The sequence below is a fragment of the Sediminibacterium sp. genome, assembly GCF_019264485.1.
Taxonomy (GTDB): domain Bacteria; phylum Bacteroidota; class Bacteroidia; order Chitinophagales; family Chitinophagaceae; genus Sediminibacterium.
Genome location: NZ_JAHVAA010000003.1, coordinates 1 through 57671, shown reverse-complemented (window position 1 = coordinate 57671; position 57671 = coordinate 1). Strand labels below are relative to the sequence as shown.

At 41.0% G+C, this 57671-nt stretch carries 51 protein-coding genes and 2 rRNA genes (1 of these 53 running past the window's edge); 22 read left to right on the top strand and 31 right to left on the bottom strand.

The features are described 5' to 3' along the window. Nucleotides 1-425 carry the 3' portion of a hypothetical protein gene (locus tag KXJ59_RS01135; RefSeq protein WP_295200212.1) on the top strand. 232 nt of this gene lie to the left of the window's left edge, so only the last 425 of its 657 coding nucleotides appear in the window; its start codon lies off the left edge, out of view; it ends in the stop codon at nucleotides 423-425. Here KXJ59_RS01135 and KXJ59_RS01130 read toward each other — a convergent pair. The 6 genes from KXJ59_RS01130 to KXJ59_RS01105 all read right to left on the bottom strand — a co-directional run bounded on the left by KXJ59_RS01130 (nucleotide 422) and on the right by KXJ59_RS01105 (nucleotide 5621). Then, the gene (locus tag KXJ59_RS01130; protein WP_295200211.1) at nucleotides 422-946 is read right to left on the bottom strand and encodes a hypothetical protein; all 525 of its coding nucleotides are present in this window, start codon (nucleotides 944-946) and stop codon (nucleotides 422-424) included. The two genes, KXJ59_RS01135 and KXJ59_RS01130, sit on opposite strands and share 4 nt — an antisense overlap. Further along, a complete protein-coding gene (locus tag KXJ59_RS01125; protein ID WP_295200209.1) occupies nucleotides 939-1919 on the bottom strand; it encodes a hypothetical protein in 981 nt (326 codons plus the stop codon). The genes KXJ59_RS01130 and KXJ59_RS01125 overlap by 8 nt, the downstream gene beginning before the upstream one ends. Nucleotides 1920-1938: 19 nt before the next feature. Further along, nucleotides 1939-3276, bottom strand: coding sequence for a hypothetical protein (locus tag KXJ59_RS01120; protein ID WP_295200206.1), 1338 nt, complete (start codon nucleotides 3274-3276; stop codon nucleotides 1939-1941). Nucleotides 3277-3390: 114 nt separating this feature from the next. Then, the gene (locus KXJ59_RS01115) at nucleotides 3391-4119 is read right to left on the bottom strand and encodes a ThuA domain-containing protein (protein WP_295200203.1); all 729 of its coding nucleotides are present in this window, start codon (nucleotides 4117-4119) and stop codon (nucleotides 3391-3393) included. Between the two features lie 23 nt (nucleotides 4120-4142). Continuing rightward, nucleotides 4143-4970 (bottom strand): SDR family NAD(P)-dependent oxidoreductase, encoded by an 828-nt coding sequence (locus KXJ59_RS01110; RefSeq protein WP_295200200.1) that lies wholly within the window; start codon nucleotides 4968-4970, stop codon nucleotides 4143-4145. A gap of 72 nt (nucleotides 4971-5042) precedes the next feature. Further along, nucleotides 5043-5621, bottom strand: a complete 579-nt coding sequence (locus KXJ59_RS01105; RefSeq protein WP_295200197.1) for a Crp/Fnr family transcriptional regulator — start codon at nucleotides 5619-5621, stop codon at nucleotides 5043-5045. Between the two features lie 89 nt (nucleotides 5622-5710). Here KXJ59_RS01105 and KXJ59_RS01100 point away from each other — a divergent pair, with 89 nt between their 5' ends. Both KXJ59_RS01100 and KXJ59_RS01095 read left to right on the top strand, forming a co-directional pair. Beyond that, on the top strand, nucleotides 5711-6886 hold the full coding sequence (locus KXJ59_RS01100; protein ID WP_295200195.1) for a nucleoside permease: 1176 nt from the start codon (nucleotides 5711-5713) through the stop codon (nucleotides 6884-6886). A 92-nt stretch (nucleotides 6887-6978) separates the two neighbouring features. Next, a complete protein-coding gene (locus tag KXJ59_RS01095; RefSeq protein ID WP_295200193.1) occupies nucleotides 6979-8169 on the top strand; it encodes a Gfo/Idh/MocA family oxidoreductase in 1191 nt (396 codons plus the stop codon). 62 nt (nucleotides 8170-8231) lie between these two features. Here the strand turns inward: KXJ59_RS01095 and KXJ59_RS01090 are convergent, their stop codons facing one another. Both KXJ59_RS01090 and pepT read right to left on the bottom strand, forming a co-directional pair. Further along, nucleotides 8232-9944, bottom strand: a complete 1713-nt coding sequence (locus tag KXJ59_RS01090; protein ID WP_295200191.1) for a GMC family oxidoreductase — start codon at nucleotides 9942-9944, stop codon at nucleotides 8232-8234. Between the two features lie 50 nt (nucleotides 9945-9994). Next, entirely contained in the window at nucleotides 9995-11233 is a 1239-nt protein-coding gene (gene pepT / locus KXJ59_RS01085) for a peptidase T (RefSeq protein ID WP_295200189.1), read from the bottom strand. Between the two features lie 91 nt (nucleotides 11234-11324). Here pepT and KXJ59_RS01080 point away from each other — a divergent pair, with 91 nt between their 5' ends. Further along, a complete protein-coding gene (locus tag KXJ59_RS01080; RefSeq protein WP_295200187.1) occupies nucleotides 11325-11870 on the top strand; it encodes a hypothetical protein in 546 nt (181 codons plus the stop codon). Between the two features lie 100 nt (nucleotides 11871-11970). Here KXJ59_RS01080 and KXJ59_RS01075 read toward each other — a convergent pair whose 3' ends face one another. Next, on the bottom strand, nucleotides 11971-12426 hold the full coding sequence (locus tag KXJ59_RS01075) for a peptidylprolyl isomerase (protein WP_295200185.1): 456 nt from the start codon (nucleotides 12424-12426) through the stop codon (nucleotides 11971-11973). A 175-nt stretch (nucleotides 12427-12601) separates the two neighbouring features. Between KXJ59_RS01075 and KXJ59_RS01070 the strand changes: the two genes are divergently transcribed. Continuing rightward, complete coding sequence (locus KXJ59_RS01070; RefSeq protein WP_295200184.1) at nucleotides 12602-13906, top strand: DUF1343 domain-containing protein; 1305 nt, start codon at nucleotides 12602-12604, stop codon at nucleotides 13904-13906. An 87-nt stretch (nucleotides 13907-13993) separates the two neighbouring features. After that, on the top strand, nucleotides 13994-14914 hold the full coding sequence (gene fmt, locus KXJ59_RS01065) for a methionyl-tRNA formyltransferase (protein ID WP_295200182.1): 921 nt from the start codon (nucleotides 13994-13996) through the stop codon (nucleotides 14912-14914). Between the two features lie 10 nt (nucleotides 14915-14924). On the opposite strand, the gene KXJ59_RS01060 is transcribed toward fmt, so the two are convergent. The 12 genes from KXJ59_RS01060 to KXJ59_RS01005 form a co-directional block, all read right to left on the bottom strand. Further along, nucleotides 14925-15623 (bottom strand): rhodanese-like domain-containing protein, encoded by a 699-nt coding sequence (locus KXJ59_RS01060; protein ID WP_295200180.1) that lies wholly within the window; start codon nucleotides 15621-15623, stop codon nucleotides 14925-14927. 7 nt (nucleotides 15624-15630) lie between these two features. Continuing rightward, entirely contained in the window at nucleotides 15631-16584 is a 954-nt protein-coding gene (locus KXJ59_RS01055) for a LysM peptidoglycan-binding domain-containing protein (RefSeq protein ID WP_295200178.1), read from the bottom strand. Nucleotides 16585-16710: 126 nt separating this feature from the next. After that, nucleotides 16711-18066, bottom strand: coding sequence for an RNA methyltransferase (locus KXJ59_RS01050; RefSeq protein WP_295200177.1), 1356 nt, complete (start codon nucleotides 18064-18066; stop codon nucleotides 16711-16713). Between the two features lie 82 nt (nucleotides 18067-18148). After that, on the bottom strand, nucleotides 18149-19570 hold the full coding sequence (locus tag KXJ59_RS01045; RefSeq protein ID WP_295200175.1) for an NAD(P)(+) transhydrogenase (Re/Si-specific) subunit beta: 1422 nt from the start codon (nucleotides 19568-19570) through the stop codon (nucleotides 18149-18151). A gap of 36 nt (nucleotides 19571-19606) precedes the next feature. After that, complete coding sequence (locus KXJ59_RS01040; protein ID WP_295200174.1) at nucleotides 19607-19915, bottom strand: NAD(P) transhydrogenase subunit alpha; 309 nt, start codon at nucleotides 19913-19915, stop codon at nucleotides 19607-19609. Between the two features lie 101 nt (nucleotides 19916-20016). Continuing rightward, complete coding sequence (locus KXJ59_RS01035) at nucleotides 20017-21135, bottom strand: Re/Si-specific NAD(P)(+) transhydrogenase subunit alpha (protein WP_295200172.1); 1119 nt, start codon at nucleotides 21133-21135, stop codon at nucleotides 20017-20019. A 152-nt stretch (nucleotides 21136-21287) separates the two neighbouring features. Then, complete coding sequence (locus tag KXJ59_RS01030; RefSeq protein ID WP_295200170.1) at nucleotides 21288-22037, bottom strand: class I SAM-dependent methyltransferase; 750 nt, start codon at nucleotides 22035-22037, stop codon at nucleotides 21288-21290. Between the two features lie 42 nt (nucleotides 22038-22079). Then, complete coding sequence (locus KXJ59_RS01025) at nucleotides 22080-22568, bottom strand: hypothetical protein (RefSeq protein ID WP_295200168.1); 489 nt, start codon at nucleotides 22566-22568, stop codon at nucleotides 22080-22082. A 10-nt stretch (nucleotides 22569-22578) separates the two neighbouring features. Next, nucleotides 22579-23073: a dihydrofolate reductase gene (locus KXJ59_RS01020; RefSeq protein ID WP_295200165.1), complete on the bottom strand. Its 495-nt coding sequence runs from the start codon at nucleotides 23071-23073 to the stop codon at nucleotides 22579-22581. Nucleotides 23074-23185: 112 nt separating this feature from the next. Beyond that, nucleotides 23186-23980, bottom strand: a complete 795-nt coding sequence (locus tag KXJ59_RS01015) for a thymidylate synthase (protein ID WP_295200162.1) — start codon at nucleotides 23978-23980, stop codon at nucleotides 23186-23188. 69 nt (nucleotides 23981-24049) lie between these two features. Further along, entirely contained in the window at nucleotides 24050-25237 is a 1188-nt protein-coding gene (locus KXJ59_RS01010; RefSeq protein ID WP_295200159.1) for a proline dehydrogenase family protein, read from the bottom strand. 82 nt (nucleotides 25238-25319) lie between these two features. Continuing rightward, nucleotides 25320-26033, bottom strand: a complete 714-nt coding sequence (locus KXJ59_RS01005; RefSeq protein WP_295200157.1) for an SDR family oxidoreductase — start codon at nucleotides 26031-26033, stop codon at nucleotides 25320-25322. Between the two features lie 58 nt (nucleotides 26034-26091). Here KXJ59_RS01005 and KXJ59_RS01000 point away from each other — a divergent pair, with 58 nt between their 5' ends. The 5 genes from KXJ59_RS01000 to KXJ59_RS00980 all read left to right on the top strand — a co-directional run bounded on the left by KXJ59_RS01000 (nucleotide 26092) and on the right by KXJ59_RS00980 (nucleotide 30952). Further along, entirely contained in the window at nucleotides 26092-27591 is a 1500-nt protein-coding gene (locus tag KXJ59_RS01000; protein WP_295200154.1) for a cryptochrome/photolyase family protein, read from the top strand. A 9-nt stretch (nucleotides 27592-27600) separates the two neighbouring features. Beyond that, the gene (locus tag KXJ59_RS00995; protein ID WP_295200151.1) at nucleotides 27601-28083 is read left to right on the top strand and encodes a flavin reductase; all 483 of its coding nucleotides are present in this window, start codon (nucleotides 27601-27603) and stop codon (nucleotides 28081-28083) included. Beyond that, nucleotides 28080-29177 (top strand): FAD-binding domain-containing protein, encoded by a 1098-nt coding sequence (locus tag KXJ59_RS00990; protein WP_295200149.1) that lies wholly within the window; start codon nucleotides 28080-28082, stop codon nucleotides 29175-29177. The genes KXJ59_RS00995 and KXJ59_RS00990 overlap by 4 nt, the downstream gene beginning before the upstream one ends. Nucleotides 29178-29193: 16 nt before the next feature. Continuing rightward, nucleotides 29194-30297 (top strand): dipeptide epimerase, encoded by a 1104-nt coding sequence (locus tag KXJ59_RS00985; RefSeq protein ID WP_295200147.1) that lies wholly within the window; start codon nucleotides 29194-29196, stop codon nucleotides 30295-30297. A 139-nt stretch (nucleotides 30298-30436) separates the two neighbouring features. Further along, complete coding sequence (locus tag KXJ59_RS00980; protein ID WP_295200145.1) at nucleotides 30437-30952, top strand: acyl-CoA thioesterase; 516 nt, start codon at nucleotides 30437-30439, stop codon at nucleotides 30950-30952. Between the two features lie 6 nt (nucleotides 30953-30958). On the opposite strand, the gene KXJ59_RS00975 is transcribed toward KXJ59_RS00980, so the two are convergent. Next, entirely contained in the window at nucleotides 30959-31726 is a 768-nt protein-coding gene (locus KXJ59_RS00975) for a lysophospholipid acyltransferase family protein (RefSeq protein WP_295200142.1), read from the bottom strand. Between the two features lie 131 nt (nucleotides 31727-31857). On the opposite strand from KXJ59_RS00975, the gene hxpB reads away from it, so the two are divergent. Then, on the top strand, nucleotides 31858-32520 hold the full coding sequence (gene hxpB / locus KXJ59_RS00970; protein ID WP_295200140.1) for a hexitol phosphatase HxpB: 663 nt from the start codon (nucleotides 31858-31860) through the stop codon (nucleotides 32518-32520). A gap of 103 nt (nucleotides 32521-32623) precedes the next feature. On the opposite strand, the gene KXJ59_RS00965 is transcribed toward hxpB, so the two are convergent. Continuing rightward, nucleotides 32624-34162 (bottom strand): OmpA family protein, encoded by a 1539-nt coding sequence (locus tag KXJ59_RS00965; protein WP_295200138.1) that lies wholly within the window; start codon nucleotides 34160-34162, stop codon nucleotides 32624-32626. A gap of 210 nt (nucleotides 34163-34372) precedes the next feature. Here KXJ59_RS00965 and KXJ59_RS00960 point away from each other — a divergent pair, with 210 nt between their 5' ends. Next, a complete protein-coding gene (locus tag KXJ59_RS00960; protein WP_295200135.1) occupies nucleotides 34373-35335 on the top strand; it encodes a polyprenyl synthetase family protein in 963 nt (320 codons plus the stop codon). After that, nucleotides 35335-37041: a single-stranded-DNA-specific exonuclease RecJ gene (recJ, locus tag KXJ59_RS00955; protein WP_295200132.1), complete on the top strand. Its 1707-nt coding sequence runs from the start codon at nucleotides 35335-35337 to the stop codon at nucleotides 37039-37041. Before KXJ59_RS00960 ends, recJ begins: the two co-directional genes overlap by 1 nt. On the opposite strand, the gene KXJ59_RS00950 is transcribed toward recJ, so the two are convergent. Both KXJ59_RS00950 and htpG read right to left on the bottom strand, forming a co-directional pair. Further along, the gene (locus tag KXJ59_RS00950; protein ID WP_295200129.1) at nucleotides 37035-38057 is read right to left on the bottom strand and encodes an iron-sulfur cluster-binding domain-containing protein; all 1023 of its coding nucleotides are present in this window, start codon (nucleotides 38055-38057) and stop codon (nucleotides 37035-37037) included. The genes recJ and KXJ59_RS00950 overlap by 7 nt on opposite strands. Before the next feature lie 105 nt (nucleotides 38058-38162). Beyond that, nucleotides 38163-40016 carry a molecular chaperone HtpG gene (htpG, locus tag KXJ59_RS00945; RefSeq protein ID WP_295200126.1) on the bottom strand — a complete coding sequence of 618 codons (1854 nt, stop codon included), beginning with the start codon at nucleotides 40014-40016 and terminating at the stop codon, nucleotides 38163-38165. A 166-nt stretch (nucleotides 40017-40182) separates the two neighbouring features. Between htpG and KXJ59_RS00940 the strand changes: the two genes are divergently transcribed. Then, nucleotides 40183-45135, top strand: coding sequence for a cadherin-like beta sandwich domain-containing protein (locus tag KXJ59_RS00940; RefSeq protein WP_295200123.1), 4953 nt, complete (start codon nucleotides 40183-40185; stop codon nucleotides 45133-45135). A gap of 68 nt (nucleotides 45136-45203) precedes the next feature. Here KXJ59_RS00940 and KXJ59_RS00935 read toward each other — a convergent pair whose 3' ends face one another. Continuing rightward, entirely contained in the window at nucleotides 45204-45428 is a 225-nt protein-coding gene (locus KXJ59_RS00935) for a hypothetical protein (protein WP_295200121.1), read from the bottom strand. Here KXJ59_RS00935 and KXJ59_RS00930 point away from each other — a divergent pair. Then, nucleotides 45409-46725: a T9SS type A sorting domain-containing protein gene (locus tag KXJ59_RS00930; RefSeq protein ID WP_295200118.1), complete on the top strand. Its 1317-nt coding sequence runs from the start codon at nucleotides 45409-45411 to the stop codon at nucleotides 46723-46725. The two genes, KXJ59_RS00935 and KXJ59_RS00930, sit on opposite strands and share 20 nt — an antisense overlap. 55 nt (nucleotides 46726-46780) lie before the next feature. On the opposite strand, the gene KXJ59_RS00925 is transcribed toward KXJ59_RS00930, so the two are convergent. Together KXJ59_RS00925 and KXJ59_RS00920 are read right to left on the bottom strand one after the other, a co-directional pair. Continuing rightward, nucleotides 46781-48124, bottom strand: coding sequence for a DUF5689 domain-containing protein (locus KXJ59_RS00925; protein WP_295200115.1), 1344 nt, complete (start codon nucleotides 48122-48124; stop codon nucleotides 46781-46783). A 10-nt stretch (nucleotides 48125-48134) separates the two neighbouring features. Further along, complete coding sequence (locus KXJ59_RS00920) at nucleotides 48135-50687, bottom strand: hypothetical protein (RefSeq protein WP_295200112.1); 2553 nt, start codon at nucleotides 50685-50687, stop codon at nucleotides 48135-48137. Nucleotides 50688-50806: 119 nt separating this feature from the next. On the opposite strand from KXJ59_RS00920, the gene KXJ59_RS00915 reads away from it, so the two are divergent. The 6 genes from KXJ59_RS00915 (at nucleotide 50807) to KXJ59_RS00890 (ending at nucleotide 54961) form a co-directional block, all read left to right on the top strand. Next, the gene (locus tag KXJ59_RS00915; RefSeq protein ID WP_295200109.1) at nucleotides 50807-51856 is read left to right on the top strand and encodes an endonuclease/exonuclease/phosphatase; all 1050 of its coding nucleotides are present in this window, start codon (nucleotides 50807-50809) and stop codon (nucleotides 51854-51856) included. A 230-nt stretch (nucleotides 51857-52086) separates the two neighbouring features. After that, nucleotides 52087-52440 (top strand): 30S ribosomal protein S6, encoded by a 354-nt coding sequence (gene rpsF, locus KXJ59_RS00910; protein WP_295200107.1) that lies wholly within the window; start codon nucleotides 52087-52089, stop codon nucleotides 52438-52440. 2 nt (nucleotides 52441-52442) lie between these two features. Next, nucleotides 52443-52706: a 30S ribosomal protein S18 gene (rpsR, locus tag KXJ59_RS00905; protein ID WP_295200105.1), complete on the top strand. Its 264-nt coding sequence runs from the start codon at nucleotides 52443-52445 to the stop codon at nucleotides 52704-52706. A 152-nt stretch (nucleotides 52707-52858) separates the two neighbouring features. Continuing rightward, entirely contained in the window at nucleotides 52859-53305 is a 447-nt protein-coding gene (gene rplI, locus KXJ59_RS00900; protein ID WP_295200102.1) for a 50S ribosomal protein L9, read from the top strand. A gap of 264 nt (nucleotides 53306-53569) precedes the next feature. Further along, nucleotides 53570-53968: an RNA-binding protein gene (locus KXJ59_RS00895; protein ID WP_295200100.1), complete on the top strand. Its 399-nt coding sequence runs from the start codon at nucleotides 53570-53572 to the stop codon at nucleotides 53966-53968. A gap of 108 nt (nucleotides 53969-54076) precedes the next feature. Next, nucleotides 54077-54961 (top strand): aldo/keto reductase, encoded by an 885-nt coding sequence (locus KXJ59_RS00890; protein ID WP_295200098.1) that lies wholly within the window; start codon nucleotides 54077-54079, stop codon nucleotides 54959-54961. Between the two features lie 13 nt (nucleotides 54962-54974). Here KXJ59_RS00890 and KXJ59_RS00885 read toward each other — a convergent pair whose 3' ends face one another. The 3 genes from KXJ59_RS00885 to KXJ59_RS00875 form a co-directional block, all read right to left on the bottom strand. Continuing rightward, nucleotides 54975-56252 carry a HAMP domain-containing sensor histidine kinase gene (locus KXJ59_RS00885; RefSeq protein ID WP_295200096.1) on the bottom strand — a complete coding sequence of 426 codons (1278 nt, stop codon included), beginning with the start codon at nucleotides 56250-56252 and terminating at the stop codon, nucleotides 54975-54977. A gap of 323 nt (nucleotides 56253-56575) precedes the next feature. Then, nucleotides 56576-56686 (bottom strand): 5S ribosomal RNA (gene rrf, locus KXJ59_RS00880). 69 nt (nucleotides 56687-56755) lie between these two features. Then, nucleotides 56756-57671: ribosomal RNA gene (locus KXJ59_RS00875) — 23S ribosomal RNA — on the bottom strand; the annotation flags it as partial.

The following is a 57671-nucleotide window of genomic DNA, read 5'->3' as shown; positions in this document are numbered from 1 at the left end:
AGGAATGGGACCCCGATCAGGCTGTGTATGTAAAAAGAAAAACCCGGTTTACACTGGAAGAGAGACGTTATATAGTGAGCCAGTTAGATGCTGTAAAAAAAATAAGCTGGCCGGCTAAAATGTTTCCTTTTGCTTATATGATTCCATTGAATTCAGTTGAACCACTGCTCACCAAAACAGATAACAGCAAAGCAAAACCACAGCAGAAAATCTGTATGGAAGTACAGCATTTTACTGCTCCTTTTTTTCTCCGCAACAATACACTCTGTTTTTTCTATCTCGGTAAAAGCAGTATTTTCTCAAAAGAAGGTACTTTCTGGATTTACGAAAAGATCGAGGGTGAATGGAAAAGGCTGGCCAGTATTTATGAATGGTCGGCTATAAGGGATATCAAATACAATAATACGATTGACTTCTTTGATTAATAAGCACTGAGAACAGCCCTGAACGGACCTTTCAGTTGATTATCGTTATTCATTTTATAGTCAATGGTTCCTACAATGATATTGGCGCCATCGCTTCTTTTCTCGATTTTTTCAATAACCAGTTGAATATCCCGCTTTGCATTTTCATCATAATATGCAATTCCCTGACCAATACCCATATGATCAGCTGTTAAAAACAGGAATTTGGAATAGGTCTGTGGCCAGGGCAATTTATTTAAGAACTGTCTTTTTGAACTTCTGAAAATAAAATACAAATAAGGACGTATGCCATCATAGTCTTCGTCACTACTACTTCCCACATAGAATGAAAATGCAATTGAATAAAAAGGAGAAAATTTATCCATTTTTGCAACCACCTCTGTAAAAACCTGTTTTTTACCATTTATTCTCCCTGGTATATTACTCAGTTCCTGTTTTTGTGCATGCAAAGTTTGTGTATTGAATAATACAAGCAGCAGAGGCAGTATAAAATACCTCACTCGACGGGCATGTTTACTCATAGCATTCAATATTTTGTATGATCACTTTCATCTGCTCATATAAAGCATTTTCTTCTGCAGTACTCAGGCTTGCACTATTTTCATTTAAGGGCTTCGGATAAGATGATCTTTGCAGCAGGATCATATAGTAGCTGGCTTCAGATTGCAGTAAGACGATATTACAATATTTGAACTCATTAATCAGATCGGCCTTCCCAAAGCGTATCATTGCAGCTACATGCCTGTATTGATCTCCTCTGGAGGTTTTACTTGAATTTGTTTGTCTGATTTGTATATAGGGTTGATCAGTTTTAATGGTATTATCAGAAAATAAAAATTTTCTGATGGTCAACTTCAATGAGTCATCATTATCCAGCATTTTTTCGAAGTTGTTAGTATAATTATAGATGTTACTGGAAGAAATTTTAGACACAGCTACACCATATTGCTGAGAACTGTGAGCAAACTGTTTATTATTCAGGTTGATGAGCTGGCTTTTATATTCATTGATTCCCAGGTAGGCGGGTAATTGTATTTTCATCCAGTTGGCTATTTCATACTGATTTAGCTGTTTGGTGATTTGCAGGTTAGTACGTGGTGTTTCCGCTTTTGAAGCAAAATAATTACCAGCATCATCAAGCGCGGGTAGATTCAGTAAATCGTCTACCTGTACTTTATTGGCACTACTTTCTCTCAATACATTAAGGGTAATGTTTTTTTCATAATTCTGACTCAAAAAAGCAACTGCAACGGGTACATTCACAGTAAGAACTGTTCTGAAAGTATTATTGGTATTTCTCGTCCGAAATGCAATGGGCAGGTTTCCAAACAAAGTACCAATCTCCTCTGGTATAATATATGTTTCGTGTTCCTGAGCACCTGCCCCTTTTGGTGAAGAAGGTGCATACAAATCGTGAGGAATGTTCCATACTTTCGTTGGAAACACCTGAATATTACTTCCACTATTGTTTTGATAATTCACCTGAAACCGCATCGGAAACTCATGATCCCGTTTAAATAAAATTAGGGGAATACGGATAAAAATCAACTACGGGTTTAATAGTTCCCATCAATCCATTCGAATTGAAATTAACGACCGATCTGGCAAGATCAATATTATATACTCTGGCTCTTTCATTACCTGCTGCTGCTGCATTACGGATCAATTGCCAGGAAGCAGTTGAATCTGCTTTCTTCATCGTAATTTTGAGTCTGGCCGCCTCGAAAGGTCCATAACTGGTTGTGCTTAATTTACCTGCCTCCTCATAATACCGGATGGCTTTATCCATATCCTGGAAAACATAATATCCCTTTTCATACATATACCCCAGGTAATAGGCACAGATAGTTGATTTCAATTTATACCCAACCATGGCCCATTCATAAATCTGTTTCCCACTAAAAAAAGCTTTATCATCAATTGCCTGTTCTACAAATAGGCCTATACATTCAGGCAGGATTTCATTCTTCTTACTCATTTCACTTTTCAGTGTATCCAATATTTTATACTTCGACTCGTTTAATTGTTTCATACAATTCACTACCGAAAGAAAAGAGCGGATATTATTTCTCTTATATGCCTTATCATAATAATCCGACGCACTTCTGTAGCCTTTTCTTTCATAAAAGTAGTTGGCTACAGCAACAGTAGACTGTACATATCCAATATAATGACCAAGGAAATACAGTGAAATTCCTGTAAATACTTTATCAGCAGCTATACGCTTATTATCCATTAAATAAGCATACATATGAATATAGGCTGCATTCAGTAAAACATTATCATCAATGGCACCATACGCTATTCCCTGTGCCCAGGTAAGTCTTCTCACATCAAATATATTTTTATCGAACCCATAATAAAATGATGGTTCAAGTTCCTGCATACGAAGACTATTGCTGTCTGTTACTTCAATTTCATATACCCGCTCAATTTGCTGAATGATCTGCCGGCGGAGTTGATTTAATGCAGGTAATGCCCGTTCAAGGTATTGGTCTGAGAGTGTTTTATCTTTTTTGATATTAGCATCTCCGCTTTCATAAATAAAATGCAGGATTATATTACCCATTCCGTTGCCTTTATTTAAAGCATTTTCTGCATAAGTTTTGGCGGTAACATAATCTGCCTTTACACCATCGCCCCTGTAATACATTCTGGCCAGTAAGCAGAGTGCTTCCGGATCATCTCCTGCAGCTTTAAAATATTGCAAAGCCTGTTCATTATTGGAATTATAATAGGCTTTCAACCCTGCTTTGAGGTTTGGGTTTACCTGCTGTGCATTCGAGTGAATACATATCCAGCAAAGTATGAGGGATACTATAGTAGTACGAAACAATAATTTACTCGGCATGAATAGTAATTGTACCGTTTTCAATAATTACTGGCACTTTGAAACTACAACTCCATTTCTGCAACAATGTATAAAATAATAAGTTCACTTAAAATACCTCTTTCTGGGTATTCCCTACTTTATTTTCATCGCATATTTGATGCCACCCAGTAAATGTTTGAGAAATAATGGATCGGAATAGGATTCATGGGTATGTCCTAATCCGGTATAAAATGCCCTACCGCCATCAAATTCATGGTACCAGCTAATGGGATGGTCAGTTCCATTTTCTCCCCCGGTATAACTCGATTCATCCAGTGTGATCAAGACATTTAAGCCGGGCTGAATATTTTTAAAATTGTACCACTCATCCCATCGTTTCCATGTTTTGGGTAAATGTTTAGTTGAAAGGTGTTTTGAGTTTTTGATGTGCAAAACTGCATCCTGTTGTTTGGGATGACTTTTAAAATAAGCTCCCACCAGTTGATTAAACCAGGGCCAGGCATACTCTGTATCGGTAGCTGCATGAACACCTACAAATCCTTTTCCTTTTCTGATAAATTTTTGAAATGCGGTTTGTTCCTCTTCATTCAATACATCCATGGTGGTACTCAAAAAAACAACAGCATCATACACCGATAATTTTTCGTCGGTAAAAGGGTCTGATGTTCTCGAAGTATCTACTCCAAACCCATTTTGCCGACCCAGTAATTGCAACGCCGCAACGCCCGTTGGAATGGACTCATGATAATATCCTTTTGTTTCAAAAAAAACAAGGATCCTTTTCTCTGCCGGTCGCATGGAAAGCATACTCAGTGATATCAAAAAAGATAGTAACAAGACTAATTTCCTATATGCTTTCATACATTTCTTTTGCCTCAATTTACTCATTTTATCCGATCACGAGCAATGCCCTGTAGGTTGGTCATACCCGACATTACTTTTTTCATGATCTGAATTTTCATCCCTCGTGGAACCGTTCGTAAAGCATATACCAGCAATTTGGTAAGTCTGCCCGGCAAAACCGTATTTTTTCTTCCCAATCCTTTCAAAATGGGCACCCCTATCTCAGAAGGCCGGAGAGATTTGCCCATTGTCATATTGGCCCTTTTACCAAAACCTGTTTGCACGGGGCCGGGGGCTGCTGCCAGTATATCCACCCCAAAAGGTTTTAGTTCAACGGCCAAAGCTTCTGCCAATGACTGAACATATGCTTTGGTAGCGGCATAATGAGCGGCATAGGGAACCCCCTGAAAAGCAACCATTGAACTCATCAAAATAATACCACCCCCGCCTCTTGCCAACATTCGCTGTGTATAATAATGAGTAAGTGTTAATACCGATTCGCAGTTTACCCTCAGCATATTGATTTCTGTGTGCACGGAAGCATCTTTAAACAGACCTGATGTACCATAACCCGCAGACAAAACCACCAGTCCGATATCAAGGTGTTGAATTTGTTGAACCAGTTTATCTATGTCTGCTGTTTCCGACATATCGGCTGGTACCAGCATGATTTCAACATCATATTTTCTAAGCATCTGGTGTTGTACATACTCAAGTTTGCTGATACTTCTTGAACATATTACGAGATTCAGTCCAGCAGAAGCCAGGTGTTCAGTCAATTCCAGACCAATCCCAGATGAAGCACCGGTAACCAGTGCCCAGGGTCCATATTTTGTTTTGAGTCTTTGTTTTTCAACCTGTGTAAGCATTTGACAGATTTTAGTATAATTAACTATCTGCCAAATGTCAGAAGACCATTTGCTTAAAGCGATAACAAATGTTTAGTTTTTTCTTTTACCCCCTTTCTTCAGCCTGCTGAGGTGAACAGGCGTAATACCAAGGTAGGAGGCAATCATGTGTTGTGGTATTCTGTTGTGAATATCCGGAAATACTTCAGTAATGGAATCATAGCGCTCTTTGGGTGAGAGTGCTATCATATTCTTAATCCGGTTATCCTGGTAAATAAAATAATATTCAGCTATGAGTCTGCCAAGTTTATTCCCTTCCTGCAAATGTTTATACCCCCATTCTATCAGTGATCTTGGCATTACAATTATTTCGCTTTCCTCCAATGTCTGTATGGTGTATATGGAAGATTTTCTTTGCAGAAAAGAGGCATAGTCGCAGATGAACTGGTTTTCCATCGCGAAATGAATAGAGTGATCAATACCCTCTTCATCTGTAACCAATACCCTTACAAGTCCATTTGCAATAAAAAAGATTTCATTGGGTACTGCTAAGGGTTTACTTAAAAAAGCATGTCTTGGAAATTTTTTTTCGATACAGTTTTCTGCAAAACGCTCCCATTCTGTACCTGAAATATTGATCATGGATTGTATGGCCTTATAAAGTGCTTCCATTATCTTTAGTGGTCTTAAACTTGTTGAATTAAATAATAACTGATTTTTTTTAGTTCCATTTTTGAAACCATACAAAAACCAACTGCTATATGAACAACAAAACAGGCTCTTTGTTGGCTTCCATGATGTTTTTCGAATACTTTATCTGGGGTGCCTGGTATGTTACCATGGGAACCTATATGGGAACCCATTTACAGGCAACCGGCGTTGAAATTGGGGCGGCTTACAGTGCGCTGGCCATCGCCACTATGATCTCCCCGTTTTTTGTAGGTATGATAGCTGACCGTTTTTTTGCCGCACAGAAAATTATGGGTGTATTACACCTGCTGGGTGCCGTTCTGCTTTTTCTTGCTACAAAAATTACAGATAGTACCCTGTTTTACTGGGTCATTCTGGGCTATTCTTTGTTATACATGCCCACCATTGCATTGAGTAACAGTGTTGCTTTTTCACAAATGACTGATCCTGGTAAACAATTCCCCTGGATACGTGTGTTTGGAACACTGGGCTGGATTGTAGCCGGTGTATTAATAGGGCAATTAGGGATTGAAAAAACAGCTTCTACTTTTTATATGGCGGCGGCCGTTTCTGTAGGACTTGGTTTACTGAGTTTTGTATTGCCCAATACGCCTCCGAATGGCGCAGACAGTTCTGCATCTAAAGCCATAGGAACAGAAGCATTCGTACTGTTTAAAGAAAAGCCTTACCTCATTTTCTTTATTGCTGCCATACTGGTTTGTATTCCACTCTCCTTTTACTACGGATTTGCCAATCCATTTCTCAATGAAATGAATTTTGAAAATGCAGCAAGTAAAATGACACTTGGCCAGGTTTCGGAAGCTGTATTCATACTCGCTATTCCATTCCTGTTTAACAGAATTGGTGTAAAGAATATGTTACTGCTGGGCATGAGTGCATGGATTCTGCGTTATATATTCTTTGCCTATGGAGATGCCGGGGTAAACAACTGGATGTTATATGCCGGTATCATCTTACACGGCATTTGTTATGATTTCTTTTTTGTAACAGGTTATATGTACACGGAGAAAAAAGCCGGTGCTAAAATTAAAAATGCGGCACAGGGGCTCTTTACATTTGCCACCTATGGTGTAGGTATGTTTATCGGCACCTGGTTCAGCGGTTATATTGTGGATCTCTACAAAACAGGAGAAACACATAACTGGCTCAACATCTGGTATGTGCCAGCTTATATTGCCATGGCAGTGCTGGTATATTTTCTGTTATTTTTTAAGGAAAAGAAATAAGAAGAAGTGAGTAGTCAGTAGTGAATAGTGAGTATTTTTATGCACTTAAATCACTCACTACTGACTATTCACTACTCACCATAACAACACATATGAAAAAAATTGCTATGCTCGGTTCCGGTTTTATTGGCCGGTTTTATGCCGATTCTTTACAGGGTTACAGAAGCAGGGATAAAATCATCAGTATTTATTCCCGCAGAGAAGAAAGTGCAAAAAAATTCGCTGAAGATTATCATTGCGAACATTGGACTATTGATATGGAAGAAGCCATAGCGCATCCTGATGTAGATATAGTATGTATCTCTCTCCCCAATAATCTTCACGAAGCTGCTGTAATGTTATGCTGCAAACATAAAAAAGCAGTGATGACCACCAAACCCCTGGGGCGTAATGCAGCAGAAGCCAAACGGATGTTACTGGCAGTAGAAGAAGCAGGTATTTTTAATGGTTATCTCGAAGACTTGGTTTACACACCAAAATTTATCAAGGCCATGGAAAGTGTAAAGAATGGTGCTCTGGGAAGGATACTTTGGGCTAAATCGAGAGAAACGCATCCTGGCCCGCACAGCGAATGGTTCTGGGATATTGAACAGGCCGGTGGAGGTTGTATTCTCGATCTCGGTTGTCATTGTGTTGAAATTACCAGAAGTTATATTGGTAAAGATATTAAACCTGTAGAAGTCATGTGCTGGGCCGATACACAGGTAAAACCCATTGATGCTGAAGACCATGCGATCGGTCTGGTAAAATATGAAAACGGTGCTATTGGTCAGTTTGAAGTAAGCTGGACTTTTCGTGGCGGACTTGATCTGCGCGATGAAGTAATGGGTAGTGAAGGTACTATCTGGATCAACAGTTTTCTCCGCACTGGTTTCGATATGTTTACCACGGGCAAAGGCGCAGATTATGTGGCAGAAAAAGCAGAAAGCAACACTGGCTGGCTCTTCCCGGTGGGTGACGAGTTAAATGAACTTGGTTATAACCATATGTTCATGGATATGTTTAACGCCATGGAAAAAGGTGTTGACCCTAAAGAAACATTTTATGATGGCTATGTGGTAAACTCAATTCTTGATGCCGCATACAAATCGGCCAAAAGCAAACAATGGGAACCTGTTCAGTTAGATATCTGGAGAGGACAAACCGGACTTACCAAAGGAAGTCATCTTGTTTCCTATGATGATCAACATTATCTTATAAAAGAAGAGATGACACATTTCGGCACTAAAAAATTAATCCTGAAACATAAGCAGACAGGCAAAATCAGTGAACAGATTATTTAGTAGCCTATAGTTGATAGTACATGGTCCATAGTAACCCATCTGCTATGGACCATGTACTATCCTCACAAATTTCCTTTTTTCATTTCTTCCACTGCGTGATTAGCAGCTCTCGCTGTAAGTGCCATATAAGTAAGTGATGGATTTTGACAGGCAGAAGAAGTCATACAGGCACCATCGGTTACAAACACATTCTTTGCATCCCATACCTGATTAAAACCATTGAGTACCGATGTTTTTGGATCAAGTCCCATTCTCGCCGTTCCCATTTCATGAATACCATGCCCCAGTGCATGCCCGGCATCCCAGGTTCTGATATTCTTTATACCGGATGCTTCCAGCATAAGCTGTAGTTCAGTGATGATGTCTTTACGCATGTTCAGTTCATTTTCTTTCATCTCACAATCCATTGCCAATACCGGTAAACCCCATTTATCTTTTTTCTCTTTATCGAGCATGATTTTGTTTTCATGGTAAGGCAATATCTCCCCAAATCCGGTTGCACCGATACTCCACTCACCAGGTTCGGTGAGTGTGTCTTTCAAACCGGCTCCTATAGATAATTCTGCTACATCTCTCGACCAGCCTTCCCTGCTTGCACTGCCCTGATAACCAAAACCACGCAGGTAATTACGCTTGTCCTTACCCATATTTACAAAGCGTGGGATATAAAAACCATTCGCTCTTCTTCCGGAATAATACTTATCTGTATAACCATCTACTTTACCCGATGCACCAATATTGTAATGATGATCCATCACATTATGTCCCAGCTCTCCACTGCTGCTTCCCAATCCACCGGGCCATATTTCTGTTGCGCTGTTAAACAATACCCAGGTAGAATTTAAGGCCGATGCATTCAGGAAAACAATTTTTGCATAGTATTCATAAGTCTGATTGGTTTCTGCATCAAGCACTTCTACACCTGTTGCTTTTTTTGTGTCTTTATCATAAATAAGTTTTGTTACGATAGAGAATGGCCTTACAGTTAGGTTACCCGTTTTCATGGCAGCAGGTAAGGTAGATGACTGTGTACTGAAATAGCCACCAAAAGGACATCCCTCCCAGCATCGGTTCCTGAACTGACACTGTGTTCTTCCTTCAATGGGAGCAGTAAGGTTGGCCACGCGGCCAATAATAAGATGCCTGTTCCCGTTGAATGCTTTTTTTATTCTTGCAGCTACATCTTTCTCTACACAGTTGAGTTCCATGGGAGGAAGAAATTGTCCGTCGGGCAAATGCTGTAATCCTTCTTTTGATCCACTAATACCGGCAAAACGTTCTACATAGTCATACCATGACGCTATATCTTTATAACGAATAGGCCAGTCAACTCCAATACCTTCTTTGAGATTGGCTTCAAAATCAAGATCACTCAGGCGATAGCTCTGCCTGCCCCATAAAATAGAGCGTCCACCCAGCTGATAGCTTCTCCACCAGGTAAAAGGTTTTATTTCTGTATATGGACAGTCTTTTTCACTGGCCCAGTCATCCATTACTACTTCACTTGCGGCCCAGCCTCTGTGTATTACAGGATAATCATTTTTTTGCTGAGCTGTGGTTCTTCCCCTGTGTGACAGTTCCCATGGATTTTTATTTGCTGTTGTATAATCTTTAATATGCTCATAGGGTCTGCCTCTTTCAAGCATCAAAACTTTTAACCCTTTCTCAGTGAGTTCCTTGGCGGCCCAGCCACCACTGATACCAGAGCCAACAACAATGGCATCAAAACTATTCTGAGCAGTTGCTTTTGTATTCAGGTGAAGCGTATCTGACATGGCATTTTTTTTCTTGTGAGCAAACGGAAAAGCCATTTAAGTTAAGCGATTCAATCCATATTACAAGCCAATTTTACGAGCACTTCCACAGCTTTCTGCATATCATATACACTCACCCATTCATGTTTGCTGTGAATGGCCTGCATACCTGTGAAAATATTGGCACAGGGTAACCCCATAAAACTCAACCGGCTACCGTCTGTACCTCCGCGAATGGGTTCTTTACGCAAAATAAGTCCGGCAGCTTTATATGCTTTTGCCGCACGCTCATTTACCTGTGGATGCTGATCCAATACCAGTTTCATATTTCTGTATTGTTCCTTTACTTCAAACGTATAAGTAACCCCCGGGTATTGCTGAATGAGCTGTTCACATAAATTGCGCAACTGGTCTTCATAAACGGTGAGTTGGTCTGTAATAAAATCGCGGATAATAAATTCAACACTTGCTTTTTCTGCAATTCCTTCCATATGAACGGGATGAACAAAACCTTCTCTTTTCTCGGTTGCTTCCGGGCACCACGCTGTTGTTGGCAAAGCTGCAAGTAAAGCCGATACCAGTTTTAATGCATTCACCATTTTTCCTTTTGCATAACCGGGGTGCGCACTGATTCCATAAAAGCTGATGGTTACACCATCTGCACTGAATGTTTCATCTTCATAAGTACCCAACTCCCCTCCATCCAATGTATACCCAAAATCGGCTCCGAGTTTTTGCATATCAAGTTTATCTGTTCCCCTGCCTACCTCTTCATCGGGTGTAAATAATATTTTGATGGTGCCATGTGCCAATTCAGGATGTTGCATCAGATAATGAGCCATATCCATAATAATGGCTACTCCACTTTTATCATCAGCTCCCAGTAAAGTAAGTCCACTGGCTGTAATAATATCTTTACCCATCTGTTCTTGCAAATAAGGGTAGGCATCAACGCTGATTACCTGGTTATGATCATCGGGTAAAACGATATCCTGACCATGATAGTTTTTATGCAGTATAGGTTTTACATCCGTGCCACTACAATCGGGGGCGGTATCAATATGACTGCAAAAGCAGATCACCGGCAGCGGTTCATTACTGGTAGCAGGTATAGTCGCATATACATATCCATATTCATCTGTTTCCACATCCATAATACCTATTGCTTTCAATTCCGCAGCAAGTAATACAGAAAGGGTTTTCTGTTTTTCAGTGCTTGGGAAACTTATACTATGCGGATCGCTTTGTGTATCGATCTGTACATAACGCATAAAACGTTCTGCTACGGTAAATTTATATTCATGAAACATGCTGCAAAATACAGAAATCAGTTACTGTATAACGTAATACTTGCATTTACCGATTCTCTTTTCTATTTTGTATACAACCAAAAACAACCTTATGAAAAAAACACTGATTGGCTCACTTGTAGGAGCCATCATTCTCTTTCTCTGGCAATTTCTTTCATGGACTATGGTACAATTGCACAGGTCTGCTGAAGCATACACGCCAAAGCAGGATAGTATCCTTCAATACCTGAGCACACAATTTTCTGAAGATGGCAGTTATTTCCTGCCTACTACTCCTGATGGTGCATCAAAAGAAGAACAGGAAAAACTGTATGAAACCATGGATGGTAAGCCCTGGGCCCAAATTCATTATCATAAATCGATGGATATGAATATGGGTATGAATATGGCAAGAGGGTTCGCCATAAATATTGTTATACTCTTACTGGTTTGCTGGCTCTTTAAACAGATGGGCTCACCTCCTTTTATGACAATTCTTTCAGCCAGTATTGTGATTGGAATAATTGGTTTCTTAAATGGCCCTTATACCAATCATATCTGGTTCCAGACCCGAGACCTTATGGCTTATTTAATTGACGCTATTGCATCATGGGGTCTTGCAGGTATATGGCTGGGATGGTGGTTAAGAAGAAAATAATATCATACAACGATATTCACTGCTCATTCATCCCATTTCACTATAAAAGAAAGGTCACAGTAATTGTTACTGCGACCTTTTTATTCGTTGTTTATCTGTATTAAGGCATAATGATCAACGGAGTTCCGCCATCGATGGAAACCAGTTCCAGATCGAAGATCAGTTCTTCTCCTGCCAGTGGGTGATTGGCATCGAGTACTACCACAGCTTCACGTACTTCAGCAATGGTTACAGGAAAATTTTGTCCTGAACCATTACTCATATTTAATTGCATTCCCACTTCCGGAACCATATCTGCAGGGAAACGGTCACGGGGAAATTCCATAATCATTTCTTCCTGTTTAGGTCCATAAGCCTGATCGGCAGGGATATGAATTGTTTTCTTTTCGCCAATGGCCATACCGGTAACACCGTCATCAAATCCTGGGATCACCATTCCGCCACCCACTTCAAACTCCAATGGCTCTCTTCCTTCAGATGAATCAAATGTAGTTCCATTGGTTAATTTGCCGTGATAATGCACTTTTACAGTATCACCTTTTTTTACTTGTTGCATACTTTTTTGTTATGTGATAAAGAATACGGAACGTAGTAGCTTAGCATTGACATCCGGAAAAACAGGAAGAAAAAGTTAAGTTGTTATTAAAACGAACCGAAGCGCAAAAGTACAACCTGCAAAGGAAGTGCAGCCAAGTATTTTTTGTTAACTTTCGCATTTTAAAGACCCTTATATGAAGTTATTTACCCTTATATGTTCACTTGCTATTATACTGAGTGTCAATGCCCAACCTAAGGATGCAAAAGGTCTGAAAGCTAATTCGGCCTCACCAAAGGATGAGAAAGAGCTGAAAATCATTCCGGCAGCTCATAGAACACAGGTTTATCTTCCATTGCTGAAAGGAAAACGAGTAGGTATTTTTGCCAATCATACTGCTACTATTGGCGACCGCCATCTGGTAGATACTTTGTATACACTCGGTGTAAAGATTACCAAGGCTTTCGGTCCTGAACATGGTTTCAGGGGTACTGCAGACGCAGGTGAGAAAATTGATAATTATGTCGATCCTTATACTGGTATTCCCGTTGTTTCATTGTATGGAAAGAAAAGAAAACCAAGTGCAGAAGACCTGGCAGATGTAGACGTCTTGTTGTTTGATATTCAGGATGTGGGTACCCGTTTTTATACCTATATCTCATCATTACAGGAATTTATGGATGCGGCATTTGAACATGGCAAGCCACTCATGATCCTCGACCGCCCCAACCCCAATGGCTTTTATGTAGATGGCCCCATACTCGACACTGCCTATAAAAGTTTTGTAGGCATGCAACCCATTCCTATCGTATATGGCATGACGATGGGTGAATATGCCCTGATGCTGGCTGGTGAAAAATGGCTGTCGCCAAAAGCCAATGAACGTTATGAATATTACAGACGCGCCAAAAACTCTCCACCCGATACCCTCTTTCATTTTCAGGTTATCAAAAACCAGAATTATACGCATAAAAGTCAATATGAATTACCGGCAAAACCATCTCCCAACCTGCCGGATATGTCATCTATTTACTGGTATGCCAGTACCTGTTTCTTTGAAGGCACTGTTTTAAGCGAAGGAAGAGGAACCGATCATCCGTTCTCAATTTTTGGCCACCCTTACCTGCCAAAAAATATGTATGCATTTACACCAACCAGCAGAGATGGTGCAAAAGAACCCAAACTAAAAGACAGACAGAGTTATGGTTGGAATCTTTTTGGCACAAAAGATGAAGTGTTGAAAAAAGTTGATAATAAGATTCAGTTAAAATACCTGTTGGAAGCTTATAAACTCTTTCCTGATAAGGACAATTTCTTTATCAAACCAAAAAGCGAAAAACCAACCGACTATTTTTTCAATAAACTGGCCGGAAGCGATCAGTTGATGAACCAGATCAAAGCCGGGAAGACAGAAAAAGAAATCCGCGACAGCTGGGCACCTGGTATAGCAGCTTTTAAAAAAATCAGGAAACAGTATTTGTTGTATTTAGATTTTGAATAACAAAGAAAGTGAGTAGTGAATAGTGAGCAGTGAGTCAATTTTTTAACCTACTCACCACTCACCACTCACTACTCACCACTCACCACTATGCGTATCATCTTCATGGGCACTCCCGAGTTTGCTGTAGCGTCATTAGATGCTTTGGTGAATGCCGGCTTTACTATTGCAGCAGTTGTTACGGCACCTGATAAACCGGCAGGCAGGGGTATGCAATTACAGCAGAGTGCTGTAAAAAAATATGCCTCAGAAAAAAATCTTCCGGTTCTGCAACCCGAAAAATTAAAGGACCCCGGATTTATTGCACAATTAAAGGAGTTAAAAGCAGACCTGCAGATTGTAGTGGCATTTCGTATGTTACCGGAGATTGTCTGGAACATGCCGCCAATGGGTACTATTAACCTGCATGGTTCATTGTTACCACAATACCGTGGAGCTGCTCCCATTAACTGGGCCGTAATAAATGGAGAGAAAGAAACAGGCGTAACTACTTTTAAACTGAAACATGAAATTGATACCGGTAATATATTATTACAGGATCGTTTTACAATTGGACCCGATGAAACAGCCGGAGAAGTACATGACCGCATGAAATTAATCGGAGCCAGACTTCTTGTACAAACTGTAGAAGGTTTACAACAGGGCATTCTCAAAGAAAAAATACAGGACGAACTTTTTACCGAGTCAGATATCAGGCATGCCCCAAAAATTTTCACGGAAACCTGTAAAATAAACTGGGCTAATACAGCAGATCAGGTTCACAACCTGATCCGTGGATTATCGCCATATCCAGGTGCGTTAACCACATTAGAAGGTAAAGTATTGAAAATATACAGCAGTAAAAAGGAATACAACATTGTAAAAGACCAACCGGGCACCATGCACACAGATGGTAAAACCTATCTGCGCTTCACCTGTACTGATGGATACATTTATGTACTGAATATGCAACTGGAAGGAAAGAAAAGAATGGCTGTTGAAGATTTTCTGCGAGGTTACCGCCAGCAATAATTATACAGGGTTACTGTAGTTTCGATTTCAGCGTTGTGAGGTCAACAATTCCTTCCTTACGCCAAATTTCTTTACCCTCTTTATAAACAATGAAAGTAGGTAGTACGCTGGCTTTGATACTTTTCATCACTTCTATATCAGTGCCGCCATCTACTTTTACCAACTGATATTTATTACCCATTTCTTTTTGTAGTTGCGTAAGAACAGGTTCCATTTTTTTACAGGGTGGACACCATTCGGCACCAATATCAACCAACACTATCCCTTCTGTCTGAATTTTCTGTTGAAATATACTTATTGTCATCTGCTGAGTCACCACATCAGCCTCCAGTTGTCTGCCTTCTATTTGCCATGCTGATGTACCTCCTTTCAAATTGAATACTTCAGCAAAGCCTTGTTTAAGCAACCATTTTGCAGCCTGTTCACTTCTTACACCTGAGGCGCAATACACCAGCAATGGTTTCGATCTATCCAAATGCCTCGTCCTCTCCTCAAACTGTTGTTTATTCAGCCAATCAGCTTGCAAGGAATTTTTAAGATGACCAGCTTTGTATTCACCCGTAGTTCTTACATCTAATAACTGATAGGATCCTGTTTGCCATTTTGATTCGAATTCGGTCACTGTAATAGACAATTTCTGTTGTGCAATACTATCACAGGATGAAAAAGCGATTACCACCACAAATACATATTGAATCAACGGTTTCATAAATGTCTTATTCAAAATAAGTAAGTGTTATTATAAACTGCTGGTCCTTCATGTCTAAAACAGATGCGGCAGAATTGCTCATACGTAATAATAAACCCTCCGCTCCCTTGGTTTCCGGCAAAGGACCCAGTACCCTTGCACAAATACTTTTATTATTAACTGCCGTAATACGCACAATGGTACCTGGTGTTATATCATTGATTAGTACGTAATATTTCCTGTCTGTCCAACCGCTGATTGTTTTAAAAGTAGAAGCACTGCCCGAAAAAGATTTCTGAACCAGCGTAAGATCATTTTTTACATAAAGAGATGCGAAAAAACCTTCATCAGGGCCTTGTTGTCCTGCCGCCGGCACAATTTCTTTTTTTACTTCTGTTACAGGCAAAACAGCTTCTGTTTTAACCTCGGTTTTTTTTGTGGGCTCATTCACAATGGTTACCGGTTTCTCAGCAATGGTTACAATATCTGTATTTTTCTCAGCAACTATATTTTCTGCTGGTGCTGTTTTAGCAGCAATTGTTTCTTCTGTATTTATTTTAAGATAACCAACTATAATTTGCTGTCCGTTTTTAACAGCATTATTACCCAGTTTATTCCATTTCCGTATTTGAGTGAGGGGAACTTTATTATAGGTCTGAGCAATTTTAAACAGGTTATCACCTTTACCCACCACATGATACACCGCTCTTCCGTTCCCTGTTGCCTGAATATCCTGTAATTTCAATGGCACTTTGATGACACTTCCTTTAGATAAAAGAGAGGAAGGGCTTTTACCATTAAAGCGGGCCAGTTGCGAAGCGGTAAGATCGTATAACCTGCCCACTGATGAAAGTGATTCTTTCTCACCAACCTTATGCTCAATATACATAGCTGTGGCCTTACCCTTGATCAACAGTTTCTGTTGAGCAAAAGCCGTGAGCCCAAATAAACATACAAGTATAAATAAGCAATATTTTTTCATAGGCCTCGGGGGGATGAGAATGGCAAATTTAAGGAGTTAAACAGAGTAATAAGAAATAAGAAACATGAAATGAGAAAATAAAGTAGCACACTACTTTCTTACTCCTTGTTTCTTATTCCTTATTTCTTATTTATTTCGTATTCTCCATTCCTGCGGGTAATAGTTGTTGATACGGTTCGGAAGGGCTTTTATCCAGCCAAGGGAAAGGTTTTGATAAGTGATTAAATTCCATCCTTTAGGTGCCTGCAAAGAAATATCCTGACGGCGCAGGTACTGAAGCGCCTGTTCACGATCAACCTCAGTCTGACTAAAAGATTCTTTGGGCAATAAACTCATCGCCAGTTCGTGGGATGGTACAATATCTTTTCCTTTGATGGTGCCGATTTCAACACCTGCTTTGCGGATATATAGCGAGCCGGCAAGTATATTGATATCATCCAGCCATTTTCGTTGAACTACCCTGAACTGATCAGCCTGTTTAAAGACATGATATTCATCTGTCAGGGGGGAAAATGACAATACCTGCTCCAATTCTTGTTTACCAGGTTTTGTGATGCTTACATTTTTTCCATAAGACAGTTTTGCCTCTGTTTGTTTCTTTTTAAAAGCAGCTATAAAAAAGCCTTCCCCTTTTAAACGGTCGGGGTAAAAACGGTAACCTGCTGCCTGTTGTTTTGCTGATAAGGAATGAACAATACCCCATGCATCATCTGTCTGAACAGGCAAAGATTCCATTTCCATTTCATCTACTAACCAGTCTGCAATCATTTCATCTTCTTCTTTTGAATAGGAGCAGGTGGCATAGATTAAAATACCTTCTTCTTTGAGTACAGGCAGAATATCAGATAAAATCCGCTGCTGTCGTTGGCTGCATAGCTGAACATGATCAAGGCTCCATTCGTTTATGGCATCAGGATCTTTTCTGAATAAACCACTTCCACTACAGGGAGCATCCACTACAATCACATCAAAATAATTTCCCAGCGACTGAAACTGAGCAGGATCATTATTGGTAACCACCACATTATCATTCCCCCACTTGGTCATATTCTCCACCAAGATGGCTGCACGTGATTTAATGACTTCATTGCTTACCAGTAAGCCTTCCGGAAAATAAGAAGCGAGTAAAGTAGACTTACCTCCGGGTGCGGCACAGAGATCCAATACTTTTTTACCTTCAGCATCCGGTACTAATTGCTGCAGCATTTGCCAGAGAAACATACTGCTTGCATCCTGCACATAATAAGCACCTGCATGAAAAGAAGGATCAGAAGTAAAAGAAGGTCTTTCAGGAAGATATAAACCCAGCAGGCACCAGGGAATTTTTTCACCTGACCGCTCAAGGCTTGTCCATTGTTGTTTTAGAGGATGAAAGCGAATGGCTGTAACCTGTTCACCAGATTCATGTACCTGTTTGAATGAAGATTCATTAAAGCCCGGAACATCCTGAAGAGATTGAATAAGATCGTGCGGAACTGGCATATCGCAAAAATATGCTATTCTCAGAAACACATAGTTCCGGCTTTAAACCCGGAGCTATGACTAGAATAAATGAAATGAAGAATTATAACGCTTTGATCTCCGTAACTAATTTTTGTAACGCCGCTTTTGCATCGCCAAATAACATGGATGTTTTTGGCTGGAAGAAGAGTTCATTTTCAATACCCGCATAACCGGGTTTCATACTACGCTTATTTACGATTACTGTTTTAGCCTGTTCCACTTCGAGAATGGGCATGCCATAAATGGGCGATGATGGATCGGTTTTAGCTGCAGGATTTACCACATCATTGGCGCCCAGTATGAGTACCACATCAGTAGTTTTAAATTCATCGTTGGCCTGTTCCATTTCCTGCAGTTTATCGTAGCTCACATCTGCTTCCGCCAATAACACATTCATATGACCCGGCATACGACCTGCTACCGGGTGAATAGCATAAGTAACAGCAACTCCTTTTTCTTCCAGTAATTTCTCCAGTTCATGACAGGTATGTTGTGCCTGTGCCACTGCCAGTCCATAACCCGGAACAATAATTACTTTATTGGCATAACACATACATACAGCAGCGTCGGAAATAGATATTTCTTTGTAATTACCCTGCGGGCCTTGTGAAGCACTGGCACCACTAAATTTATTACCACCAAAAGACCCAATCAATACATTGGTAAGACTTCTGTTCATTGCTTTACACATGAGTATGGTGAGCAATGTACCTGCTGCACCTACAAGTATACCTCCTGTTAACATTACCTGGTTATCGTAAAGGAAACCACCACAGGCAGCAGCTACACCGGTAAAGGAGTTGAGTAATGAAATAACCACGGGCATATCGGCGCCACCAATGGGTAATACAAATAACACACCATAAATCAATGAAGCAATGGCAATACCATAGAAGAGCCAGTAATTTTCTGCATTGAGGTTAAACACCAGATAACCTGCTGTTACCAATGTTGCCGCTAATAAAACAAGGTTAAATATTTGCTGACCCGGAAAAGCAAAGTCTTTGATTTTGCCATTCAGTTTACCCCATGCAATCACACTTCCTGCAAAAGAAACTGAGCCAATAATTAACCCAAGAAATATGGTTATTAAAGTTCCGGCATGAATTTCAATAGTTATCCCTTTGGCAAAAGCATCTTTAATATGATCAAATTCAATAAAAGAAATCAACGCTGCGCAGGCTCCTCCCATTCCATTGAACAGGCTCACCATTTCGGGCATAGCAGTCATCTTTACTTTTCTTGCTGCTAATACACCAACGATGGTACCTAAAATAAGTCCGCCAAAAATCCATTCGTAATTACCCAGTTTCTTCCCTTCTTCTTCATACAAAAAAATGGTGCCGAAAATAGCAACCGCCATACCCACAGCAGCCACCAGATTACCTTTCCTGGCAGAGTCGGGGTGTGACAGCATTTTTAGTCCGATGATAAATGTCAACGAACCAATCAGGTAACAAAGAGTGAGCAGACTTAATTCCATACTTATTTTTTTCAATCCCTGTTCGGGAGCGATATACTATTTTTTCTTTTTAAACATTTCAAGCATCCGGTCGGTCACTACAAATCCGCCCACCACATTGAGTGTGCCAAGTACTACCGCCAAAAAGCCGATTACAAGTGCAATATAATTACCCGGCTCTACCTTCCCCATCACAATAATGGCTCCAATAATTACCACTCCATGAATGGCATTGGCACCACTCATAAGCGGCGTATGTAATACACTCGGCACACGTCCAATCACTTCAATTCCTAAAAAAATTGACAGGAGTACGATGTAGATAATTTCGATATGCGCCTGTATCCAGTTTAAAACGGCTTCCATTTGTATGTTAGTTTAGATAGATTTTTTTATCGGCAACCAGTATAGTGAGTAGTGAATAGTGAGTATTCAAAATATTCTACTCACTACTCACTACTGACTATTCACGCTTTCTTCACCCTCTCATGCACCAGTTCTCCTCCATGTGTAATACAGCATCCTTTCACCAGGTCATCTTCAAAGTTGAGGTTTAGTTGCGCCTCTTTGTCAATGATGAGTTGCAGGAAGTTGAGTACGTTTTTTCCGTATAGTTTACTGGCATCCCATGGCATATCGGCTGCCAGGTTACTGTTACCCATGATGGTTACTCCGTTATGAACAATGGTTTCATTATTTTTTGTAGCAAATACATTTCCGCCTGTTGAAGCAGCAAGATCAATAATTACACTACCAGGTTTCATACTGTTCAACATAGATTCGGTAACCAGCAATGGTGCTTTTTTACCGGGTATCTGTGCAGTGGTGATAATGATATCAGATTTGGCCACCGATTCTGCCAGTCTTTGTTGTTGTCTTTGTTTGAACTCTTCTGACTGTTCCACTGCATAACCACCTGCTTTTGATGCATCGGCGGCTCCTTCTACTTCAATAAATTTCGCACCCAGACTCATCACTTCTTCTTTTACAGCAGGTCTTGTATCAGACACTTCCACTACTGCACCCAGTCTACGTGCCGTTGCTATGGCTTGCAAACCTGCTACACCGGCACCGATGATTAATACTTTTGCAGGAGGTATACTACCTGCAGCCGTCATAAACATGGGGAAATAACGGGGGAATAATGTAGCTGCCAGTAATACGGCCCTGTATCCTGCAATATTCGCCTGACTGCTCAACACATCCATACTTTGTGCACGGGTGGTACGTGGAATTAAATCGAGGCTGAATAATGTTACCTGTTTTGCAGCCAGCTCCTGCATCAGTGTAATATTGAATAAGGGTTGAAACACCCCTACTATTACCTGACCGGGTTTTAATAAACTGATTTCTGCTGCTGACAGCGGATGAATACAAAGCAGCAAATCGCTCTGTGATAAGATCGTATTACGATCCTGTAAAACAACCTGCTTGTCTGTATAAACAGTATCGGCTGCAAATGCATTTTCACCTGCGCCTTTCTCCATCCATACCGCTACATTCTTTTTAACCAGTGCGTCTGCCTGTTCCGGTAAGAGCGATACTCTTTTGTCTGTATTTCTTTCACTTAGTATACCAAGAATCATGGTTTCAATTTAGGTGTTTTTTTCTAAGGGGGCAAGGGTTTCTTTGTGCAATCGGTATAATTGGGGTGGGATGGGATAGTGGCGATTTTTTTACCCATTTTACAGGTTCACCGACGAGAACATGAGACGGGGAGCTTTAGCCGAGAGAGGAGTTAGAAGCGGATGGTGATATGTTGTTTGGTACGGAACTCTTTTCTGAAAAAAATGATCCCAATAAAAAACAAATCAATAGAAAGTGTAACAGCTTCATCCTTCTGTATTTCCCTCCATGCCTGCTCCATTTCGGCACTTTTGTGGATTCCGGTAAAAATAAGGATGCTACTATCATTGATATGTTCGAGTAATTGCCTGAAATAATACATTGTTGGGGCATAAAAATGGCTTGCATCAATCAATACCATATCAGGTTCTCTGCCTTCCTTTAGCCATACAGGTAATATTTCATCAATATTACCTTCCATCAGCCTGCAATTCCTGATACCTAATTTTTTAAACTGCTCCCTGGCACTATTTGCGAGTGCTTTCGATCCTTCCATGGTAGTAACGGAAGCATTCTCATTGGCCATGGCCATGTAACTGCTTGTTATTCCGAGTGATGTTCCAAGCTCCAGTATTTGTGAAGGCGCATATCTGTCAACCATTCGAAATAAAAGTTGGCCGAACTTTACAGGCATCAAAGCGGAGCGCGCTATTACAGCTACTTTACCGGATGCAGATGCATTTTTCGGGAAATCTATTTCAAGTGTTCGCTGATTATTGAGTAATAATTGCCGGAGGTTTTCTATTTGTTTATATGCATAAAACTGTCTGTCATCATTTAATACACGCTCAATAAAATCAAATACAAAAGGAGAATGAACACCATGGCCTTTTCCATTAGATGCCGTGATATAATACCTCACATATTTGACTACCATCTTAACCGGTGAATACATGCAATTCAATTATTTAAACAGCTTTCGGTTTCTTCTTTGAAAGGGTAATTCTTTTAGTAGCCAAAGTAATGCATACACAGCACAAAGCAGGCTACCGTAATGGAGAACTTTGAAAATAAGATCAAAGTAATTCCATGAGCCTGTTCCTCCTGCAGCAATCACAATAAGAATAATGATCGATAACCAGGGAGTATTTCGAACCCGTCGTATCAAAAACAACCAGGGCAATAATATCAGTATTGTAAGTCTGTAAAAATAAGCATCGGGTTCAAAAGGTGGAAGGTCTTCTGGTTTTATACCTGTCTGCCGCATCAGTTCCTGACCTAACCTTGCCAAATCAATCAACTGTTTGATCAGGAAAATCGAATACAAAATAAAAATAAGATTGGTGGCTGCTAATAATGCTTTCGCATACCGTTTATACGAGCGGTAACCCAGCCAGGAAAACAACAATAAGAATGGAACAGTAAAAGCAAATGCTGGTTCTATAAATGCCATAGAAGGAAGTTTACCTGCGCGTCCATAACTGGAAGCTGTATGGGTAAGCATGTTTTTCGTTCTTTGGAAAAGTTTCATCAGCTACCAGTTGCCATTCATCTGGCGACAGTTCAGGAAAAAAAGTATCTGCATCCGGAGCTGTTTGTACCCTTGTGAGATACACTTTATCAGCCTGCCCCATTGCCTCTTTATATATCTCCCCGCCTCCAGCAACAAATACTTCCTTATAGTCTGCAGACGCGGCTACAAATAAAGCATCACGCAACGAGTTTACCACCGTAACACCTTCCGGCTGCCAGTCCTTCTGTCGGGTGATGATAATATTTAAACGACCCTGCAAAGGTTTACCAGATAGTGATTCAAATGTTTTACGCCCCATAATCACAGGCATGGCCCAGGTTGTTTTTTTAAAAAACTGTAAGTCCTTAGGCAGGTGCCATAACAACTGGTTATCCTTACCAATGGCATTATTCGTTCCCGCTGCAACAATGAGAGAAATGAGCATAGTCAAAGATAGGGGCTTTTAATGGCTGATGTCTGATGGCTGATGTCTGATTTAATTCTTGACTTCTCCTCCTTTCTCATTCTTTATTTCATATTTCTTATTTCTCTGTTTCTTAAACCGCTACCGGTGCTTTAATATGCGGATGGCACTGGTAATTTTCGAGGGTAAAATCTTCGAACTGAAAACTGAAAATATCTTTTACATCCGGGTTAATCTTCATGGTCGGAAGTGGAAATGGTGTTCTGCTGAGTTGCAGTCTGGCCTGTTCAATGTGGTTGTTGTATAAATGCACATCCCCAAAACTATGTACAAAATCACCATAGGCTAATCCGCATACCTGCGCCACCATCATAGTAAGTAATGCATAGGAAGCAATATTGAAAGGAACACCCAGAAATACATCTGCACTGCGTTGGTATAACTGGCAACTGAGTTTACCATCCGCCACATAAAACTGGAACAGGCTATGACAGGGCATCAATGCCATTTTCGGCAGTTCTGCCACATTCCAGGCACTGACAATAAGCCGACGGCTGTCGGGATTTTTTTTGATCTGTTCGATAAGATCGGTAATCTGGTCGATGGTTTCTCCATTGGCCCCTTCCCAACTGCGCCATTGTTTGCCATATACCGGACCCAACTCTCCATTTTCATCGGCCCATTCGTTCCAGATACTTACACCATGATCGGTGAGGTATTGAATATTGGTTTCGCCTTTCAGAAACCAGAGTAGTTCGTAGGCTATACTTTTCAGGTGCAGTTTTTTGGTGGTAACCAGTGGAAATCCTTTTTGCAGATCGAAACGCATCTGGTAACCAAAACAACTGATGGTGCCGGTACCAGTACGATCGGTTTTTTGTACCCCGTGATCTAAAATATGCTGAAGAAGCTGATGATATTGCTGCATGGGCGCAAAATACGCCACTCGGGCCGATGTTACAGCACCGGCTTGAGAATGTTGAGAAGCTGTGAATTTTTAGGCTGATTTTCTTCTTTCCAGTTCACGTTTTATCAGCGCAAGTTCACGGCCGGTTTGTCCGCTCACACTGCTGTTTTCCTGCGCCCTGCGCATCAGGTATGGAATTACATCGCGAATGGGCCCAAAAGGCAGGTATTTACTTACGCTAAACCCTTCTTTGGCCAGGTTAAAGGTAATATTGTCACTCATGCCAAATAACTGCGAGAAATGAATATGCGGATGATTATGCGCCAGTCCTTTCTGATCGAGTAACTGAGCCGCCAGCAGGTTACTTTCTTCATTGTGCGAAGCAATGATGACAGCCAACTGATCGATATGTTCAAGGGCATAACGCACAGCCAGATCATAATCCCTGTCTGAAGCAGCTTTATCAGGTTGGATGGGGGAAGGATAGCCCATTTCTCTGGCCCTGGCCCTTTCTTTTTCCATATAAGCCCCTCGCACCAGTTTCACACCCAGCAGAAATCCTTTTTGCTGCGCAATCTGGTGCGATAATTTCAGGAAATGCAAACGGTCGTGACGATACAATTGAATGGTATTATACACCACTACTTTTCCCTTATTAAACAGCTCCATCATTTCCATGGTGAGCCTGTCGATAGGATCCTGAATCCAGCTTTCTTCCGCATCTATCAAAACCCCTACTCCTTTTTCAGCGGCTACTTCACAAATGGTGTACATTCTTTCACGAACACGATCCCATTCATCTACTTCCATTTCATGATCGTGGATACCGCTGCGCAAACGTGGTGCTTCATTTAAAGTCTGAAGCAAAGCAAAACGTGCCAGTCCTGTAACTTTTATGCTGATAAAAGGAATGTTTTTTTGTGTGGCTGCATAGTTAATGACACGGATAAACTCTTCTGTAGCATGATCAAAACTGTCCTCGCCTTCTTTTCCTTCTACACCATAATCGAGAATTACCTGTACGCCATACTTTCCTAAAACGGCACCAACACCTGCTGTTTCTGCCAGTGTTTCTCCTCCTACAAATTGTTTAAAAATGGTTTTACGGATAATACCATGTACAGGCAACCCGGTTTTCATGATAAAAGGTGTTAACCTGGTACCTAACTGCACAAACCAGGGGTAACCCATGGTACTGAAGAGAAATTTGGCACTTTTCAGTTCTTTGCTTGACTTATAAGCAAAAGCATTTTCTGTATTGTCGAAGGAGATATTCATTGCTAACGTTCGTTCGTAGTGCGAATATCGGTACAGAAACGTTCAAAAAAAAGATTTTACAGGAGCGGGGTGAAATTTCTATTTATATCGCCTGATGATTGAAAGGCTGCAACACCATTTCACTCACCACCCCACTTACCGGCTGTTGGCAGAGAAACCAGATGGCTTTGGCAGCTTCTTCTGCCTGCACCATTTTATCGCGTTGCACACGCAGGTCGATATTGTCCCAGAAAGAACTATCCACACCCCCTAAAAAAAGATTCGTAATACGAATTTCTGTTCGCTTCAGTTCCTCCCTTATACTTTGCATCATACCCACGAGTCCATATTTACTGGCACTGTATGCAGCGGCACCTGCCATGGGCACTTTACCAAGCACCCCGGGTATATGAATGATTAACCCTTTTTTTGTTTCTTTCATGGCCGGTAATACTGCTTTGGTTACCCAGAAACTACCGATCAGGTTTACCTGCAGGGTTTTCAAAAAATCATCTGTAGTAAGTGTATCAATGGTTTTAATGATACCAATACCCGCTGCATTGATCAGTATATCAATTGCACCATCCTGCTGAACTGCAGCAACTGTTTCGTACACTGATGACTCATGTGTGATATCAAGTTGAAACTGCCGGCCTGCCGGAATGCCCGTCTGTTCGCCGGCTACAGAAAGTTTCTCGGCATTACGTCCTGTTATATAAACATTTGCTCCTGACCCATGTAATAATTTTGCCAGACTGGCGCCTATACCTCCGGTTGCCCCTATGAGTAATACTTTTTTCCCTTTAAGCGATTCCATAACATCATTTTATACGCATATAAACAATAAGCGGCCCGTTTTGTTTTAGAAAATCATCATGAGCCAAGAAGTTGCAATTATATTTCCGCACCAGCTATTTACAGCACATCCGGCACTGACTAAAAAAAGGGTGGTATGGCTGGTGGAGGAAACTTTATTCTTCAATCAATATGCATTTCATAAACAAAAACTCATTTTACACCGGGCTTCCATGAAAGCATATGCCAGTCGGCTACTGGCAGAAGGTTTCACCGTAGAATATGCTGATGCAGTAAAACCAGTCTGCGATATCAGACACCTCATAACCGTTCTGGCAAAAAAAGGGGTTCAGCAAATACATGTAGCCAACCCAACCGATGAATGGCTACTGAAAAGATTGCAGAAAACATGCAGTAAAAATAACATCAGCCTGTACTTGTACGGTAATCCGAACTTCATCAATACATCCGAAGAAATAAACCAGTATTTCTCAGGTAAAAAACGTTATTTCCAGACAGATTTTTATACCTCGCAAAGAAAACAAAGAAACATACTGCTCACTGATGAGAATGAGCCATTGGGTGGCAGGTGGACGTTTGACACAGATAACAGAGAGAAATTTCCAAAAAATGAGCCTGAGCCCAATCAGCCTTTTCCTTCACAGAATAAATATGTAACAGAAGCTATAGATTATGTTCAGCAACATTTTCCTGAGAACCCGGGTAAGGCAGGAAATCCTTTTGGAAAACATCCGCATTTTTATCCTGTTACACACCAGGAAGCAGAAAACTGGCTGAACCGTTTTTTGCAGGAAAGATTTGCCTTATTCGGTCCGTATGAAGATGCCATGGTAAAAGAGGCTTCCATTTTACACCACAGCGTACTTAGCCCTATGCTGAACATCGGCATATTGAATCCGAACACAATTATTGAGGGGGCATTGGAAGCTGCCAAACAGCAAAAAATTCCGCTCAACTCGCTGGAAGGATTTACCAGACAGGTTCTGGGTTGGCGCGAATTTATCAGGGCTGTATATGAGCGTGAAAATATTACACAAAGAACACGCAATTACTGGGGTTTTAAGAGAAAAATACCCGCTTCCTTCTGGACAGGCACCACAGGTATTGTACCGGTTGATACTGTCATCAAACGTGTATTGCAAAGCGGCTATGCACATCATATAGAAAGGCTGATGGTATTGGGAAATTTTATGTTGCTCTGCGAATTTGATCCGGATGAAGTATATCGTTGGTTCATGGAAATGTTTGTAGATGCTTATGACTGGGTGATGGTTCCCAATGTATATGGGATGACTCAGTTTGCAGATGGGGGACTAATGACGACCAAACCCTATATCAGCGGCAGTAACTATATCATGAAAATGAGTGATTACGAAAAAGGAAACTGGCAACAGGTATGGGATGGTTTATTCTGGCGGTTTATGCATGTGCATCGTCATTTTTTTCTTGGCAATCCAAGACTGGGTATGCTGGTAAAAACTTTTGATAAACTAAAAGATGAAAAAAAACAGGAGCACCTGAATCACGCAGAAAAATTCCTGTCTTCCCTTAGTCAATAAACAAAAGATATGTCAAAACGTCCTTGGAACAGGGTGAATTTACCTGTTTACTCTATTTGCAGTTCAGATGGTAATGGTTTATTCAATATGCATATCATTACTTATGCAAGCCAGATTAGTATGTATCCCAAACGTTATGTATGTGGTATTTATGAAGGAACTAAAACGCTGGAGAATATCATAGCGCATAATAAATTTGTTTTACAATTATTATCTGTAGAACAATACAGGTTGGTTGAATTACTTGGAAAAAAATCAGGACATGATACTGATAAAATTTCCCGGTTGGAAAAAAGAAAACTGCTCACCCATTGGAATGAGTTTCCGGTTTTAAAAGATGCATTAGCTGTGATGCATTTGAAAACCATCAGCAGTTTCCCCGGCGGTGATCATACCGGCTTCCTCTGTGAAGTATTACAATACAAAAATATGAATGAAGGTGAGCCGCTCACCTTAGACACTTTGAGAAAACACCAACTCATCAGGATATGAACAGTATGGATTTTCCGACAGACCTGTCAAAGATCAGAGAACGTATAGCAGCCATAGAACCGGTTGCATATGGTAAGACGCGTAATTTTCTGACCGGTGCTGTAACCAGGCTCTCTCCCTACTTATCAAGAGGCGTTATTTCTTTAGCACAGGTAAAATCTACGCTATTAGAGAATTACTCAGTACATCAGTCAGAAAAACTATTACAGGAATTAGCCTGGAGAGAATATTATCAACGGGTATGGCAGGCTAAAGGAGATTTGATTTTTACAGACCTGAAACAGACACAAACACAGGTTGATCATCATCAGGTACCCGATTCGGTCGTAAAAGGAGCAACGGGTATAAGATCTATTGATGAAGGCATAGCAACATTGTATGCAACAGGTTATATGCATAATCATCTCCGGATGTACACTGCCATGCTCTGTTGCAATATTGGAAGAGCACACTGGCTGGCTCCAGCCCAATGGATGTATTACCATTTAATAGACGGCGATCTGGCCAGTAATGCTCTTAGCTGGCAGTGGGTAGCAGGTAGTTTCAGCAGTAAAAAATATGTAGCCAACCAGGAAAATATTAATAAGTATACAGGCAGTACACAGCTATCTACTTTTTTATCGGTTGAATATGATGCATTTGAAAACATGGAAGTTCCTGATATACTCAAAGCTCAAAATTCATTATCATTATCTACCCTGTTGCCCGATCCTGATAAAGCAGATCAAAAAAACGATACTATTTTTGTTTATAACAGCTATCAACTTGATCCGGCCTGGCATGCAGGCGAAAGAGGGCTTCGTATACTTCTGTTGGAACCCTCCCATTTTGAAAAGTACCCGGTGAGTAAACGGGTACTTGAATTTATCATTGATCTTGCCCGGAAAAATATTCCGGATATTCAATTGTTTGCAGGTTCATTTGATAAGCTCTCTCAGGCATTTCCTCTATCCAGCATTTATTATAAAGAACATCCGCTTACCAAACATTATAAAGGAACAGCGGAACCAAGAAGCTGGATGTTTCCGGAAGTAACAGGTTATTACCCATCCTTTTTCAGTTACTGGAAGAAATGTGAAAAGTATTTGCGATAATTCCTGAAATTCGCGCATGACTATTTCATCCATCGAAATTTATAAGTATTCTATTCCAATGGTTCCTTTTACCATAGCTACCGGTACCATGGAATATGCACAGAATATTTTCATCCGTATTCATACGAGTGATGGTATCACCGGTATGGGCGAATGTTCTGCCTTTCCCATGATCGCTGCAGAAACACAGGCCACCTGTTTTGAAATGGCCAAAGATTTTGCAAGACTATGGAAAGGTAAAAATCCACTTGAAATTGAAGAGCGGCTCAATGAGCTGGATTTATTTACTGCTGGTAATTATACTGCCAAAAGTGCTTTTGATATGGCACTCTATGATATCGCTTCACGTAAGGCCGGTCTTCCTTTGTATCAATATTTAGGCGGACAGAAGAAAAAAATTGAAAGCGATCTTACCATTGGCATCAGCGATCCTGCTGCTATGGCGGCTACCGCATTAGAGTTTAAACAGAAAGGGGTGAGAATGATCAAGGTGAAATTAGGTAAAGAAGTTTTCACCGATATACAAAGGATTAAATTGATTCGTGAAGCAGTTGGCTCCGATATTATTTTGAGAATAGATGCCAATCAGGGCTGGACTTATGACGATGCAATTACCGCATTAACAGCCCTTGAAACCTATCAGATACAGTTTTGCGAACAACCCATGAGAAAATGGAACGATGAGCTATTACCCTCACTCTGTGAAATATCAGGCATCCCTGTAATGGCCGACGAAAGTGTGTTTACACATCATGATGCGCAAAGGCTAATCAGAAATAAAGCCTGCGATTACATCAATATCAAATTAGCTAAAAGTGGTGGTATACGTGAAGCCATCAGGATTAACCAGGTAGCCGAACAAAATAATATCCCCTGCATGCTGGGTGGTATGCTGGAAAGCAGGATGGCACTTACAGCCAAAGTACACTTTGCCATGGCACACGATAATATCCAGTTTTATGATCTGGATACCTGTTTACTCGGACATAAAGAAGACCCTGTTATAGGTGGTGTTCAATACAATGGTATGGAGCTGATACTAAATGATGGCCCCGGTATTGGAGCCGATGTTGACCCGGTGTTCTTTGCCAAACACAATAGCGTTACCTGCATTGTATGAACAGAAGAGCAGAGAAACAGAGGAATGTCCTCCGAGGGACCCTTCGGGAATATCCAATGTCGAAGTTGGAAGTTGGACATTTCTCTGTTTCTCTGTTCTTCTGTTTCCCTCTTTCTTATCTTTGTCAAAATTTATACAGATGGAAGGAAAAAAAGTGAGTGAGAGTGTTACCATTATGAACGAACTGGTACTGCCGAATGATACCAATACTTTTGGTAATCTTATGGGTGGCAGGTTGATGTATTGGATGGATATTGCTGCGGGTATTGCTGCAGGTCGTCATTGTAACACACCCAGCATGACAGCTTCGGTTGATAACCTGAGTTTTAAAAACCCCATTAAGCTGGGAAATGTGGTACATATTGAAGCCAAAGTTTGTCGCGCTTTTAATACCTCCATGGAAATTCATATTAAAGTGTGGGGTGAAGACCTCTTGCATCAATACAAATATGAAAGCAATGAAGCTTTCTTCACTTTTGTAGCGCTCGATCCCAACGGCAAACCCAGAAAAGTTCCGGAGTTGATTCCCGAAACCGAGGACGAGCAAAAATTATTTGATGGTGCCCTGAGAAGAAGGCAGATCAGGCTGATACTGGCGGGAAAAATGAAACCCGATGATGCCAATGAATTAAAGGCATTATTTATTAAAGACTAAATCCGGTTATTTATCCAGTTTCGTTAATATATGATGCCTGCCACGCATCATGTAATCCTTGCTTTGTTCTATTGCGTCCATTATCTGGTCCAGTATGGCTTCTACAGGCTGCGTATAATCAATTACCATCGGCTCTTTAAACCTGATAGATAAGGTTGACCCCTTTTTCTTGAAACTAAGTCCCTTTTTATTAAACGCCCGCCAAAATCCATTGATCACCACTGGTACTACAATGGGCTGGTTATTTTTAATGATATGGGCAGTTCCTTTTCGTCCCGGAGCAAAAGGTTTGGTGGTTCCCTGTGGAAAAGTAATGACCCAGCTTTTATTCAATGCCTGGTCAATTTTTTGTGTGTCGGCTTCATCCCTGTTTCTGCTGATATCCTGACCTTCAGAACGCCAGGTACGTTTTATGGTAAGGGCGCCTGCCAGTTTAAACAACCGACTCAACCAGTTTCCATTCATGGTTTCCTCTGCTGCAACGAAATACACATTGGTAAACGGATTGAGTAAATAAAAAGGAAGACCAAGCCTGTTTTGTCGTCTCCATTTTACTGCACAAAAAATATGGATAAAAGTAATGACATCTGCAAAATAGGTCTGGTGGTTACTTACAAAAAGCACATTCTTTTTAGGCAGTTTTACCAGGTGCTCAGTCCCTTCAATTTTTATTTTATTGATCCATGTCAGACCCGGATAAGAAAACAATCCCACGATGGCATAAACGATTGAACGAACCACTTTAATATGTCTCAAACGTTCCGTTATTCGCATAGAGCTTGGAGTTGGCAAGTCGTGCAAAATAAGGAATGTAATCAAATTGTTAAGTGATTGTTTAAAAAATGCCGGATACAGGCACAAATAACAACGACAGAGAAATACATTTGCGCTGTAAAAAATTATCCATGCAATTAGATACGGTGATATTTGATATTGATGGTTTGCTGATCGACAGTGAGCCGCTGTGGAATGAAGCAGCCACTGAGTTATTCCTGGAATATGGTGTTAGTATGACAGAAGAACAATACAAAACCACTACAGGTTTACGTACCAGAGAGTTTGTACAGTGGTGGTTTCAATATTTTAATATTGGTGACAGTGAATTAAAAAGAGCCGAGCAGAAAATTGTAGCGCTGGTTTTAAGCAAGATTGAACAAAAAGGAAAAGTAATGCCCGGTGTACCTTATATATTTGATTTCTTTCACCGAAAATCTTTTAAAATTGGCCTGGCCACTTCATCGCCACCCGCACTGATAGACCTTGTAGTGAATATCTGCGGAATTGAAAAATACCTGCATGCTACTGCATCGGCAGAAGCATTGGCCTATGGCAAACCTCATCCACAAGTGTATCTCGATTGTGCCGGTTCACTGGGCAGCAATCCTACTTCCTGTATTTGTTTCGAAGATTCTTTCAATGGAATGATTGCTGCCAAAGCCGCCCGAATGAAATGTGTGGTTGTTCCTCATGTATCACAATTAAAAGATGAAAAATGGAGCGCTGCTGATCTCAAACTTTCTTCATTACAGAATTTTGGAGAGTTGCATTTTAATTTGGTTCATAGTTAATAATCGATGGTCCATAGTCCATGGACCATTGACCATGGACTAAAAAACAAAGCCCCGATCATTTTCTGACCGGGGCTTTTATTATTTCTGACTAATCAGATGATTAGTTTCTGCTTTTCAGATTTGGGTGTGGAGCAGGTACTGTGTTTGGACCCGCATCCAGTGTGCCCTGAAGATCTACTGTGTTAGCATCTCCATCCTGACCATAAGTAAAGATGAAACGGCTTTCAGAAACACCTTGTTTTTCAACCAGGTATTTGATTACAGCATTAACGCGATCCCAGCTTAACTGCTGAGAAGCTTTGCTTGAAGCACCGTAACCGATTACTTTGATATTACAGGTTGGGTTTGCATTGATTCTTGCAGCAACACCATTCAGGATATTCTGAGCATCTTTAGACAGTGTAGCTTTTCCTTTGAACTGGATGCTTGGTAAGCTTCCGATATTACACTGAGGAGCTGCTTCAACCGGCTTCATGTTAGCGATCATGTCTTTGATCTCTTTGCAACAAGCTGGCTCAGGACAAGTTCCGATACCATCATTGTTTACAGGGAAACATTTCTGTGCAGTCAGCAGTTCTTTGTCTTTGTAATCAGGAACACCATCACCATCAGTATCTTTTGCACGGCCATGAGAATCAACAGGAGCACCTGCTGGTGTGTTTGGCTCGAGGTCGAACTGGTCTGTAACGCCATCTTTATCGGCATCAGGCAGTACAACTTTAGGCATCTTCATGTGTGAAGGAGAGTTCAACTCGCTGTACACAAAGTTGTTTGGGTTAAGCCAGTACAATGGTTGAACTTTTTTAGCTGAATTACCAATGTTAACGTTTACACGTGCACTGGTGAAGCCAATATAATCATTGTTATTACCAGCTCTAACACCGTCGAGGAAATCGTATCCAGGAACAGTGAAAGTATATTTATGCTCCAGACCAATGTTTACTTTGTTGCTCAGTTTGAACGCAATACCAGCACCAAGGTTCATACCATGATAAAGGGTATACGCCTGTCTGCCATTGATGGTAGCTCCACCAAATGTTGTGATAGTACCTGCCTGGCTATTAGGGAACACTTCATTCTGGTTATAACCATAGAAGAAGCTGTAACCACCTGGCTGAGCACCACCTGGTCTTTTGTAAAGTACATTCGATGCATTCAATGCATAACCCATCAATACATACACATTTGTTTTAGGGTTACCGCGGTAATGACTTGCAGCATTGAGTGAAGCGATTACATCGAAACCTAACTGGTAGGTTCTGTTTTTGTAATCAGGACGACCAACTGCTGTTTGAAAAGCGTTAGCGGTACCTGAGTTCCACAGACCAGTTAAACCGGTTCTGATAGAAAAAGTGTGGTTCAATGCTTTACGCAGAGAAACCGTACCACCGAAACCTAATTTAGATTTGATATCACCTGTAATAGATGATGCACCAAGACCAAATCCTAATTCCCACTGACTGCGTGGTTGCGCAGGGTAAGGATACTGGTTGTTGATAAACTCATTATGCTGGGGTAATTTCTTTACTGAAATTTTGGATGTGTCTTTCCAATCCCAACCCCAATCTGTTTGAGCCATACCGATCGACTGTACCAGTACGATCAGCGCTAGTGCTAAGATGTTCTTTTTGCTTGCCATAATAATTGATTGATATTTAATGAGAACTTGTTGATATTAAGAAAACATTGCAAATTTAAGTCTTATGATACAAATACCCAATTTTCTGCCCGGATATTGTTTAAGGTTTTCTATAACAATCTTCGTACCAGACTCAATTTCAGTCTAAAACGCTGCATATGTGGGCGTTATTATGCCCTCCTCAGACTATATTGCAGCATATTCTGACCGATGGAATTAGCAAAAAAAATAATATCAGAGGAATTAATCCAGTTCGAATCGCATTTTCGTGAAGCGGTTAAGAGCCGGGTAGCTCTGCTCGACAGGATCATGCAGTACATTGTTAAACGCAAGGGTAAGCAACTCAGACCCATGTTTGTACTGCTGAGTGCCAGACTGGGAGGCGCCGTAAACGACAGCACGTACCGGGCAGCTTCACTGGTAGAACTATTACATACTGCTACGCTGGTACATGATGATGTTGTAGATGATGCACTTGAAAGACGCGGATTTTTTTCCATCAATGCACTCTGGAAAAATAAGATTGCCGTACTCGTAGGCGATTACCTCCTCTCTAAAGGTTTATTATTATCACTTAATAATAAAGACCATGAAGTGTTGAGGATTTTGTCGGAAGCAGTACGCCTCATGAGCGAAGGAGAACTATTACAAATAGAAAAAGCCCGTAACCTGAACCTCAAAGAAGCAATTTATTATGAAATAATTAATGGCAAAACCGCCTCTCTTTTAGCCTCCGCCTGTGCCGCAGGGGCTTCCACTACCTTTGCTGATCAGGATAAAGTAGAAAAAATGAGACAGTTTGGTGAAAAAGTAGGAATGGCCTTTCAGATCAAAGATGACCTCTTTGATTATGGCACTATGGATATAGGTAAACCAACAGGTAATGATATCAAAGAAAAAAAATTGACCCTACCTCTTATCTATACACTTAACAATTGCTCTTCCGAGTTGAAAAGAAAAATTGTGTACATCGTAAAAAATGAAAACACGGAAAAGGAGAAAGTGAAATTTGTAATTGATGCTGTTACTACAGCAGGTGGTATTCAATACGCCACGGAAAAAATGTTTGCTTTCAGAGATGAGGCACTGGCAATTCTACACGAATTTCCTCCAACACCCGAAAGAGAAGCCCTTGAAGAATTGGTACGCTATACAACAGACCGGACTTATTAATGGATAAACGCTGGAACATATTATCAACAGATGCCACCAAAACTGAAAGTCTTCACGAGAAACTGAAGATTAATAAAACCATTTGTTCCATTCTTGTTCAAAGAGGTATTGACACTTACGATCTGGCAAAAGATTATTTCCGGCCCCAGCTTGCACAATTACACAGCCCCTGGCTGATGAAAGACATGGATAAAGCTGTTGACCGCCTTCTCTCAGCCTTTCAGCAACATGAAAAAATATTGGTCTTTGGCGATTATGATGTAGACGGCACCACTGCTGTTGCAGGTATGTACCAGTACATCAGCAGTATTTACGACAGTGTTGATTTCTATATACCCCATCGTTATCGAGAAGGGTATGGTATTTCAAAAATGGGTATTGATCACGCTAAAGAAAATGGTTTTACGCTGATCGTTTCACTTGACTGTGGAATCAAATCGGCAGACCTTATTGGTTATGCCAAAACTTTGGGGATTGATTTCATTGTATGCGATCACCACTTACCCGATCTGAGCCTGCCACCGGCTGTTGCCATTTTGAATCCGAAACAAAGCGACTGTCAGTATCCTTATAAAGAACTATGTGGTTGTGGTGTTGGTTTTAAACTCATGACGGCGCTGAGTGAAAAACTTTCATTACCTGAAGAAACCCATTTTGCCTATCTCGATCTGGTTGCTACCGCCATTGCTGCAGACATTGTACCCATTACAGGCGAAAACAGAATATTGGCTTATTATGGCCTCGAGAAAGTAAACCAGAACCCTTGTCCGGGCATCAAAGCACTGATGCAACTTGCCGCTGTGCAAAAAACAATGCATATCACCAACCTTGTTTTTATTATCGCGCCACGTGTAAATGCAGCAGGAAGAATGGATGATGCGCGCAAAGCAGTACAACTGTTTGTAGAAAAAGATCCCGGCAAAGCATTATCCTTCGCAGAAATGTTACACAGCGATAATGCAGACAGACGTGAGGCAGACAGTTCTATTACAGAAGAAGCTTTGGCACTGATTGAAGCCGATCCTCAACATGCCAGTAAAAGGTCAACCGTTGTATATCAGGAACACTGGCACAAAGGTGTGGTTGGTATTGTGGCCAGCAGGCTGATTGAAAAACATTACCGACCAACAATCGTTTTAACACGAAGTGGCGATTATGTTGCTGGTAGCGCAAGAAGCGTGGCGGGTTTTAATTTATACGAAGCCATTCATGCGTGCAAGGAACATTTACTGGGATATGGAGGGCATTTTGCCGCCGCCGGTATGACTTTATTACCAGAGAAGGTAACTGACTTTGCCAATGCTTTTGAAAAAGTTGTGCAGGCACAAATTAAACCCGAGCAACTTATTCCTGTAATTAATATCGACTCGGTAATACAATTCTCAGAGATCAATCCTACCATGTTCAATATACTATGCCAGATGGAACCTTTCGGACCCGATAATATGCGTCCTGTATTTATGGCATCGAGGGTGAGCGATACCGGGTTTTCAAAGATTGTAAAAGAACAGCATATCCGGTTTGTAGTTAAACAGCAAAACATCAGCTTTACTGGTATTGGTTTTAATATGGCTTCCAAATTTCATCTGCTCCAGCAGCAGCAACCCGTTGACCTGGTATTCTCACTGGATGAAAATGACTGGAACGGAGAAAAAAATATTCAACTGAAAATGATCGATCTCCGCATCAGTGAACCTGTTCAGTAACGAATCTGCACATCTCCTTCTATAGGATAAGCTGTACAGGTAAGAAAGCGGCCCGTTTTAATTTCATCTTCCATCAGCACCTCATTTTTATACATCCACACTTTCCCGCTTACACAAACAGCGGCACATGCGCCACACTGACCACTCTCACAATTATAGGGCAAGTCGATATGTTGCTTTTTTGCCGCCTGCAAAATGGTATCGGGGTATTGTACTTGCCATGAATAAGCCGATTGCCCAAGCATGGCATGAACCATATGAAGCGCAGTATCAACAGGTTTTTGTGGTGCTGCTGATTTGTGTATTGTAAATTGTTCCTTTTTGATTTGTGTATCCCTGATACCCATTCCCCTCAACACCATTGTAATCATAAGCATGTATTGAAAAGGACCACATAAATAAACCCATAACAGTTGCATTCTTTCCGGAAAATGCGAACGTATTATATTCTCCACCATCGATGCACTTAATCTTGCATGACTATAATGCGATGCATCGTTAAATAAAAACTGAATAACTAACCTGTCTGCATATTTTTCGGCCATTGATTGCAGTTCCTTATAAAACAATGTGTCTTTTTGAGAACGGTTACTGTAGACCAGTACTATTTTGATAGTATCATAAATTGCCAGCAATGTTTTGATCTGCGCATATACAGGTGTGATACCACTACCGGCCGCAAAAAAAGCAAACTGGAGCTGTTCTGTTGCAGAAGGCAAAGTGAAAAAGCCCGCCGGAGCCAGACCATTTAATATATCGCCTGGCTGAGCAGTATCAACCAGTTTTCTTGAGTATGCGCCATTTACCACTTTTTTTACCGTAATAGTGAGCGGCTCGTTAAGTATGGAAGATGATGAGATTGAATAACTTCTTCTTTCCTCTTCATTATTCCTGTTATTAAATATGAGTGTAACAAACTGACCTGCCTCGTATTTCAACACAGTGTTTACGGGCTCTAATACAAAAGAAGCGGCATTCTCTGTTTCCTTTATTTTAGACAGAATACGATACTGCATAATGACGCTTTTGTGAGTATATGAAAATACTCATATTCGGGCAGCCATAGCATAAAAAAAGCTGTTCAATTTATATGAACAGCTTTTTCTTTCTAATAGCACTGTTTATACTTTTTCCGTTTCGCTCTGCAGTAATTCAACACTTCTGTTGATAAAACTTGTGAGGTCGTTTCCTTTTAATAGTCCCTGCGACAACAATGCAAGATCAGCCAGGTTCCTTACCTGTTTTTCTTTCAGGGGCACATTTTCTGTTTTTAATAATTGCTGATATATGGGGTGATTACCATTGATGGTAAGTGTTACCTCATCTGGCATTTGTGCATAAAAAGCAGTCATACCCCCACCTACCCCGGCCATATCTTTCATACGTCTCATAAATTCTGGGCGTGTGGCAATAACAGGTGCGGTTTCAGGACTAAGGCCTTTGATTTCAGTTGTAACATGCAGATCAGCAAAACTCAGGTTGAACAATTCTCTTAATTGTTCCGTTTCTTCGTTACTTAATACTGTATCATTTCCTTCCTGTTTATCAATCAGGTTATCAACAATATCAGCATCTACTCTTACAAAGCTGACATTGTCCCACTTCATCTCCATCGTGTTAATAAAAGCAGCATCTACAAGGGTCTCCATTTTTACTACCACATATCTTTTTTGTTTGCAGGCCTGTATATAGGCATCCTGCTGAACAGGGTTGGTACTGTATAAAATGATATGCTTGCCTTCCTTATTTTTCTGCGATACTTCCGTAGCGGTTTTATATTCTTCCAGTGTATGGAATTTTCCTTCTACATCTTCCATCACTAAAAACTTATTCGCTTTTTCTAGGAATTTGTCGTCAGTCATCATCCCATATTTCACAAATAATCCCAGGCTCTCCCATTTCTCTTCAAATGAAGTTCTCTCGTTACGAAAAATTTCTTCCAGTTTATCCGCTACTTTTTTAGTGATATGGGCATTGATTTTTTTCACATTCGGATCACCCTGCAAATAGCTACGGCTTACATTCAGCGGAATATCCGGGCTATCGATTACACCATGCAGTAACATGAGGAACTCGGGAACAATATCTTTTACCTCATCTGTTACAAATACCTGGTTACAGTACAACTGTATTTTATCTTTTTGTATCTCGTAACTCTGTTTTATTTTGGGGAAATACAAGACACCCGTTAAATTAAATGGATAGTCTACATTCAGGTGTATCCAGAATAATGGTGTTTCACCAAACGGATACAACTCACGATAGAATTTTTCATAATCCTCTTTCGTCAGTTCGGCCGGTTTTTTAATCCAGATGGGATTGGTATTGTTGATGGGGTTTTCTGCTGAATCTTCTTTTTTCTCTTCTCCTGCATCTGTAAAATAAATAGAGACTGGCAGGAACTTACAGAATCTTTCGAGGATACCTTTTATACGTGAAGCTTCCAGGAATTCGTTACTCTCTTCATTAATATGGAGCACAATTTTGGTGCCGCGTTCGTTATAATCGGTTTCATATAACTCAAACTCAGGGCTACCGTCACAACTCCAGAAAACACCACTACCCTCTTTAAAACTCTTTGAATGAATATCTACTTTATCACTCACCATAAAAGCACTGTAGAAACCTAATCCGAAATGCCCGATGATGCTGGCGTCTTTATATTTATTTACAAACTCTTCGGCACCGCTGAATGCCACCTGGTTAATATATTTATCTACTTCTTCTCCCGTCATACCCACACCACGGTCAATAATACTCAGGGTTTTCTCTTTGGCATCCAGTATTACGTCTATTCTAAGTTCGCCGATATCGCCTTTAGCCTCTCCGATAGACGAGAGGGTTTTTAGTTTCTGACAGGCATCGACGGCATTACTCACCAGTTCCCGAAGGAATATTTCATGATCGCTGTAAAGGAATTTCTTAATAATGGGGAAGATATTCTCCGTTTGAACACGAATCTGGCCTTTTTGCATGGTTCTCTTGTTTTCAGCGCATATGAACAAAGAAAGTACCAAAGGGGAGAAAACTGACAGGTTGACAAGTTATCCACCTAAATAAAATTTAATGATCAATTGATCCAGGGAAAAAATGTCATTTCAGTTGGAATGCTACATTTGTTATCCAAACAAACTCAAATCCATGAGAAAACTGTACCTGAGCCGTTTCTTCGGCGTTTTTTGCCTTGTTGTAATATCATTTATTACCCAGGCACAAAGCATCGGATGGAACTTTACCACCGCTTCTCCCTCTTTAACTACCACAAATATTACCGCTTCAGATATAAGCAGGGGTAATAACAATGGTACTACCAACGAACTAATAACAACTGTATCTGTTTCCAGTACCTACCCTGGTTTTTCAGCAGGTGGCAATGCAGGTGTGGCTGCAAGGACGGGAGCATTAAACCTGGCGGCCAACAGTAGTGCTTATTTTGAATTTACACTTACTCCTGCCAATGGTTATACTTTTACATTGAATGGAATTAGTTTTGGTACAAGGAGCACTAGTACCGCTCCCCAGGCTTATACCATAAGATCGAGTGCGGATAATTTTACCACTGATATTGTATCGGGATCGATTAGTAATAACAGCTCATGGAGTTTGAAAAGCCATACAGGCTTAACCTTTAGTGCTTCTTCTGCTACAACCTTCAGGATTTACGGTTATAACGGCACTGGTTCCCCAGCTGCCAATACCACCAACTGGCGTATTGATGATCTTACACTTTCTGTTAGTGCAAGCGTTCCTACCAATATATCATCGCTATCATCACTTGCGCTAAGCGCTGGTTCTTTAACGCCTTCATTTACATCTAACAATTTTTCTTACAGCAGCACAGTTCCTGCTGCAGTGAATAGTATTACGCTTACACCTGTTGCAACAGACGTACTGGCAGCCATTACTGTAAACAATTTACCAGTTGCAAACGGAAATGTTTCGCAGGCAATTGCTTTAAATACAGGTGTAAACAATATTACCATACAGGTAACAGCACAGGATGGTATAACTGTATCAACTTACAGTATACAGGTTACACGCGAAGTACCAGGCAATCCTTTACTGATTGTCAACCCCGCAAGTTTTGATTTTGGCAATCAATGTATCAATACCACCACCAATACTTCTTTCACCGTTAATGGAACTGATTTAGATGGAAGTCCGGTTACCATTACTGCACCTGATGGATTTAGTGTTGCTGCAACTGCCAACGGTAGTTTTGGAAGTAGCATTCAACTCAATTATTCTGGCAGCACTTTAAACGCAACTACTGTATATGTTCGTTTTACACCTGTTGTAGTTCAGTCGTATCAAAACAATTTTAACCTCTCTGGAGGTGGAACCACTCTTTCTTACCCAGCGATTGGTAATGGTGTTAACAGCACTGCTTCTGTAAATACACAACTCATCAGTAATATCGGATCAACAACCGCAACACTGGCTGGTGATATTACCAATGCAGGTTGTTCTCCTGCTTCTGCATACGGATTTGAATACAGTACCACTAATAATTTTGCCAATGGAACAGGTATAGTAGTTACAGCAAATAACTTGTCGGGCAATAATTTCAGTGCCCCACTGAATGGTTTAAATGCCAATACTATTTATTACGTAAAAGCATTTGTAACCAATGCAGGCGGCACAGCTTATGGTCCGCAGCAATCATTTATTACAACTGCACGGCCTGTAATCATGGCACAACAAGCTGCACTGGCTTATACACAGAATTTCGATAATATTTCCAGCTGGTCAAATGGCTTTGCATCTGATAATGGTGCCATTAATTTCGGCCCCGTTGCTGTAAATGCTAATGGAACTATTCCAAACGGCATTCGCACTACAACAGCTACCAATAGCTTCAGTAGCGGATCTTCGGGTGGTGTACAACGTGGCAGCGGCAGCCTTGTTTTACTGGCAACAGGTGCTGCTGATAATACCACCGCAGTAGCTGTTGATCTCTTACTTGATTTCACGGGTGTAAATGCAGGAACCATTGCGTTTAACTGGGCATCTGTTAACAACAGTACCGGCGACAGGAAAGGTTCTCTTCGCATATACAGCAGTACCGATGGTGTAAATTTCACAGAAATAACAGCAGCAGCTGTGCTGAATATTACCAATAACGCTCCTACTAACGGAACAGTAGCAGGTATTGCATTACCGTCTAATTTCAGTAATAACCCTAATGCCAGATTGCGTTTCTATTATCATAATGGCAGTGGCGGATCAACAGGGTCAAGACCTAAAATCAGCATCGACAACCTGGTAGTGAGAGGTTATACACCCGGTGATGTAACAGCCCCGCTCGTGACCAGTTATAACCCTGCTACAGGTTCAACAGGTATTACGCCAGCAGGTTCAATTGCTGTTACATTCAACGAAACCATCGTTCCCGGAACAGGAAATATTACATTACACAATGCAACCAATGGCACAAGTCAGGTCTTTACTATTAATGACCCTGCCGTTAGCATTGCTGCAGAAACGTTAAGTCTGAATACCAACCTCTCTGCATTTAAATCTTATTACGTAACAATAGATGCAGGAGCTTTGGTTGATTTGGGTGGCAACGCTTTTGCAGGGATTGCGGCCAACACATGGAGCTTTAGTACAGGCGCACCTCCTACCAGTTTTAATTTCAACGATTGTGTAAGTAATCTGCCGGGTGGCTTTACACAGTACAGTGTTACCGGTGCACAGGTATGGGGTTGTACCACATTTGGCAAAACAGGTAATGGTGTTCAGATCAATGGTTTTGTTAGTGGTGCCCAGACTAATGAAGACTGGCTCATTTCGCCCTCCTTCGATTTATCAGGGTTTGATTACCCGCTGTTGAGCTTTGCTTCACGTGTTCGTTTTGCAGGTCCTTCCTTAAAACTCATGGTATCTTCGAACTATACAGGAGCTGGTGATCCAAACCTCGCTCAGTGGACTGAGATTAATGGGCGCTTTGCTGAAGCAGAGTCTGATGTATGGACTACCAGCGATCAGATCGATTTGTCGGCTTATAAAACAGCGAATGTATATATCGCTTTTGTGTACACTTCATCACCTGTTTTAAACGCTGCAAGATGGACACTCGACGATTTTAATGTTACGAACTCTGCAGTACCTGCAGCACCCGGCGTTGACATACGTGGCGGAAATATTGATTTTGATTATATAGCGAACGGACAAACTTCTGCCAACAGAACATTCTCTGTTGAAGGTTATAATGTATCAGACGATATCAGTGTAACTGCCCCAACCGGATTTGAAATAAGTATGGATGGCAACAGTTTTGGTTCTTCTGTTACCATACCTGCTGCTGATGCCAATACACGTAAAACTATTTATGCGCGTTTCAGACCTTTGGCAGCCGACCAGAATTATTCCGGACAGGTGAATGCCTTAATTACCAATAACGGCACCATCATTCAGGGTATGAGTTTTACGGGCACTTCTCTCAGAACCTTAAAAGTGGTAAACTGGAACCTGGAATGGTTTGGCAGTACCGAAGCCGGACTGGGTCCGAACAACAAAGATCTGCAGCAACAAAATGTAACAACGGTGCTCAACACGCTGAAAGCAGATGTGTATGCGCTGGTTGAAATTGTTGATACTTTACGATTTAAAAATCTGGCGGAGTCTTTGCCTGGAAATTATGGATATGTTGTAAATACTTATGGTTCCTATGCCGATGATGTAAATGATCCTGATTATGCAGGCGCACAGAAGCTTGGTTTTATTTACAATAAAGATGTAGTGAAGAAACTGAGCAGCCGGCCCCTGTTGCAGGCCAGTTCCGGCAATGCCTATAACAGTTGGGCCAGCGGTCGTTTCCCCTTCCTGATGCAGGCTGAGGTAACACTAAACGGAGCTACAAGTGTTGTTGATTTTATTGTAATACATGCCAAAGCCAATACAGGTAATACCGCCGACAAGATTGAAGGATACCAGCGAAGAAAAGCAGGAGCTGATGAATTGAAAGATTCATTAGACGCTGCTTTCCCGAACAGCCGGATTATTATACTCGGCGATATGAATGATGACTTCGACAAAACCATTACCACAGAGATGGCCCCCATCACAGCAAGCTCTTACAGTTCATTCCTGAATGATGCGGCCAATTATACGCCTGTTACATTACCATTGAGTTTAACTGGCAATAGCTCTACTGCTTCTTTCCCCGATATGATTGATCACGTTATTACATCGAGTGAAATGAGTATTGCATATGTACAGAACTCCGCAAAAGTTTACAGGGATGTACTCACACTGATTAATGGTTTCGCCAGTACAACATCAGATCACTTCCCAATCATTACGAAATATGACTGGCGTTATTTCAGCAAACCAACAATATCGGTTACCGATCTTGGCTTCTTTACAGATGCCGGTGTATGCTCAATAACAACAACATTACCAACACCCGTTGTTACCGGATTCAATAATATCGTATCCATTACCAGCGATGCACCGCAAACTTTCCCAGTGGGCGTAACGAAAGTTACCTGGACCGCCGTTGATACTTATGGCAATAGCAATACTAAAGAGCAGTTGATTACGGTTACAGACAACCAAAAACCAACCATTCAGGCTCCGGCAGCAGTGAGTATTGTAAGCGATAATGGCGTTTGTTATGGCACTATTAGCTCGCTTGGTTCAGCAACAGTAGCAGACAATTGTGGTATTGCATCTGTTACCAATAACGCACCGGCACAGTTCCCGGTTGGAACTACGATTGTTACCTGGACAGTAACAGATATTCATGGCAATATTACCGATACGGCCAAACAAGAAGTAACTGTTATTGATAACCAGCCGCCTGTTGTAGTTGTAAATGCAATATCCATGTCTGCTCAGGCTGGCAGATGCGATGCATTCATCAGCATTACTCAACCTGAGACAAACGACAATTGTGGTATTGCTACCATTACAGGAGTAAGGAACGATGGTTTGCCATTAACAGATGCTTTCCCAACCGGCTCAACAACCATTACCTGGACGGTTACAGATGTAAACGGTAATGTTCGTATCGCAACTCAAATTGTACAAGTAACAGATAACCAGGCTCCACAAATTGCATGTGCTGCCAATCTCTCATTCTGTTAGTCGGCCAACAACCAATATACAGTTCCAGTAATTGGCTTTTCTGATAATTGCGGAATTGCTAGCATTGTTTACACTATAACAGGCGCTACTACTCGCAGTGGAAGTGGAGGTAATATCAGTGGTGTTTTCAACAATGGTGTATCAAATATTACATTAACTGTTACAGATATAAACGGCAACAGCAATACCTGTAGTTTCACGGTAACAATTACAACTCCGCCAACAGCAATCATTACAAGCAGCAATCCTGATGCTTTCTGTAACCAGTTTGTATTGTCTGGAAACAGTGGCAACTATAGCTACAAATGGTTCTATAACAATACTGTTGTAGGCACTGGTTCCCAACTGAACCTTGGTCTTAGCAATGGAGATGGGGCCTACTCACTCACTATTACCGATGCAGCAGGTTGCAGTAGTGCCAACAACACATCGTTCACCTATCAGAAACAAAACCTTGTAAGCAATTATACCATACTTGCTTATGAAGAAGTAAAACTGGGTGAATCGAATACAGTTGCTGGTGGTAGTGTAGGTGTAATGAACAGACGAGGCGAGGCTTCCTTTGACAAAAACAGTTCTGTAGCTGCCCCAGGCGCATTTGTAAAAGCACCAAGAATTGACCTCGATGGATCGGGCATCAATATCCCGAACAAAATTTATGGTTCAGCAACAGTAAGTTTACCAACCATGTTCTATAATACCAGTAACACGCGTAACCTTCCAAACACTTCTGTTCAGAAGAATACGACGGTTACATTAAGTGGTAATTATAATGACATTACTATCAAAGAAAATGCAACAGTTACGCTAAATGGTACTGTTTTCGGAGTAATTAAAGCAGATAAAGGCGCTAACATCCGCTTTACTGCCGCTGCAGTGAGCATTGAAGAATTGATCGTTGAAGAAGGCGGTAAAACAGCCTACAGCAATATCAGGTTCAATGGCGGCACTCAACTTAAGGTAAGTAAGAAAGTAAGTATTGGCAATCGCGTGATACTAAACCCTGATAACCATAAAGTAACTTTCTACATGGGTGATACCAAATGCGATGATGAAAAATTCCAGGTGAAAGGTGAAGATGTACGTGTAAATGCAAACGTGTATATGCCAAACGGCAAACTGAAAGTAACTGCTGAAAACAAGGGTCATGGAAAATGGAACAGCAATACTTCAGCTATTTACATGACAGGATTGTTTATTGCAGAACAGGTAGAAAGCAAGGGTGGCAATATTACATGGAACAATAACAATTGCACTGTTAATACTGTGGCTGCTAGTAATAACCAGCCTGTAATAAGCAGTAAGATCATAGCAGAAGAAAAACCTGCTACTGAAACTACCGGTTTATTAAATGTAACAGTAATGCCAAACCCAAGCCGTACATTCTTTACACTGAAAATTTCAGGTAAAACAGAAGCACCAGTTCAACTTCGCATTATTGATGTTACAGGTCGAGCTCTTGAAAGCAGAAATAATCTGAACGCTAACAGTACCGTTCAGGTAGGACATCGCCTGAACCCCGGCACTTATTATGCTGAACTGGTTCAGGGAAGAGAAAGAAAAGTGGTACAACTGATCAAAATCAGGTAATGGTTCTCCATTTATAATTAAATAAAAACGCCCCGTTTTACCGGGGCGTTTTTATTTAATTCCCCAATACCTGAATATTATCAATTCTGAAAGTGGTAGTGAGTTTGGCCACTTGTGCAGGCGGGTCATTTCCTTCGTAACGAAATGCGATATATACTTTTCCTTTGAGTGCATGCAAGCTCACGTCTCCCGAAGCAACCCAATCTTTTGCATATCCTGAAACAGCGCCTTTTGCAATAACTGCATCCAGCTTGTTCCATTTTGCCTTCCATGGCGAAGCTCCTCCGTCGTAATTGGTGGAATACAATACCTGCAATACCGCTCCATTATCAAATCCGTCCCTTGTTTGAAAACGCAGTAATTCATTTGAAGAGTACTCAAGATCAATACGAGGCAGAATGAGCCAGCTGATGACCGACTGTTCTTTTGTAGCAAACGCACTGATTTCTGCATAAGTATTTCCTGCCGAAGTTTTCGCGAGGAAATAACGATCGCCGGTTTCAGGAATATTTTTCCAATCAGTTAAGTGTATGCTGCTATCTGTTTGCTGACCTGTAAAATCTTCTGCAAACATTTGCTTAGGACCGGTTTGTGTGCACCTTAACCCATCCAGTTTTACATCATTGGTATCTCTGAGCAATAATTGTTTCTGTGTTCTGAAAATACTATACACGCCCGTTATTTCACCATTTCCTCTTGCTGTTAATGCAGATGCAAAACGAGCAAAACCTCCTGTTCGTACATATACAGTACCAATGCCACAGGTTCTCATTGTATGACTCACTGCCTGTTTATTAATCGCGTCTGCATAAGGTTTTCCCGTATCGGAACTGGCAAACTCTACATTGATTAATGTAATCAGTGTACTTTGCAGACTATCGGCCAATTCACTTATAGCAAGTTTTTTGGGGACCAGTTTTTGTTGCATTGGTCCTTTAATTAGTACCCTGTCGAATAATGGCTGTGGTATGGAAGACAATTGTGGTGATAATGGATCAGAACGATCAACACCAGCACCCAATTGAATCATACCTGCATAATCGCCCATCCATAAACCTTTCAGTCTCACAAATATTTTTCTACCAACCGGGTACACATTAAAAAGAGAATAACCATCTAACCGGATAGTGATGCCTCCCGTACTATCCTGTACAACAATCGACTTATAAAAATTATCGGTCTGGTCGTTGGCTATTACGATTCCTTCAATCACCAGGTCATCCATTATTTTTTCAAAATTATTAAGCAGGTGTAGCCGCTTTAGTTCTGCAATACTTGTATTTGAACTGATCATCGGTCCATGATATGCAGGCGGTTCATCAAATGGCTTATGACAATTGGTTATACCTGTTAACAGGGGCACAGAGAGCAGCAGATAAAAACAGTTTCTTATTTTCATAGTTAATTATTTAAAAACTAAGTGAAACAGACAGGGCATAATTCAACCCGTATCCATAAAATAATTTGGGAGGGAAGCGGTCCGGGTCCTTTGTTTCCTGATCGAAACGGAGTTGTTCATAGCCTCCTGTAATTATGCGTTGCTCATTCAGCAGGTTATTGATACCTGCTGTACAGAAAAACCTTAGTGGTTTTTTGTTATACACATTACGGATAGAGAAACCTTTTCCTATAAACACATTCAGGAGCATGGCGGAAGGCAGCCGTTCCTGGTTAATAATCTTATACCATTGCTCGCTTCCTTTTTGAATGCCTTCGAGTGCTTCATAAGTTCTGCGTACAGGATTAAACTCAAGCCACTGCTCATTAAAAAAATTCGTATTCACCTGAAGAAAAAAACTTTTTGCTGTACGGTAGCGTATACCTGTACCAGCTACTTGTTGTGGGGAACCTCCTATTCTGAAATTTTTAGCATACACTTCCATTTTATCCAGCAAGGCCTCATTGTTATCCAGGCTTACCGTTACTGCCTGTCTGCTCGTGTAGCTGTGTAACCCTTTTGCAAAAGCCAGGCTCAGCTCCCATCGTTCATTCAATTCCCAGGAAATGGCCGATTCAATACCTGCGTATTGGCGGTTTATATTGCGAATGGCATAGTTCACAAAATTTCTATACCCGTCATGATAAAACGTAAGCACATTCATACCATTTCGCGAAATAGTATGGTAAAGACTTATCCTGGCTTTTAACTTGTGTAATAGTAACTGATACATCATTTCAACACTAAATATTGTTTCACTCATTACTTGTTCCTGTCTGGTATCACGCATACGCGGGGCGATATATACATTGTCAAACAAAGGCGCTTTGGTTTGTGTATGAACTAAAAAACCAAGCGTATGTTTTGCATGCAGTTTGAACCTAAGGCCTATTTTTAGCGTAGGATCAAAAAAATGACTGGCTACCGACGCTCCTTTTGAATGTCGTGGGAAAAGACCGTTACGAACCAACCCTTTCCGGTTAAACTCCGTTTTTGAAAAACGAAAACCAAGTAGATAATCAATTTTCTTTGTAACATATTCTGTTTGTGTCCATAGGCTGGTTAATACAACGGTTGAGAGGTAATCATACCCATATCGGTCGCCTTTACGAAGTATGCGATTGGGTTGATCGATATCAAATTGAAGAGCCTGCTGATTTGCAGGAAAATCATTTTCTGCAAACTGGTTCCAGTTAACATGAAAATCTGCACCCAATAAATCATACACTGTTTTATACTGATGATTTTGCTGGTAACTGAATTGAAATCCTGCAGCTATGCTCATATTATTTTTCCATCTTGCCTGATAATGACTACTCAGCAACCATCTTTTTGTATTTATTACTCTTTGTTCCAATAAATAATGTGCTCTTTTCCCTGATATGGATTCACCTGTGCCGTTTACATCATCAATCCGTTCAAAAGAGTTACTATTGATGGCATATAGTTGTTGCCAGTTAATCTGTTGCAGCTCTTTATTCCCTAACAACATATCAGTTACCTGATTGCGTAATAAACTATCTGTTTGGTGTGCCGGCAGGTAGCGATAATAATCCGGTCGCGGATCTGCAGCCTGGTACCAATCTAATCCTGTATCTGTTCTTGTTCCCATTACCGCACCAATACTGGTAATCCATGCCGACTGGTTATCAGGGTTCCATTCATAAGAAAGAATAGCAACAGGCATGTGCTGAGCCGTTAATGCAGCATTTCGTTTCCGGCCTTGTTGGTAGCCCCAATTGGGATTATACCTGATACCCAATAAATCTGTTACCGGTGCAGTTACCGCAGCCTGTTTTCCATATTGTTGGATGGAGCCAAAAATGATGAGTGATAATAAGCCTGCTTTTCTGAGTTGTTTATCGATGGCTGCATAGTAGGCTCCTGACTGGTATTCGCATCCTGTTCTGTAGCCTTCTGTAGCCATCCGAATATTTGCTGATGCTGCCCATGACCAGCCTTTTTTATTGGTTTCTGTAGCATAAGAAAAATGATACCTGTTGGTGTAGCTGCGATTGGATCTTGCATAACCCCACTGCAACTGTTTTCGTTGTGCAAGTGTCCGCAAATCGTTACTGGTAGTAATGCCTGCATCGCCCAACCAGTTATCCTGGAAACGATGAGCCGCAAAATCAATACTGCTTCTCATTACTGGTGAAAGACCATTCCATAATGACCATGCGGGATTACCCTGTTGAAGATCGTTAAACCATAAACCATTAATGAGTGCTCCTGAAAGAGATGCATCATACCCTCGATACCTGTAACGCATAGCGCTGAACTGAAATGAGGCCATTTGCAGGAATACATCTTTCTCACCATATAATGCCGATACAATAGCCGATGTTGTACCTCTTTCCTGTTCATTCATCAATATAGCATCTGCTTCTACCGATTCCTGACTGAGTAAAAGCTGTAGTAAACTGCTATCGTATTTCGATGGAAGTGTATCCGTTTTGCATGGAGAGGCGGCTACTTCTAAACAAAATGCTAAATGGGCTACAAAAAAAATAAACCGGATCATACAAATCATTTCTTCCAAAATAGAAAGTGCAAAAACAAATTGTACTACCAGTGATCATTTTTGCGGGAAATACGGTCATGAAAAAATGTATTTAGCGTAATAAATACTCAACTTTTATCATGAAAAAACTACTCTTCATTCTGAGCGTACTACAATTCTCTCTAAGCGCTTCGTCACAAGTAAAGAGATATCAGGTAGCGGTGATTGGTTTTTACAACCTTGAGAATTTGTACGACACCATCGACAACCCATTGATCAATGATGATGATTTCACCCCAACTGGTGTGAAAAAATATGGTACTGCTATTTTTAAAGACAAGCTAACTAAATTAGCTAAAGTGATTAGTGAAATAGGTACTACTTATACAGACAATGGTTTGAGCATATTAGGTGTAGCTGAAATTGAAAACGATACCGTACTTCAGTTTCTTGTTCAGCATCCGGTATTGCAGAAAAGGAATTATCATATTGTACATGCTTCATCGAAAGATGCAAGAGGTGTTGATGTTGCTTTGATTTATAACCCTGCCTATTTTATTCCGATTGAAGCACAGAAATTATTTGTGGCTTTACCGAGCAATAGTAAAGATGGATATTTTACAAGAGACATTTTATACTGTAAAGGTCTACTGCATACAGATACGGTACATATATATGTAAGTCACTGGCCGAGCAGAAGAGGTGGTCAGGAAAGAAGTGATCCGGCTCGTATGGCGGCGGCTGGCGTATGCAGAAAACATATTGATTCGATCCAGGCAAAAAATCCTGCAGCTAAACTGATTGTGATGGGCGATATGAATGATGACCCCGGCGACGAAAGCATCAGGGAGGGATTGAGGGCCAAAGCAAAAAAAGAAGAATTAAAACCGGGTGATTTATTCAATCCCTGGGGTAGCTGGTTGCAAAAAGGAGTGGGTACCCTCGCTCATAAAGATCGCTGGGGTTTATTTGATCAGGTCATGCTTTCTCAGAGCTGGCTCGATAAAACCAGTGCTGGTTTCCATTTTTTCAGGGATCATATTTTTAATCCTCCCTACCTGGCCGAATACAGCGGAAGGTTTAAAGGCTACCCTATGCGTACCTGGGAAGGAAACCGGTATAGGGGTGGCTATAGCGACCATTTTCCGGTTTATATGGTTTTTTTGAGACATATAGCTGATTATCAATGAGTCTGGAAGACCGGAAGTCGGAAAGTCCGAAGATTATACCTTTGCAAAGCAAAATTAACCCGGAGTCCCGGAGTCCCGGAGTCCCGGGGTCCCGGACTTTTCCTTTCATTATTTCCCTCCAATGCCTTACCTTTGCAGCCCCAAATCTGTTATTGGCAGATTTCCTCCCGACAGCATTGTTGGGGGAATCCACTGGGAAAAACCAATTTAAAAACCTAAAAATTCAGGTAATGAGTAATTACGAATTGATGGTGATTTTCACTCCGGTACTGTCTGAGGAAGATTTCAAAGCTTCTCAGAAGAAGTACGAAGACTTCATCAAAGAAAATGGTGGGTCTACCGTATTCAGTAACCCATGGGGTTTAAAATCACTAGCTTACCCAATCCAGAAAAAAACAACCGGTATTTACTGGATACTGGAGTACAGTGCACCAACCGATCTCAATGAAAAATTGAAGATCCAGCTTTTACGTGACGAGCAGGTAATGCGTCACATGGTAACCAAACTCGATAAATACGCCGTCGAGTATAACTACAGAAAAAGAAATGGCGGATTTGCTGTAACTGAAAAAACGGAGGGTTAATCATGGCAAAGAATGAAATAAAATACCTGACCGCTATCAAACAGGAGAAGCCAAAGAAAAAATTCTGTCGCTTCAAAAAATATGGCATTAAATACGTTGACTACAAAGACATCGATTTCCTGAAAAAATTCATCAATGAGCAGGGTAAATTATTACCACGCCGTTTGAGCGGGAACTCGCTGAAATACCAGCGTAAAGTATCTGATGCAGTTAAAAAAGCTCGCCAGATGGGGCTTTTACCATATGTAACAGATCTTTTGAAATAAAAATCAAAATTCAAAAGCCAAAAAACATTTTCTGACTTTTGAATTTTGGTTTTTGAATTATCATTAATTAGTCACCTTCCCTAATCCCGGCAAGATCGGGAGACAGTCTGGCCTCAGGCAAGACTGGGCTCTTGGGAACTAAACAAACAATCATGCAAGTAATTTTAATTCAGGACGTAGACAACCTGGGTGGTCGTCATGAACTGGTAAACGTTAAAAACGGTTATGCCAGGAATTTTCTGATCCCACAGAAATTCGCTGTAGAAGCAAACCCTTCTAACCTCAAACAACTGGAAGAGCGTTTGAAAGTACAGTCGAAGAAAGAAGCAGCTATGCTCGCTGAGATCAATAAAGTGATCGATGTGTTGAAAGCAGCTCCTGTAAAACTGGGTGCCAAAACCGGTACGAGTGGTAAAATATTCGGAACCATTACTTCTCTGCAGATCGCCCGTGCTATCCGTGACCAGAAAGGTTATGAGATCGACCGTAAGCGTATCAGTATTGTGGATGATGTAAAGGAACTGGGTGCTTATAAAGCTTCCATAGATTTTGGTAACGGCCATGTTACTGAGATTGATTTTGAAGTTGTAGGCGAATAATCGTCCTGGAACAAGTTTTTCCAACCCCGATTTCCATTTCATGGTGGAAATCGGGGTTTTTTATACCGATAAATCGGTATTTTTTACTGTTTTTGACCTAAAAAATCCCCGGGGTGAAAAAAACTTGTCAATCCCCCAAATTCCCTATCTTCGATAGTCCAATGAAAGGTCTTCCATATCTCAGAACGTTTTTACGTAAATGTTTCAGGGTTTTTGGTTACTGGTTTCTCATTGGTTTTTGATCACTTAATTTTTAAAAAGAACATGAACATTTACGTTGGAAATCTGAACTGGAACATGACCAGTGACGATCTGCAGAACCTGTTTACTCCCTATGGTGAAGTAACGAGCGCCAAAATTGTTACCGACAAATTCAATAACGACCGCAGCAAAGGTTTCGGTTTCGTTGAAATGTCTGATGATGAGGCAGCCCGTACCGCAATCAGCGCCCTGCACGACACAGAAGTGTTGGGTCGTAAGATCGTGGTAAACGAATCTACCCCACGCCCTGAAGGTGAAAGAGGCGGCTTCAAAAAGAAGAGCTTCGGCGGCGGCGGTGGCCGTGGCGGATTTGGTGGTGGTGGCGGAAACCGTGGTGGCGGCGGTGGCGGATACAACCGCGATCGTGGTAACGGCGGTGGTGGTGGATACAACAGGTATTAATCTACTACAACTACACAATCTTGAAACCCCGGCAGTTTAACTCGTCGGGGTTTTTTTATGTGCTGAACTTACTATTGTCAATTGTTGCCAATTCTTTAATTTGGAGCAATGAATACAGCATCTGTTATAAAAGCCCCTGTTGCAGGTTGTATGCGTTGGGGGAAATGGGGTGCCGGTTTTTCAACAGCAGAATACCGGCAAATGATTGAAGACTGTCTCGAAAATGGTATCACAGCTTTCGACCATGCCGATATATATGGCGATTATACCACAGAAGCAGAATTTGGTGCCGCCTTAAAAGAAGCTCCTTCGTTAAGAGCTCATCTGCGCATCATCAGTAAATGTGGTATACAGATGCTTACAGAGAACAGACCCGCCCACCAGGTAAAATCTTACAATACATCTGCTCAGCATATCATCAGTTCTGTAGAACAATCGTTAGAACATTTTGGAACCGATCACCTGGATCTTCTACTTATACATCGCCCAGATCCATTAATGAACCCGGTAGAAGTTGCCGGAGCGATTGAACTTTTAAAGCAGCAGGGTAAAATTCTGCAGTTTGGTGTATCTAATTTCCATCCTCACCAGGTAGAAACATTACTGAAATATACCAGAATAGAATATAACCAGCTTGAGATTTCCATTCTTCACCTGCCCCCTTTTACCAATGGTATGCTCGATCATTGTATGCAATACCAGATTGTGCCCATGGCATGGGCCCCGCTTGGCGGAGGAATACTGAATGACGATAGTCATCCAAGATTCAGAAGTATAGTAAGTACAGCTACCTTATTGGCAGAAAAATATGAGACCGGAGTGAATGAAATTCTATTAGCCTGGTTGCACCGCCATCCTTCGGGTATTTTACCCGTTATTGGTACTACTAAAATTGAACGGCTTATACAGGCTAAAAATGCAGCAGGTATATTACTGGAAAGAGAAGACTGGTTTAAATTATTAGCTGCCTCTACTGGTGAAGAAGTGGCTTGATTGTTAAGTTATATCAGACCAAGGGCAGTCTTACAGAAAAAACAGTGCCTTCTCCTTCTTCACTTTCGACGGTTATTTTCCCCTTGTGCTGTTCCACAATCTGTTTACAAATAGACAGTCCCATACCAAATCCTTTTTCCCCTGCCGTACCACTCCTTTTTCCATGGCCAAATAAATCAAAAATACTGTCCTGTTTTTCATGTGGTATTCCAATACCATGATCGGTTACAGTGATAAGTGCAAAATTGGGTTCTTTTCTGGTTATTACTATAATCTGTGAATGCTCAGGGCTGAATTTAATGGCATTCATAACCAGGTTGCCCAACACCCTTTCAATACGATCGGTATCAATAGTTACAGGTAAATCCTCTGCACAATATTGCACATTGACCCTTATTTTTTTTTGTCTTGCACGAAACTCAAATGAAGGATACCACTCAGTTAGTTGCTGATTTAGTTCTACTGTTTTCAACTGTCCATCTGCACTGTTATTTTCATTGTGCTGAAGTAGGTCGTTAATAAGCATAAGGGCACTGTGCGATGCATGATCGATGAGTGCAAAAAGTTTCTGTTGTTCCTCTTTTGGAAGTTCTTCGGCCTGCATTAGTTTAGTGATACCTGAGATATTAGAAATAGGTGTTCGCAGGTCGTGAGCAACGGTTCCCAGAATTCTTTCTTTTTCATCTTTTGCAAACCTTAGTTCCATATTGGTGCTCTCCAGCTGGTACAGGTTTTTAAAATAGATGGTTTTGAAATACAGTAATGCCAGTATGAAAAGAAGTAATGGCAGAAACATTTTTAGGCAGGTAGCAATAATTTCCGGTATGGGTAATTGTTCCAGGTTCGGGGTATATGACAGGCGGAGCAGAACAAAAACAGCTGCGGTACTCATTGCATAGAGCAGGTAATGCCAGTCTTTATCGAAAAGAATGATGGCCGCTAAAATCATCAACAGGAAACGGTATTCACCTGAGTTATGATAAATATAGGAAGCGATCATTGATAGAACGGTAAGAGATATCAATACAAACACCCTTAACTCTTTGTACCTACCCTTAAGAGATACCCAAAGCGCAATACTAAAACTAATTAGCTGTGCCATGTTTACGACTGCAGGGAGATAGGCCGAATGGGTAAGGTTAATAATAAGGGATAGAATGGCAAAGGGAGACCCAATGAGAATAAAAAGGTTAAACATGTATGCCCTCTGTATTTCAATAAAAGAGGTATCATCATGTACACCTGTGCGTAAAAATTTCTGAAAAAGGTTGAGTTTCTTTTCCTGGGTCATTGGATATATATAGGGGCAGACTGTAAAGTAATGAAATTAGCAACAATAAAAGTGTAATGAGGAAATAAGATGGGTAAGAAAGAAGCAAGAAACAAGGGACAGGAGGAGTAGTTGAAAAAACACACTATCTCAAAAACTGTGTAAATAGCAAAAAACGGGGTTATCAACTCCACTTTTTTAATTTCAACCCATACACAGTTATGGAGCCGAAACGTTCACAAATATCTTGACAATCTGTTTTTTTGACGCCTTGTTCCCTTGATCATTTATGTTGATATATGAAACAAAAAAGCCTCACTGAATAAACAGTGAGGCTTCAATAAATATGGCAGCTACCTACTCTCCCAGCAAAATGCAAGTACCATCGGCCATGGGGGACTTAACTTCTCTGTTCGGAATGGGAAGAGGTGAACACCCCCGGCAAAACCACCATAAGATTTTAAATCATGGTAATAAACCAGTGACAATAATTTACATATTGGGAAGGAAGTAATAACAAGAAAAAAAATAAAGCTTACGGGCAATTAGTACTACTTGGCTTTGCTGTTACCAGCTTTACACCTATAGCCTATCAACGTCATAGTCTTTGACGACCCTTAAAAGTAAACTCATCTTGTGGAAGGTTTCACGCTTAGATGCTTTCAGCGTTTATCCTGTCCGTGCATAGCTACTCTGCATTGCACCTGGCGGCACAACAGATACACCAGCGGCACGTACGACCCGGTCCTCTCGTACTAAGGTCATGTCCACTCAATTTACTAGCGCCCACCACAGATAGGGACCGAACTGTCTTGCGACGTTCTGAACCCAGTTCACGTGCCACTTTAATCGGCGAACAGCCGAACCCTTGGGACCTTCTCCAGCCCCAGGATGTGACGAACCGACATCGAGGTGCCAAACCTTACCGTCGATATGAGCTCTTGGGTAAGATCAGCCTGTTATCCCCGGAGTACCTTTTATCCTTTGAGCGATGGCCCTTCCATGCAGAACCACCGGATCACTTTAGCCAGCTTTCGCTCCAGCTCGACGTGTTTGTCTCACTGTCAAGCACCCTTTTACTAATGCGCTCTACGTACGATTACCAACCGTACTGAGGGTACCTTTGCGAGCCTCCGTTACTTTTTAGGAGGCGACCACCCCAGTCAAACTACCCACCATGCAATGTCCCCTTGTTCAGGGTTAGGTTCTAAGCAACAAAAGGTTGGTATTTCAACGATGACTCCACAATGCCTGGCGACACTGCTTCAAAGTCTCCCAACTATCCTACACATTTGTTGCTCAAAATCAATGCAAAGTTGTAGTGAAGGTTCACGGGGTCTTTCCGTCCCGTGGCGGGTAACCGGCATCTTCACCGATACTACAATTTCACCGGGCTCGTGGAGGAGACAGTGTTCAACTCATTAGACCATTCGTGCAGGT

Coding starts and splice junctions, on each gene's coding strand:
- KXJ59_RS01055 (WP_295200178.1), bottom strand. CDS start 16,584: ATGAAAAAATATTGCTTATTTATACTTGTATGTTTATTTGGGCTCACG.
- htpG (WP_295200126.1), bottom strand. CDS start 40,016: ATGCAAAAAGGCCAGATTCGTGTTCAAACGGAGAATATCTTCCCCATT.
- recJ (WP_295200132.1), top strand. CDS start 35,335: ATGGATAAACGCTGGAACATATTATCAACAGATGCCACCAAAACTGAA.
- KXJ59_RS00990 (WP_295200149.1), top strand. CDS start 28,080: ATGAACAGTATGGATTTTCCGACAGACCTGTCAAAGATCAGAGAACGT.
- KXJ59_RS01070 (WP_295200184.1), top strand. CDS start 12,602: ATGAAGTTATTTACCCTTATATGTTCACTTGCTATTATACTGAGTGTC.
- KXJ59_RS01020 (WP_295200165.1), bottom strand. CDS start 23,073: ATGCTCATTTCTCTCATTGTTGCAGCGGGAACGAATAATGCCATTGGT.
- KXJ59_RS01130 (WP_295200211.1), bottom strand. CDS start 946: ATGAGTAAACATGCCCGTCGAGTGAGGTATTTTATACTGCCTCTGCTG.
- KXJ59_RS01040 (WP_295200174.1), bottom strand. CDS start 19,915: ATGGAAGCCGTTTTAAACTGGATACAGGCGCATATCGAAATTATCTAC.
- KXJ59_RS00920 (WP_295200112.1), bottom strand. CDS start 50,687: ATGATCCGGTTTATTTTTTTTGTAGCCCATTTAGCATTTTGTTTAGAA.
- KXJ59_RS01090 (WP_295200191.1), bottom strand. CDS start 9,944: ATGTCAGATACGCTTCACCTGAATACAAAAGCAACTGCTCAGAATAGT.
- KXJ59_RS01005 (WP_295200157.1), bottom strand. CDS start 26,033: ATGGAATCGCTTAAAGGGAAAAAAGTATTACTCATAGGGGCAACCGGA.
- KXJ59_RS00960 (WP_295200135.1), top strand. CDS start 34,373: ATGGAATTAGCAAAAAAAATAATATCAGAGGAATTAATCCAGTTCGAA.
- KXJ59_RS01100 (WP_295200195.1), top strand. CDS start 5,711: ATGAACAACAAAACAGGCTCTTTGTTGGCTTCCATGATGTTTTTCGAA.
- KXJ59_RS01000 (WP_295200154.1), top strand. CDS start 26,092: ATGAGCCAAGAAGTTGCAATTATATTTCCGCACCAGCTATTTACAGCA.
- KXJ59_RS00975 (WP_295200142.1), bottom strand. CDS start 31,726: ATGCGAATAACGGAACGTTTGAGACATATTAAAGTGGTTCGTTCAATC.
- KXJ59_RS01060 (WP_295200180.1), bottom strand. CDS start 15,623: ATGAAACCGTTGATTCAATATGTATTTGTGGTGGTAATCGCTTTTTCA.
- KXJ59_RS00890 (WP_295200098.1), top strand. CDS start 54,077: ATGAATACAGCATCTGTTATAAAAGCCCCTGTTGCAGGTTGTATGCGT.
- KXJ59_RS00885 (WP_295200096.1), bottom strand. CDS start 56,252: ATGACCCAGGAAAAGAAACTCAACCTTTTTCAGAAATTTTTACGCACA.
- KXJ59_RS01110 (WP_295200200.1), bottom strand. CDS start 4,970: ATGCTTACACAGGTTGAAAAACAAAGACTCAAAACAAAATATGGACCC.
- fmt (WP_295200182.1), top strand. CDS start 13,994: ATGCGTATCATCTTCATGGGCACTCCCGAGTTTGCTGTAGCGTCATTA.
- rpsR (WP_295200105.1), top strand. CDS start 52,443: ATGGCAAAGAATGAAATAAAATACCTGACCGCTATCAAACAGGAGAAG.
- KXJ59_RS01045 (WP_295200175.1), bottom strand. CDS start 19,570: ATGGAATTAAGTCTGCTCACTCTTTGTTACCTGATTGGTTCGTTGACA.
- KXJ59_RS01025 (WP_295200168.1), bottom strand. CDS start 22,568: ATGGCATTTATAGAACCAGCATTTGCTTTTACTGTTCCATTCTTATTG.
- rplI (WP_295200102.1), top strand. CDS start 52,859: ATGCAAGTAATTTTAATTCAGGACGTAGACAACCTGGGTGGTCGTCAT.
- KXJ59_RS00940 (WP_295200123.1), top strand. CDS start 40,183: ATGAGAAAACTGTACCTGAGCCGTTTCTTCGGCGTTTTTTGCCTTGTT.
- KXJ59_RS00995 (WP_295200151.1), top strand. CDS start 27,601: ATGTCAAAACGTCCTTGGAACAGGGTGAATTTACCTGTTTACTCTATT.
- KXJ59_RS01075 (WP_295200185.1), bottom strand. CDS start 12,426: ATGCAACAAGTAAAAAAAGGTGATACTGTAAAAGTGCATTATCACGGC.
- KXJ59_RS01115 (WP_295200203.1), bottom strand. CDS start 4,119: ATGAAAGCATATAGGAAATTAGTCTTGTTACTATCTTTTTTGATATCA.
- pepT (WP_295200189.1), bottom strand. CDS start 11,233: ATGTTTCATGAATATAAATTTACCGTAGCAGAACGTTTTATGCGTTAT.
- KXJ59_RS01035 (WP_295200172.1), bottom strand. CDS start 21,135: ATGATTCTTGGTATACTAAGTGAAAGAAATACAGACAAAAGAGTATCG.
- KXJ59_RS00965 (WP_295200138.1), bottom strand. CDS start 34,162: ATGGCAAGCAAAAAGAACATCTTAGCACTAGCGCTGATCGTACTGGTA.
- KXJ59_RS01015 (WP_295200162.1), bottom strand. CDS start 23,980: ATGCAGCAATATCATCAGCTTCTTCAGCATATTTTAGATCACGGGGTA.
- KXJ59_RS01080 (WP_295200187.1), top strand. CDS start 11,325: ATGAAAAAAACACTGATTGGCTCACTTGTAGGAGCCATCATTCTCTTT.
- KXJ59_RS01125 (WP_295200209.1), bottom strand. CDS start 1,919: ATGCGGTTTCAGGTGAATTATCAAAACAATAGTGGAAGTAATATTCAG.
- KXJ59_RS01095 (WP_295200193.1), top strand. CDS start 6,979: ATGAAAAAAATTGCTATGCTCGGTTCCGGTTTTATTGGCCGGTTTTAT.
- KXJ59_RS00915 (WP_295200109.1), top strand. CDS start 50,807: ATGAAAAAACTACTCTTCATTCTGAGCGTACTACAATTCTCTCTAAGC.
- KXJ59_RS01120 (WP_295200206.1), bottom strand. CDS start 3,276: ATGCCGAGTAAATTATTGTTTCGTACTACTATAGTATCCCTCATACTT.
- KXJ59_RS00950 (WP_295200129.1), bottom strand. CDS start 38,057: ATGCAGTATCGTATTCTGTCTAAAATAAAGGAAACAGAGAATGCCGCT.
- KXJ59_RS00985 (WP_295200147.1), top strand. CDS start 29,194: ATGACTATTTCATCCATCGAAATTTATAAGTATTCTATTCCAATGGTT.
- KXJ59_RS01050 (WP_295200177.1), bottom strand. CDS start 18,066: ATGCCAGTTCCGCACGATCTTATTCAATCTCTTCAGGATGTTCCGGGC.
- rpsF (WP_295200107.1), top strand. CDS start 52,087: ATGAGTAATTACGAATTGATGGTGATTTTCACTCCGGTACTGTCTGAG.
- KXJ59_RS00925 (WP_295200115.1), bottom strand. CDS start 48,124: ATGAAAATAAGAAACTGTTTTTATCTGCTGCTCTCTGTGCCCCTGTTA.
- KXJ59_RS01105 (WP_295200197.1), bottom strand. CDS start 5,621: ATGGAAGCACTTTATAAGGCCATACAATCCATGATCAATATTTCAGGT.
- KXJ59_RS01010 (WP_295200159.1), bottom strand. CDS start 25,237: ATGAATATCTCCTTCGACAATACAGAAAATGCTTTTGCTTATAAGTCA.
- KXJ59_RS00895 (WP_295200100.1), top strand. CDS start 53,570: ATGAACATTTACGTTGGAAATCTGAACTGGAACATGACCAGTGACGAT.
- hxpB (WP_295200140.1), top strand. CDS start 31,858: ATGCAATTAGATACGGTGATATTTGATATTGATGGTTTGCTGATCGAC.
- KXJ59_RS00980 (WP_295200145.1), top strand. CDS start 30,437: ATGGAAGGAAAAAAAGTGAGTGAGAGTGTTACCATTATGAACGAACTG.